Source organism: Collinsella sp. AF36-3AT (assembly GCF_003475205.1).
Classification (GTDB): domain Bacteria; phylum Actinomycetota; class Coriobacteriia; order Coriobacteriales; family Coriobacteriaceae; genus Collinsella; species Collinsella aerofaciens_AF.
The window spans coordinates 239935-297605 of record NZ_QROZ01000001.1 but is presented as its reverse complement, the minus strand read 5'-3'; the positions used below and the strand labels follow the sequence as shown (position 1 = coordinate 297605).

Below are 57671 nucleotides of genomic sequence, written 5' to 3'. Positions count from 1 at the left end.
GATCGAGCGCATTGCGACCTACCTCATCACCGAGAAGGGCCTCAACACCTACATCAAGTGCAACCCCACGCTGCTGGGCTATGAGTTTGCACGTCAGCGCCTCAACGAGCTGGGCTTTGACTATATCGTCTTTGATGACACGCACTTCCGCGAGGATCTGCAGTGGGCCGATGCCGTGCCCATGTTCGAGCGCCTGATTGTCCTGTGCGCCGAGCGCGGCCTGGAGTTTGGCGTCAAGCTGACCAACACGTTCCCCGTCGACGTGACGAGGAACGAGCTGCCTTCCACCGAGATGTACATGTCCGGCCGTTCGCTGTTCTCGCTGACCATCGAGGCCGCCCGCCGCATTACCGAGCAGTTCGATGGCAAGCTGCGCATCAGCTACTCCGGCGGTGCCACGGTCTACAACATCCGTGCCCTGTATGATGCCGGTATTTGGCCCGTTACCCTGGCGACCGACGTGCTCAAGCCCGGTGGCTACGAGCGCTTTAGCCAGATGGCCGGCGAGTTTGGCGATCTGGACGGCAAGCCGTTCGCGGGCGTCTCTCTCGAGGCCGTGACCGCGATCCAGACCGACTCACTCACCAACCCGCTCTACAAGAAGCCGCTGCGTCCGCTGCCCGACCGCAAGGTCGCTGGCAAGAGCCCGCTTTCCGACTGCTTTACCACGCCGTGCCGTACGAGCTGCCCCATCCAGCAGGATATCCCTGCCTATCTGGCGGCTGTTGACGAGGGCCGCTACGAGGACGCGCTCAACATCATCATCGAGCGCAACGCCCTGCCGTTCATTACCGGTACCATCTGCCCGCATCCCTGCGGCCGTGCCTGCGAGCGTGCATTCTACGAGCCCGAGGGCGCCCAGATTCGCGCCAGCAAGCTCAAGGCCGCCCGCGAGGCCATGACCGCCGTGCTGCCCAAGCTGCGCGCCCAGGCCATTGCCAACGACGCCGAGCGCAACGTTGCCGTTATCGGCGGCGGCCCGGCCGGTCTGGCGACGGCGTTCTTCCTGACGCGCGCCGGCGTGCCCGTCACTATCTTCGAGGCCCGCGACTCTCTCGGCGGCGTGGTCCGTCACGTGATCCCCGAGTTCCGTATCGCGAGCGACGATATCTCCCACGATGCCGAGCTCTGTCTGGCCTTTGGCGCCAAGGTGCAGCTCAACGCCCGCGTGGAGTCCATTGACGAGCTCAAAGCCCAGGGCTTTACCGACGTGGTCGTGGCCACCGGTGCCTGGATGCCCGGCTCTGCGGGCTTGGGCGAGGGTGCCGAGCTCGACGTGCTGGAGTTCCTCGAGGCCGCCAAGAAGGGCGAGAAGCTCGAGCTGGGCGAGGACGTCGTGGTCATTGGCGCCGGCAACACCGCCATGGACGCGGCTCGCGTGGCCAAGCGCCTGGCCGGCGTGAAGAACGTGCGCCTGGTGTATCGCCGCACCAAGAAGCAGATGCCCGCCGACGAGGAAGAGCTCGATCTTGCTCTTGCCGACGGCGTTGAGTTCTGCGAGCTGCTGGCGCCCAAGGCGCTCAACGGCGCCGTGCTGACCTGCGACGTCATGGAACTTGGCGAGCCTGATGCAAGCGGCCGTCGCAGCCCCGTCGCCACGGGCGAGACCGTCGAGCTTTCCGCCACCACGGTGATCTGCGCCGTGGGCGAGGGCATCGATGCCAGCCTGTACGATGACGCGGGCGTCGAGCACGACCGTCGCGGCCGCCTTGCCGCCACCTCCACCGGCATCGAGGGCGTCTGGGCTGCGGGCGACTGTCGCCGCGGTCCTGCCACCGTGGTCGAGGCTATCGCCGATGCCGCCGAGGTCGCCCGTGCCATCGCCGGCGTGGACTTTAACAAGTACGCCGACTGCAACGAGCAGGCCGGTCGCGAGGACACCTGCTACGAGCGCAAGGGGTCGCTGTGCCGTGACAAGCGCAACTGCACCAAGACCCGCTGCCTGGGCTGCGGCTCGGTGTGCGAGGTCTGCTGCGACGTGTGCCCCAACCGCGCCAACGTTGCCATTAAGGTGCCGGGCCTGGCCAAGCATCAGGTGGTACATGTCGATGGCATGTGCAACGAGTGTGGCAACTGCGCTGTGTTCTGCCCCTACCAGGAGGGCCGTCCCTACAAGGACAAACTCACCCTGTTCTGGAACGAGCAGGACATGGAGAACTCCGAGAACGAGGGTTTCCTGGCCGTGGACGAGGATCACTTTAAGGTCCGCGTCGCCGGCACGGTCCGCACCGTCTCGGTCGATGCCGTCAACACCGGTCTGCCCGAGGCCGTCCGCCTGACCATCAAGGCCGTGCGCGACAGCTATCCGTACCTTCTTAAGAAATAGGCGAGTCTTTTATGGCCAAATCCATTCAACATAACGTGGCCTACGTTGCCTGCGGAAGCGGTTGTGCCTCCGCAGGCGGCGACGCCCGCTGCAGCGAAGGCTGCATTGGCTGTGGCGCCTGCGTCACGGCCTGCCCCCACGGTGCCATTGCGCTGGTCGACGGCATCGCCCGCGTGGATCGCTCCAAGTGCACGGGCTGTGGCCTGTGCGGCATGGCATGCCCGCAGCGCGTGATTGCCTTTGTTCCCGGCTACCAGAACATCCTGGTGCGCTGCAACAACACCGATAAGGGTGCCATTGCGCGCAAGATCTGCGACACGAGCTGCATCGGTTGCGGCATGTGCGCCAAAAAGTGCCCTGCCGGCGCTATCCGCATCGAGGACAACTGCGCCCATATCGACGGTGCGGACTGCCTGTCGTGCGGCATGTGCGCCGTCGTCTGCCCGCATGGCGCCATCCACGACCGCACCGGCATCGCCGCCGGCGTGTAGAAGGGAATCACCATGGCACAGGAATTCACTTTTACCGTTAACGGCGTCGAGCGCACGACGACCCAAAACAAACCGCTGCTGCGCTACCTGCGCGACGACCTGCACATTCACTCCGCCAAGGACGGCTGCTCCGAGGGCGCTTGCGGCACCTGCACCATTCATGTGGACGGTGCGGCCGTCAAGGCGTGCGTGCTGACCACCGCCCTTGCCGCCGGCCGCAACATCGTGACCGTCGAGGGCCTGCCCGAGGACGTGCGCGAGGCCTTTGTGTACGCCTTTGGCGCCGTGGGCGCCGTGCAGTGCGGTTTTTGCATCCCCGGCATGGTCATGGCGGGCGCGGCGCTCATCGCCGAGGACCCCGAGCCCACCGAGGAGCAGATCAAGTACGCCATCCGCGGCAACGTCTGCCGCTGCACCGGCTACAAAAAGATTATCGAGGGCATTTCGCTGGCCGCTGCGGTGCTTCGCGGCGAAAAGCAGATTGACGAGGGCCTGGAGCGCGGCGACGACTACGGTGTGGGCAAGCGCGCCTTCCGTATCGACGTGCGCAAGAAGGTGCTCGGCGAGGGCAAGTACCCCGATGATATCGACGAGCTCGATCAGCCGGGCCTGACCTATGCCAGCGCCGTGCGCTCCAAGTATCCGCGCGCCCGCGTGCTCTCCATCGACACCTCCAAGGCCGAGGCCCTGCCCGGCGTGGTGGGGATCCTGCGCGCCGAGGACGTGCCGGTCAACCAGGTCGGCCACCTTATCCAGGACTGGGACGTCATGATTGCGGCGGGCGATATCACCCGTTGCGTGGGCGATGCCATTGTGCTGGTGGTTGCCGAGGACGAGGCGACGCTCGAGAAGGCCAAGAAGCTCGTAAAGATCGATTACGAGCCGCTGGAGCCCGTGCGCAACATTGTCGAGGCCAGGGCTGCCGACGCCCCGCGCCTGCACGACAGCTTCTTTGCCTTTGGCAAAACGGTGGAGCTCAAGGACAACGTGTGTCAGAGCCGCCATGTGACGCGCGGCGATGCCGCCAAGGCGCTGGCCGAGAGCGCGTTTACCGTGACGCAGCGCTTTACCACGCCCTTTACCGAGCATGCCTTCTTGGAGCCCGAGTGCGCCGTCGCCTTCCCGTACAAGAACGGCGTCAAGGTGCAGTCGACCGACCAGGGCGCTTACGATACGCGCAAAGAGTGCGCCCATATGTTTGGCTGGGACAACGAGCCCGAGCGCGTGGTCGTCGAGACCATGCTCGTGGGTGGCGGCTTTGGCGGCAAGGAGGACGTGTCCATCCAGCACCTGGCCGCGCTCGCCGCATATAAGTTCCAGCGTCCTGTGAAGTGCAAGCTCACGCGTGCCGAGTCGCTCGCGTTCCATCCCAAGCGTCATGCCATGGACGGTACCTTTACGCTGGGCTGCGACGCCGAGGGCAACTTTACCGGCCTGGAATGTGAGATCAACTTTGATACCGGCGCCTACGCGTCGCTGTGCGGCCCGGTGCTCGAGCGCGCCTGCACGCACGCCGTCGGTCCCTACAAGTACCAGAACACTGACATCCGCGGCTTTGGCTACTACACCAACAACCCGCCCGCCGGTGCGTACCGCGGCTTTGGCGTGTGCCAGTCCGAGTTTGCACTCGAGAGCCTGATCGACCTGCTGGCCGAGAAGGTCGGCCTGGATCCGTGGGAGATCCGCTACCGAAACGCCATCGAGCCGGGCGAGGTTTTGCCCAACGGCCAGATTGCCGATTGCTCCACGGCGCTGAAGGAGACACTGCTCGAGGTCAAGGATGCCTACTATGCGCATCCCGGACACGCCGGTATTGCCTGCGCCATGAAGAACGCCGGCGTGGGCGTGGGTCTACCCGATGCCGGTCGCTGCAAGATTCGCGTCGAGGATGGCCGCGCCGTGGTCTACGCCGCCACGTCCGACATCGGCCAGGGCTGTAACACCGTCTTTTTGCAGGACGTTGCCGAGGCGTGCGGTCTGCCGCTGAGCTGCATTGCCAACGGCGAGTGCTCCACCGAGAACGCTCCCGACTCCGGCACCACGTCTGGCTCGCGTCAGACGGTCGTGACCGGCGAGGCCGTGCGCGGTGCCGCCTTCCTGCTGCGCGATGCCATGGTTGGCATCGAGGCCGGCAAACCTGCGCCCGATGCTCCCGTGAGTGCGCATGGCGACGGCGTCAAGATCGAGTACGACGACGGTCGCGCCTATCAGCTACGCACACAGGAGCTCGTCGCCGGCCAGGGCATGCATCCTCAGGATCCCGCGGCCGCCATCAAGGCGCTCGAGGGATGCGAGTTTGGCTACGTGTATCTGGAGCCGACCGACAAACTGGGCGCCGACGTCCCCAATCCCAAGAGCCACATCTGCTACGGCTTTGCCACGCACGTGGTCATTCTGGACGATGACGGCCGCGTGAGCGAGGTCTATGCCGCGCACGATTCCGGCAAGGTGGTCAACCCCATCTCGATCCAAGGTCAGATTGAAGGCGGCGTGCTCATGGGTATGGGCTATGCGCTCACCGAGGACTGGCCGCTTAAGGACTGCGTACCCCAGGCAAGGTACGGCACGCTCGGGCTGTTCCGTGCGCCCGAGATTCCGGATATCCACGCCATCTACGTGGAGAAGGACGAACTGCTGCCCGTGGCATACGGCGGCAAGGGCATCGGCGAGATCGCAACGATCCCCACGGCGCCCGCCGTGCAGAATGCCTACCGCGCGTTTGACGGCAAGCTGCGTCCAAATCTGCCCATGGTGGATACGCCGTACAGCCGCGCTCGTCGCCGCGGGTAGAGTAGAGCGCGGACGGCCATTACTGACGGGCTGTTCGCGCTCAACATCAACTACATATGCTGCGCCTTTGGCCCCAGCTCCATCGCGAGCCGGGGCCGTTTGTTTGGAGCGGAGGGCGCATCCCGGAATTGGCGCTCAGAACGGGATGCGCTTTCCTTTTTGGGCCCTCGGCGGAAACTACGTCCCGGATTCAATGTTCAGAATGGGATGCATTTTCCCTTTGAGTCTCTAGCGGAAAGCGTGTCCCGGAATTCGGTTCCAGAGTGGGATGCGCTTTCCGGTTGGAGCTTCAAACGGAAAGTGCATCCCGGAATCCGCACCTGGAATGGGACGCACTTTCCGGAACAGCCCTCAACCGGAAACTGCGACCCGGAATTCGATGCCAGAACGGGATATGCTTTCCGAATCGCCTTCAGGCGGAAATTGCATCCCATTCTGAGTCTTCATTCTGGGACACGCTTTCCGCAAGGAGCTTCATCAGGAAAGCGCATCCCGTTCCGAGCTCCTATTCCGGGACGCACTTTCCGGTTGTCATTCACTTGGAAACTGCATCCCAGTTTGAGCGTCTATTCCGGGATGCAGTTTCCGCTGGGCGTTCAACCGGAAAGCGTGTCCCGTTCTAGGCCTTGATTCCGGGACACGGTTTCCGCTAGGCATGCCATCTGGAAAGCGCATCCCGTTTTGAGCACTCAGTCTGGGACATGGTTTCCGCGGGAGCTTCCGACCGGAAAGCGTGTCCCGGTTTGGTAGGCAGGCGGGCATAAGCTCAGCAGCTCCTACAGGTCTACCTCGTTGAGCCATGTCGGCAGCGCGGTCTGCCGGATGCCTGCCGTCTGCAGCTTTTTGGCGAGCATTCCTGCCGAGCGGACCTCGTTCATGGTAAAGCGCAGCAGAGGGTGACCGTAGAGCGATAGATGCGCCTCGCGCTGTCGTTCGGCAACGAGCGCCTCGGCGGTGGTGCGTCCGGCCAGCATGGTCTGGTCGGTATATTTGATGAGCCCGTCGAGTTCGTCCAGCGTGAGCTCCCGCGCCTGGCGCTCCCAGGCAAAGTCCGTTCGTATGGGCTTGGCCGAATCGAAGGGGTCCGTTAGCTCGTATTGAAGCCCATCGGGTGCAAAGCCCGTTTCGATCATGACGGCTCGGGCGACCGATTCCCCGCCGCTCTCGGCGCGAGCGTCGGCATATCGAAGCGTTGTGAGGGCGGTGCGAATCGCGAGACCATTGCGGACAGTCGCTCGTTGCTCAACGGCCTCCATCAGCTGTTCCGGCGCAAGGCCGAGCTTTGAGATCGCCGAATCGGCAATAGGCATGCCGTCGGCAAAACCAGTTTGCAGCAGGCAATCTGTGGCCGTTTGGATGGGCGGTGTTACCGATACGCCGGCTCTGCGTATTGCTCCGGCCGGCTCAATCTGGTGTCGCTGAATATGTGCGCCCGGACGAGCCGACGGCTTTGTCGAGCTGCAAACATGCACGACGTTCAGGTGTCGCCACGAGACCTCGAGCCCCAGCAGGCAAGCTGCCGAAAACGAGCAGAACGTCCAATCGGGACGGATGATCGCAAGGGCGCGAATAATCTCGCAATGGCGTTGCGCTCGGTTGAGTTCATCCCAGCGCGTTTTTCGCGCAAACAACCCCGGCATGGGCGAGACAACCGTGCCGCCGGTGCGCCGAAGGAGCGCTTTTCGGATCGCCGTGCTCGGGGGAATCAGACAGCGCCCCTCTTGTTCGGCTTGAGTGAGCAGTTGGTCGATGAGCTGGTCATTGCAATGGGTCATGAGCTACCGCCTCCTTTTGGGTAGCAAAAACGTATCAGCTGGAACTTGCCGCTCAGCTGACCAAAAGCTGACCAAAATCTAACCATGCAGGTAGATGGCCTGTTTTCGGCGACATTTTTACATCCGAATCGGTGGGCGGTGATTGGCTCCCGTGAACGGCAACAAGTTATGAAGACCTGGTAAGTTTAGGGACGTGTACTTTTTCGAAAAACGGTAGTCTCTCCGCGGAAAGTGCATCCCAGAATTAAGCCTCGGAACGGGATGCATTTTCCAGTAGATGCTTCAGTGGAAAGTTCATCCCAGAATTCAGGCTCAGAACGGGACACGCTTTCCGGATGGCATGCTTGGCGGAAACTACGACCCAGTATTTGGCTCCAGAACGGGACAACCTTTCCGAATCGGTCTTCAAGCGGAAACTACGCCCCGGATTTGACCTTCAGACCGGGATATCGTTTCCGGTTGAGGCCTCGAGCGGAAAGCGCATCCCATAATCCCCAATGGCACCGCAGCGCATTTCGTGTCCGCGTGGGCGTTTGCGCCGGTCGTCGAATGACGTTATAGCTGGCTATATTATGGGTAGCTATAATGTTCGACTTTTCGACAACCCTCGGCCTGTGGCAGAGCATGGGTCGCCAATCAAGGCGGCGGTTGCCGAGGCCTCGTTACCGAAAATCCATTTGTTAAACCTGGCACCCGTGGGTAGAATAAAGTCGACGGCAGCCCAAGTAGTGAAGAGCTGGGCAGCGCCGTTACTCAGTTTAAGGGGTCAATGCCTTAACGGCGTCGACCCCTCTTTTTATGCTTCGAATGCTGCTTGAGTGCCTCGGAAAGTTCGATAAGCGCCGTGAAGAGCGAGACCAAAGCAACCAAGAGCTCTACGAGCTCTGATGGGCCCGGGATGACCTCTGATTCAAGTCACCGGGCCTAAATCTTTTTCAGGCATTTGAATAGAGCGGGCGATTCTCTTGGGGCCGTCTGCATGGCGTATGCCTGGCGCGCGTGGCATTGCGTCCCGCTTTTGTGTCCGCACGGGCGCCTATCCTTACGGCAATGTAGCCGCCTATGTAACGAGCGGCAGTTGACGGAGAAAGGCCCAACCGTGTCAGCTGAAAAGACGCCGTGTATCTCGGCTATCGATACGACGAACTTTGCGCGCCAGATTGTGCTGGACTTTGAGTTTGCGCCGGTGCCAAAGCAGCGTCAGCGCCGTGGACTGTGCAATGAGATTATCGAGGCCGGCACCGTCAAGCTCGATTACCACGGCAACGTTATGGGCGAGTTCTCGCAGTTTGTACAGACGGAATTTACCGAAGGCGTTGCGTTCCCCGTCCGCGAGCTCACAGGGATATCGGCCGTGGGCACCGCGATGGCCGATCCGCTCTACATGGTGATCAAAAGGCTCAGCGATTGGATCGGGCGCTACTCCGCCCAGGTGGTCTGTTGGAGCGGGGCGGATCGTCGACAGCTTTTGATCGAGTGTCAAGCAAAGCACATCGATCTTTCCGCATTTCCTACGGACTGGGCCGACCTGCAGGCGTTTTACACCTCGATCATGGACATGAGCAGCCACGGGTGCGTCTCTTTGAGTGACGCAGCGACGTGGTTTGGCATCGAGTTCGACGAGTCGACGGGTCACGCCCACAGCGCCCTAGCCGATGCGCGCGTGACCGCCAAGCTGCTCAAGCAGATGATGGACGGGGACTACCGCGTGAGCCCGCGCGCCCAGGAGGTCCGTCAACGGTGGGGGATGGGCGAGCGAGCTCAGACGCGCCTTTCCAGCAAGTGCTCCGAGCTGGGCGACCTGCTGCTAAAGCTGAAGGCGGAGGGGGTAGGCCTTTTGAGAACGCCATTCGGTTTGGCATGGCGGGGCTGTAAGCGCGAGCCCGCCCTGCTGTTTGAATCGAAGCGTCAACCAGTATGACGAGCTGTCTGGTCTGTCTGCCTACGCCCCCGCGATCCCGCGCGCCACGCTCAGCAGCTCGTACTCCCTCTGACTCCACTGGCGTAGCTCGGCTGCGTCGACGGCATCGCGACACAGATCCAGGAACACCTCGGCGCTCTCGCAGAAATACTTGCGGGCAAAGTCGACCGAGCCGTCCGCGATGCACGCGCCGTCGGCAAAGAGCTTCCAGCTAGATGGCTCACGCGAGTCGTCTCCGAGTGGCTTGATCTGCAACACATGCGGATTGCCAGCAGCACAGAGCTTTTCCTCGAGCTTCTGTACCGTAAAGCGCATCTGGTGGGAGAGGCTGCTCTTGATCATGGCCGAGGCGTAGCCATTTGGCTTATCCAGAAGATGCATGTGATTCGGTTTGACGATCAGGTTGTGGAAGTTACGCTCGCTGCGCACAGAGAAATTGTCCATACGGACTCCTTTCATCGATGTTGGCAGGGCCACCGTGCCTCTTGGCCGGTTGGCGTCGGAATCGTGGAGCCAACTCTCTACCCCGACTCTGGATAAAACACGCCCGCTCCTTGCGGGCACGATGGAGTCTATCAACGTGTACGGACAGAAATCAGGCACCGCTTGCGAAATGACGCGCGGGCGGCGCTTGATTTCGCCGGCTGTCGCTAGGCTTAAATCAGAAAAAGTGTCGAAATCAGCCGTGTAAAAGTACGGAAAAGTGTCGAAATAGGCACTTTAAAACTTCGGAAAAGTGTAGCTGGATGACAAAACAGCACTTAGAAGCCGGTGCTGGATGCGGGATCCTGCGGCCGCCTTCAGCTCTCGCTACTCGTCGTCCCCGTCGTTGGGGTCGCCCCTAAGGGTGTTGATGTCCAGATACTCGTTATCGTCCTCTTTTTGCTGGGTCTCCGACTCCGCTTGGGTGGGGCCGCGGAACAGCTGGAATCCCTCAAACGCAATGACGCCGAGCAGGGCGATGATAATGGCGATAAAGGCAACCTTGACTGCCTGCGGAAATTCCGAGAAACGCAGCGCCTTTTCCTCGGCGTAATAATCGGCGAAGCGCTCTTCGCCCGTGCTTTTGGTATACGCCGGTGCGGACGCGGCCTCCGGGTCATATTCCGGTGCAGGTGTGGCAGTGTACGGATCGTTGAGATAATCGCTCGATGCGGTGCCATAATCCTCGGTCTCGATGCGACCGGTGCCAGCATAGTCATCGGAATAATCGGAATGTGCCGCACCGCCCTCATAGTCCGCGGCGCTCGTGTTGGCGGCAAAAAGCGGGTTAACTGGAACGTCGAGCGCCGGCATGCCGGTAGAGGTCTCATCCAGATCGGCTGCAGCCCAGGAATCGTAGGCAACCTGACGGGCAACGGGCTCATCGAGCCTTGCGACCGGAGGCTTGCGTGCCGCAGGAACAGGCAACTGCTGGGCGCTGTACATAACGGTGCTGTCGGCCGATTTGCCCTGCGTCGCCGCAGCGAGAAATGCCGCCGTCTCGGACGGGTCGCTTGCGGGGCGGGGAGCGGGCGTAGGCGCCGAAGTGGGTGCGGGCGTAGGCGCGGGCGTCGAAACAGCCAACTGCGCAGGAGTCGGCGCAGATGCGGTCTTAGGCGCAAGTGCGGGATTGGGGTTTGACGGACGAGCCCCGCCGCCCATAAGTTCGTCGGCGGTCCACGGGCGATCATCCATCACGTCGTCAAGGCTCAGCGAAAACAGGTCGTCTTCACCCTCATCGAACATGCGGTGCACATGTCCACCAATTGCCGGAATCAATCCACGACCGGTGCATGATGCCTTGCTCAACGCCATTCTGTTCCACCCTTTCGAAATACCAATGACATCGATTATATGGAACTTCCCAAGCGGCTCGGTCTTGGATTCGTGCTTTCCAGAACTCGCGCCCAAAAGGGGAGGGGTGATCCGGCCGAGTTGCCTACTTGTCGCCGGCGGCAGCCTTTGCCTCGTTGAGGTAGCTATAGAAGCTGTACTTAGAGATGCCAAAGAACTCGCAGGCGCGTTCGCTCGACTTGGAGATGAGGAAGGCGCCGCGACGGTCGAGGTAGCCAATGGCGCGAATACGCTCGTCTTTGGTCATGAGCGCCGCGGGCTTGCCCACAAACTGTTCGCACTCGCGCAGCAGGTCTTCGAGCAGGTCGCCGATGTTTTTGGTAATGGGCTCGGGCTCGGTGTAGCCCGAGCCGCCAGTGCCGGTAAAGGCATCGAGTGAGCGCTCAAAAGCCTTCATGAGCGTAATGTCAAAGTTAATGCCCAAAATGCCGACGGGCTTACCCTCGTCGTTGCGGATAAAGATGGTCGAGGATTTGAGCAGCTTGCCATCGGTGGTTTTGGTGAGGTACGGCTCGCGGTCGTGCACGTCGGTGGTGCCCTCGTGCATGGACTCAAACACAATATGGCTGGGGCCGTCACCCAGTGTGCGCCCGCTGACGTGGCCGTTTTCGATCACCACGATGGAGCGGTCCACGTCCTCGGTCTCCAGGTCGTGGACGACGACTTCGCAGTTGGGGCCAAATTGGAGCGCCAGGCCGTGTGCAAGGCGCTTGTAGAACTCAATCTGTGCGGGGGTCATGGGTGCCTTCCTAAAAATTAGTTTGGGCTCACTGTGCCATAAACCCCACTTGTTCGCAAATAACGAAAGCGTCGCTGTGTTATGTGACCGTTCGGCGGCGAAAAGGTACCGATTACGGCAACAAACAATTTGTTAGGTTTTCCAATCAAAAAGTGTGATAGAACAGTGCTAACAAACTTTTTGTTTGGCATCCACATAAAAGTTCAGCCGTGTGAATGGGATCGGGCTGAAACGCGTATGCGGGGGCCGGCAAGAGAGAACTTAAGGAGTTCACCGTATGGCCGATAAGATCCAGTGGGCGGGCAACACGATGCCCAAGAGCGATGATAAGCACTTGGGAATCATGAGCCTCGACCACGTGAAGAAGGCCCGCGCCTTCCACCAGTCGTTCCCTCAATATACCGTCACTCCGCTTGCCCGCCTGGACGGTCAGGCTGCGCGCCTGGGCCTGTCCAACCTGTGCGTTAAGGACGAGAGCTATCGCTTTGGCCTCAACGCCTTTAAGGTTCTGGGCGGCTCGTTTGCCATGGCCAACTACATTGCCGACGAGACCGGCAAGGACGTTGCCGACTGCACCTTCGATTACCTGACCTCCGATCAGCTGGCCAAGGACTTTGGCCAGGCCACCTTCTTTACCGCCACCGACGGCAACCATGGCCGCGGCGTGGCATGGGCTGCCAACAAGCTGGGCCAGAAGGCCGTCGTGCACATGCCCAAGGGTTCCACCAAGCCCCGCTTTGATAACATCGCCGCCGAGGGCGCCACGGTGACCATCGAAGAGGTCAACTACGACGAGTGCGTGCGCATGGCCGCCGCCGAGGCCGACGCTTGCGAGCGCGGCGTTATCGTTCAGGACACCGCTTGGGAGGGCTACGAGAAGATCCCGTCCTGGATCATGGAGGGCTACGGCACCATGGCTTCCGAGGCTGCCGAGCAGCTGCGCGAGATGGCCATCAACCGCCCGACGCACGTCTTTGTCCAGGCTGGCGTAGGCTCGCTCGCCGGCGCCGTGGTGGGCTACTTCACCAACCTGTATCCCGATAACCCGCCCACCTTCGTCGTGGTCGAGTGCGCGCCTGCCGCCTGCCTGTACAAGGGCGCTGCCGCCGGCGACGGCGATCCGCGCATTGTGGACGGCGACATGCCCTCCATCATGGCCGGCCTGTGCTGCGGCGAGCCCAACATCTTGGGCTGGGATATCCTGCGCAACCACACCACCGCGTTCGTGTCCTGCCCCGACTGGGTCACCGCTCGCGGTATGCGTACCCTGGGTGCTCCCGAGAAGGGCGACCCGCGCGTCATCTCCGGCGAGTCCGGCGCCGTGACCACCGGCCTGGTCGAGACCCTCATGCTCGATCCCGAGTACGCCGAGCTCAAGGAGCTCATCGGCCTGGACAAGACGAGCTCCGTGCTCTGCTTCTCCACCGAGGGCGACACCGATCCGGATCAGTACCGTCGCATCGTCTGGGAGGGCGAGTATCCGACCTGCTAGCAGACTGACCTGTCCGGAGGCAGCCGGAGGACTTTACTCCCTGCTCGGACAGTCCTGCTCGCACGGAGAGCACATTAAGTGCTCTCCGGCTCGTGCGGAACTCGCGACGGAGCAAAGTCCTCCGTCCGCCTCCTATGGTTACTTGCTTGTGGGGTGCTCAACCTCACGCCGCTTGGCACAAGTGATCTATCTGAAATATCTACCTGTAGGTAAACCCTTGTAGAAAGGTTGACTGTTATGACTAAAGAACTCGATTTTGATGCCATTAAGGCTGCGGCTGAGTCCCATCGTGCTGATATGACGCGTTTTCTTCGCGCAATGATTAGCCACCCCTCTGAGTCTTGCGAGGAGGGTGAGGTTGTCGCTTGCATCAAGGCCGAGATGGAGAGCCTTGGCTATGACGAGGTCAAGGTCGACGGCCTGGGCAACGTCATGGGCTTTATGGGCGAGGGCGACAAGATCATCGCCATCGACTCTCACATCGATACCGTCGGCATCGGCAACATCGAGAACTGGGATGCCGATCCCTATGAGGGCTACGAGACCGACGAGATCATTTACGGCCGCGGCGGCTCCGACCAGGAGGGTGGCATGGCTTCTGCTACCTACGCAGCCAAGATGATGAAGGACATGGGCCTCATCCCCGAGGGCTACAAGATCATGGTCGTCGGCACCGTCCAGGAAGAGGACTGCGACGGCATGTGCTGGCAGTACATCTACAACAAGGACGGCATTAAGCCCGAGTTCGTCATTTCCACTGAGCCCACCGACGGCGGCATCTATCGCGGTCACCGCGGCCGCATGGAGATCCGCGTCGACGTTCACGGCACCTCCTGCCACGGTTCCGCTCCCGACCGCGGCGACAACGCCATCTACAAGATGGCCGACATCATCGCCGATGTCCGCGCCCTCAACAACAACGGCTGCGACGAGTCGACCGACATCAAGGGTCTCGTCAAGATGCTCGACCCCAAGTACAACCCCGAGCACTTCGAGGACGCCCGCTTCCTGGGCCGCGGCACCTGCACCGTCAGCCAGATCTTCTACACCAGCCCCAGCCGCTGCGCTGTCGCTGACTCCTGCGCCATCTCCATCGACCGTCGCATGACCGCCGGCGAGACCTGGGAGTCCTGCCTGGACGAGATCCGCAACCTGCCGGCCGCCAAGAAGTACGGCGACGACGTGAAGGTCTCCATGTACATGTACGACCGTCCGTCCTGGACCGGCGAGGTCTACGAGACCGAGGCTTACTTCCCCACGTGGATCAACAAGGAGACCGCTCCGCACGTCAAGGCCCTCGTCGACGCCCACAAGGCCATGTTCGGTGACGAGCGCATCGGCTGCGAGCCCAGCATGGACAAGCGCACCGGTCGCCCGCTGTGCGACAAGTGGACCTTCTCCACGAACTGCGTTTCCATCCAGGGCCGCTATGGCATCCCCTGCGTCGGCTTCGGCCCGGGTGCCGAGTCTCAGGCTCACGCTCCCAACGAGGTCACCTACAAGGACGACCTGGTCACCGCTGCCGCCATGTATGTGGCTGCCCTGAACCTCTACGATCCGAGCCAGGCCGATGGCGACGCCACCGTGTTCCGCGCCGGTCTGACCAACAACAAGATCGATTAGTCCCATTCCTCGATCTTGTTGAGCCGGGGACAGCTCGTGTCCCCGGCACCCCCTGTTGACTTGGGGCCCGCGGTCGTTATCTCCCATGCTTCCTCAACGGTAGCGGGTCCTCGTCATAGTGCTCTGCATGTTCTAGCCACACGCGCATGCCGGAGCACATCTGCTCATTGCAATCGTTTCATCTTTGGAAAGGATATTTACATGGACGCCAAGTTTACCGAGCTCGTCGAGCAGCTGAACGGCCTCGATTTTAAGGGCATGTACGGCAGCGACTTCCTGCACACCTGGGATAAGACCACCGATGAGCTCAAGGCGCTCTACATCGTCGCCGACGCCCTGCGCGAGCTGCGCGAGAACAACGTTTCGTCCAAGATCTTCGATTCGGGTCTGGCCGTCTCCCTGTTCCGTGACAACTCCACCCGTACGCGCTTCTCCTTCTCTAAGGCAGCCAACCTGCTCGGTCTTGAGCTGCAGGACCTGGACGAGAAGAAGTCCCAGATCGCTCACGGCGAGACCGTCCGCGAGACCGCTACCATGATCTCCTTCATGGCCGACGTCATCGGCATCCGCGACGACATGTACATCGGCAAGGGCGACGCCTACATGGCCGAGGTCTCCGAGTCCGTGCAGCAGGCCTACGAGGACGGCGTTCTGGATCACCGTCCCACGCTCATCTCCCTGCAGTCCGACTCCGATCACCCCACGCAGTCCTCTGCCGACATGCTCTACCTCATCAACGAGTTTGGCGGCCTCGAGAACCTCAAGGGCAAGAAGGTTGCTGTCACCTGGGCCTACTCGCCCTCTTACGGCAAGCCGCTGTCCTGCCCGCAGTCGCTGATCAGCCTGCTGCCCCGCTTTGGCATGGACGTCACCCTGGCCCACCCCGAGGGCTACGACCTCATGCCCGAGGTCGTCGAGCGCGCTAAGGGCTACGCCGCCGAGTCCGGCACCACCTTTAAGCAGGTCAACACCATGGCCGAGGCCTTCGAGGGCGCCGACATCGTGATCCCCAAGAGCTGGGCTCCGTTTGCCGCCATGGAGAAGCGCACCAACCTGTACGCCGAGGGCGACGACGCCGGCATCGCAGCGCTCGAGAAGGAGCTGCTCGCTCAGAACGCTACGCATCAGGATTGGTGCTCCACGACCGAGCTCATGGAGAAGACCGCCAACGGCCAGGACACCATCTTTATGCATCCGCTGCCCGCCGACATCTCCGGTGTCTCCTGCGAGCACGGCGAGGTCAACGCCGACGTCTTTGACATGCACCGCGTGGGCATGTACAAGGAGGCCAGCTACAAGCCGTACGCTATCGCAGCCATGATGTTCCTGCAGAAGGTTGCCGATCCCGCTGCTACCCTCAAGGCCCTCGATGAGCGCAACACCGCCCGTTGGTTCCAGGCCTAAAGCTGGGTTGAGGTAAGCCATGTAAAGGGGGCGCTCTGCCAACCGGCGGGGTGCCCCTTTTTGCATCGTGGGCGTGCGGGATAAGCGCTTTCGATGTAGATGCCCCGCGACGCGAGTTATGGGTACGATGGTTTCAGGGGAGGTATCGCCATGAAACTTGGTTGCGTCATTATGGCTTCGGGCGAGGGCAAGCGATTTGGCTCTAACAAGATGCTCGCTGATATCTATGGCGAGCCGCTGATTGCTCGGACCATTGATTCGGTTCCCCGGGGCTTTGACGTTGTGGTTTCGACGCGTTGGCCCGAGGTCGCTCAGATTTGTGATGACAAGCATTGCCCGTGCGTGCTGCACGATGGCGAGCTGCGCAGCGAAAGCGTCCGTGCGGGCCTTTCGTGGGGAGTCGAACGCAACTGGAAAGGTTGCCTCTTTTTGCCGGGCGACCAGCCGCTCGTGAGTTCGGATTCTTTTGAGGCTATGGTTCGTGCATTTGACGAGCGTGGCCGCAAGCATCCGGTGCGCCTTGCGTGCAACGGTGAGCCTTCGAGCCCGGTGATCTTTCCGGCGGAACTGTTCGATGCACTTATGTGTCTTGAGGGTAAGGACGGCGGCGGTTCGATCCTCAAGGACCGTGCCGACGTGGTGCTGGTCGAGGCGCGTGCCTACGAGCTGTGGGACGTCGATACCGTCAAAGGACAGCGACGCATAACGGAGCATATCGCCGCCTGCTCGTATTTTGATCGCGTGGCCAACTGCATCAATCAATAAGGAGCAATTATGATCATCATCAAAAACGGCGCACTCGTGACGCCCCAGGGGCTTCGCCGCGCCGATCTTGCCATGGAGGGCGACAAGATTGTGCGGATTGCCGCGGCAATCGAGCCGGGCGAGGGCGATACCGTCGAGGACGCCACCGACTGTTGGGTGTTTCCCGGCTTTATCGACGGCCACACGCACATGCAGTGCTGGACCGGCATGGATTGGACAGCCGATAGCTTTGAGACCGGCACGCGCGCGGCTGCCTGCGGCGGCACGACGACCATTGTGGACTACGCGACGGCCGATCGCGGCGTGACCATGCCCGATGCCTTGGTCGAGTGGCATCATCGCGCCGACGGCACCTGCACCGCCAACTATGCCTTCCATATGGCGCTTGCCGAGTGGAATGAGCGCAACCGCGCCGATCTTTCGGCCATGCGCGAGGCGGGCGTGTCGTCGTTTAAGACCTACTTTGCCTACGACCATCTGCGCCTGGACGATGCCGAGACGCTCGAGGTGCTGGAGGAGCTCAAGCGCGTGGGCGGTATCCTGTGCGTGCATTGCGAGAACGGCACGTTGGTCAACGCGCTGCAGAAGCGCGTGTTTGAGCAGGGTATCCACGGGCCCGAGGGCCATGCGCTCAGCCGTCCAGACGTGTGTGAGGCCGAGGCCGTGAGCCGCCTGCTGTATCTGGCGCACTTGGCCGGGGACGCTCCGGTCAACGTGGTGCACCTTTCGACCAAGCTGGGGCTCGAGGCCATTCGCGCTGCCAAAGCGCGCGGGCAGAAGAACATCTATGTCGAGACATGCCCTCAGTATCTGATGCTCGACGACACGTGCTACTTGGAGCAGGGCGAGGACGGCTTTGCGGGCGCCAAGTACGTGATGAGTCCGCCGCTGCGCCATGCCGGCGACCGTGCGGCACTGCGCGAGGCGCTTGTGGCCGGCGAGATCGATACGATTGCGACCGACCACTGTAGCTTTAACCTGCACGGGCAAAAGGACCGCGGGCGCGACGACTTCCGCGCGATTCCCAACGGCGGACCCGGCGTGGAGCATCGTCCCGTCGCGATCGCTACGAGCTTTGAGGGACAGCTGGGTCCCGAGGATCTGTGCCGCCTGATGAGCGAGAACCCGGCGCGCGTCTTTGGCATGTATCCGCACAAGGGCTGTCTTGCCGAGGGCGCCGATGCCGACGTGTGCGTGTGGGATCCCAAGGCGCGCTGGACGATTAGCGCCGCGACGCAGCATCAGGCCGTGGACTACACGCCGCTCGAGGGCTTTGAGGCGCACGGCCGCGCCAAGGCCGTGTTTGTGAACGGCGTACTGGCTGCGCGCGACGGCGAGCCCACCGGAGCCCAACCCGGCCGCTACGTCCCCCGCTAGCGGGAAGGGCGTCCTCCGCAGTTGCGGTGAAATACGGACTGTTTGGCCGCCTGGCGGCCGTAAACAGTCCGTATTTCACCGCAACTGCGGAGGCTGGGGCCGGCTATCGGAGGCTGGTGGCGATGAGGGGGCGGTTGATGGCTGCCTCGAAGCGATCTGCCATCGTTGGGTCAGCAAGCGTGTCGACTTGGTTGAGCATGATGCGGGCATTGTTGAGGTTCAGCATCCGCAGCTCGGCATTGAGCACCTGGGCGACGCGCTCTGGGGTGGCAGCGTCGGTGGGCTCGCAGCCGCAACGCTCGCAAAAGAGCTCGGGGCGGTGGACGGCTTCGTTGATGGGCTTGCCGAGCCCCGAGGCGCCGATGAGCCAGATGACGTTGACCGTCCCGGCGGGAACGACCGGCTCCCACGGGGCGTGCGCCTTGAGCGGGAGCCGCTTGCTGCCGTCCGCCTCGGCCAGGACGTAGTCAAAGCGCTGCGCCAGCTCGTTGGGCGGCTCGGCGGGGGCGGAGAGCTTGCCTGTCTCCGGGTCCAAAATACCCGCCTGGCAGATGCTTCCGCGGCTCATGCCAGCGCATGCCTCGCAGGTGCAGCCGGGAACATGCGGGGCACCCGGTTTCCAGGGTGCGGCGTCCAGGCGACGATTCGACCCGTCCCACGGGACGCCGGCGACGGGAAACATGTGCGTGGTGGTGCAGAGGAGCACGCGGCCGCCCGCGCGCATAAGCTCAAGGCCGAGCGTCTTCAGCAACGTCGACTTGCCGCCGCTGCCGATAATCGCGGTAATGCCCGGCTCGATCCTGAGCGCCGAGACAAGATTGCCGCTAACCGTTTCCATCTGTTCACCGCCGTATAATACTGTGATAATAAATAATCATCAGAGTAGCGGTCGAACCGCTTTTGCTCTGCTCAAACCGTAGCACAGGGAGGTGTCCCGGGAATGCTCGTTTATGTTCGCGGCGCCGGCGATATCGCCACGGGTGTCGCTGCCCGTTTGGTGCGCGCCGGCGTGTCGGTCGTTATGGCAGATATCGCGGTTCCCACGTGCATCCGTCGCACAATCTGTTTTTGCGAGGCAATTCGCTTGGGCGAGGTCGAGGTCGAGGGCATTCGCGCCCGCTTGGCGCAGACGTCGGCCGAGGCGCTTGAGATTACCGAGGCGGGGGATGTCGCCGTGGTGGTGGACCCCCAGGCCAAGATGCTCGACGAACTGAAGCCCGCGGCTGTGGTCGACGCGATTCTGGCCAAGCGCAACCTGGGTACCACGCGCGACATGGCGCCTGCCGTTATTGCCGTGGGACCGGGCTTTACCGCGCCGGTTGACTGCGACGCCGTGGTCGAGACCATGCGCGGGCATTTTTTGGGCCGTGTCATTACCCAAGGTTCGCCCCAGCCCAACACGGGCGTGCCGGGCATTATCGCCGGCTATGGCAAAGAGCGCGTTATCCACAGCCCCGCCGCCGGCGTGTTCCGGTCCGACCGTGCAATCGGCGACATCGTGAGCGTCGGAGATGTGATTGGCTACGCGGGCGATACGCCCATGTGCACGCAGATCGATGGCTGTCTGCGCGGGCTTTTGGCGAACGGCGTGCAGGTGACTGAGGGCTTTAAATGCGCCGATGTCGATCCGCGCGGCGATGCCAGCTATATCAACTACATTTCGGACAAGGCGACGTCGGTCGGCGGCGGCGTGCTCGAGGCACTCGCTATGCTCACCGATATCTTTAGAGGATAGAAGGCGGCAATGGAAAAGCTCGATGTTGTGAATGCGGCGCTTGTCGCCCTGCGTGCTGGCGAGACGTGCGAGCTCGTGGTCGTGGCCGGCACGGTAGGGTCGTCACCGCGCGGCGTGGGCGCCTGGATGGCCGTCTTTGCCGACGGTAGCCAGGCGGGCACTATCGGCGGCGGCAAGATTGAGCTCTTTGCGCTGGACGAGGCACGCGAGCTGCTGGCCGGGGGTAAATCGCGTCTGGTCCGCTACACCATGGGCGGAGAGAACTCCGATACCGGCATGATCTGCGGCGGAGCCATCTGCCTGTGCTACCTGCATCTGGATGCGACCCAGGCACCGTTGCTCCAGTCGGTTGCCGACGTCTTGGCGTATCGACGCATCGGCGACTTCACCATCGATTTTGAGCCGTTTATCGCAAACGCGCTCGAAGGCGATGTTGCCGAATACCATGGCGAGGAATCGCGCCGCACCATTGCGGGCTGCCCCGGGCTTTCGCTGGTGGAGGAGGGGAGTAAGGTCACCTATACCAACGCTGCCTCCGAGATTCCCCCGGCGCACATCGAGACGCTCTGCCCCGAGGGTCTGACCTACATCTTTGGCTGCGGGCACGTGGGCGCCGCGACGGCACGCGTGCTCACGGCGGCGGGCTTTGCCGTCGTGGCGTGCGATGACCGCCCCGGCACGCTGACGCCCGAATGGGTGCCCGGTGTCTACGATCGTCGTCTGGTCGACTACAAGAACCTTGCTGAGCAGTGCCCCATCGGCCCGCGCGACTTGGTGGTCGTGGCAACAGCAGGCCACAAGTCCGATATCGATGTGGTGATTCAGGCCATGCGCGCCAAACCCGCCTATCTGGGTTGCTTGGGTTCGCGCCGCAAGACGGCCTTTGTGCGGGCCCGCTTGGAGCAGGAGGGCTTTGCGCAGGACCAGATCGACGAGCTGCACCTGCCGATCGGTGTCGCCATCGAAGCCGAGGACCCCGAGGAGATCGCCATCTCCATAGCCGCCGAAATGATCCACCTGCGCCGCACCAAGCTCGTCCCCCGCAAGCGCTAATCGCATCCCCACCAATAAGTTGCGGTGAAATACGGATTGTTTAAGCCTGTTAGGCCGCCCAACAGTCCCTATTTCACCGCAACTGCTTTTTGGGACCCATTTGTGCGGGGGAGTTGTGGAGTTGTGCAGGCAGACGAGGTTTTTCTGGAAATACGCTCCCGATGCGCGTATAGTACCGATTGTTTTGTCGGCTCCTGCTGCGTCGAGTCCAAACCGCGAAATGCCATGAGCGGCACGGATGCAGCCAGGAGGCACGAGGACAACCCATCGTGGCCACGCCCCGTGCTTAAAACCCCAAGAAGGAGTGAACAATGGCAGAAGAGAAGTATGTGCCGCGTCTGAAGACCAAGTACAACAACGAGGTCAAGCAGCAGCTTCAGGACAAGTTCCAGTACGAGAACGTCATGATGATCCCCAAGTTTGAGAAGATCGTCGTGAACATGGGTGTCGGCGAGGCCGCTACTGATTCCAAGGCCATCGACGGTGCCGTGCGCGACCTGCGCGCCATCACCGGCCAGCAGCCGATGATCACCCGCGCCCGCAAGTCCATCGCTACCTTCCGCCTGCGCGCTGGTATGCCGATCGGCTGCAAGGTTACCCTGCGTGGCGACCGTATGTGGGAGTTCTTCGATCGTCTGACCTCCGTCGCGATCCCCCGTATCCGCGACTTCCGCGGCATCTCCGCCAAGAGCTTCGACGGCCGTGGTAACTTCTCCATGGGCGTCACCGAGCAGCTCATCTTCCCCGAGATCGACTTCGACTCCGTCGATCACCAGCGTGGTATGGACATCACTTTCGTGACCACCGCCAACACCGATGAGGAGGCCAAGGCCCTTCTGGACGCCTTCGGTTTCCCGTTCAAGAAATAGGTTCACCTGCCCTATAAGCGCCGTTCCCACAAGGGGGCGGCGCTTGGGGCGAACAATACTCTATGTGAGGAGGATATAAGTGGCTAAGACATCGATGATCGTCAAGTGCAATCGCAAGCAGAAGTTCTCTACTCGTGAGTACACGCGCTGCCAGCGCTGCGGCCGTCCGCACTCTGTGTACCGCAAGTTCGGCCTGTGCCGTGTCTGCTTCCGCGAGCTTGCACTCAAGGGCGAGCTTCCCGGCGTTAAGAAGGCCAGCTGGTAAGTCACTACCAGCGTTTCAAGCATCCGTTTGGAACAGGGAAAACGCGCTAGTTAGGCTTTGCCGTTAAGGGCGGCGAAGAACCAAGAGCACGTGTTCATCAAGAACGAAGGAGAATCTGTATGAACCTTACAGACCCGATCGCAGATATGCTTACGCGCATCCGTAACGCTAACTCTGTGAACAAGGCCACGGTCTCCATGCCGAGCAGCAAGAAGCTCGTCGAGATCGCTCGTGTTCTGCACGAGGAGGGCTACATCGAGGGCTACGATGTCGAGGACACCGTTCCCCAGAAGACTCTGCACATCACGCTTAAGTATGGTCCCAAGAAGGCTAAGGTCATCAACGGCATCCGCCGCATTTCCAAGCCGGGCCTGCGTAAGTACACCGGCGTTGCCGACATGCCCCGCGTCCGCGGTGGCCTTGGTACCGCCATTATTTCCACCAGCCATGGCGTCATGACCGACCGCGATGCTCGCAAGCACAACGTCGGCGGCGAGATCATCGCTTACGTCTGGTAAATCGCTCGGTAGGTAGAAGGAAAGGAGATCACCGTGTCTCGTATCGGTAATAAGCCTGTCCAGATTCCCGCCGGAGTCGAAGTGGCAGTCAACGGCAACAACGTTGTCGTCAAGGGCCCCAAGGGCCAGCTCGAGCTCGATGTCTTTGAGAAGCTCGCTATCAACGTCGAGGACAACGTCCTCACCGTTTCCCGTCCCGACGACGAGCGTGAGACCCGTGCCCGCCACGGCCTCACCCGCGCCCTCATCCACAACATGGTTGTTGGCGTTTCCGAGGGCTTCGAGAAGAAGCTCGAGCTCGCCGGCGTCGGTTACCGCGTGCAGCAGAAGGGCAAGAACCTCGAGTTCTCCCTGGGCTTCTCGCACCCCGTGATCGTCGAGGCTCCCGAGGGCATCACCTTCGAGGTTCCCGACAACACCCACGTGAACGTCAAGGGTATCAATAAGCAGCAGGTCGGTCAGATCGCCGCTGAGATCCGCGGCCATCGTCCTCCCGAGCCTTACAAGGGCAAGGGTATCCACTACGTTGGCGAGCACATCCGCCGCAAGCTGGGTAAGGCCGCCAAGTAGTCGTAACCGACTCACTCGCATAAGACCAGCACCCCGTCAGGTGCTGGCAAGATCAACCTTTTTAGGAGTTTACGTATGAACAAGCATAAGGCGAAGCTGGAAGGCCTCAAGCGTCGTCAGCGTCGTGTTCGCGGCAAGGTCTCGGGTACCTCCGAGCGTCCGCGTCTTCGCGTGACCCGTACTAACGCCAACATCTATGCCCAGATCATCGACGACAGCAAGGGCTCCAGCCTGACGCTCGTCTCTGCCTCGACCCTCGAGGCCGAGTTCAAGGGCACCCACACCTCGAACAAGGAGGCTGCGGAGAAGGTCGGTCAGCTCGTTGGCAAGCGTGCCATCGAGGCCGGCATCACCAAGGTCGCCTTCGATCGCGGTGGCCGTATCTACCATGGCCGCGTCAAGGCCCTCGCCGACGGTGCTCGTGCCGCCGGTCTCGAGTTCTAGGAGGTATGTAGCACATGGCTCGTAATCAGAAGCAGCAGCGCGAGGCCTCCGAGTTCGAGGAGCGCGTCGTTTACATCAACCGCGTGTCGAAGACCGTCAAGGGTGGTCGTCGCATGAGCCTCGTCGCTCTCGTCGTCGTTGGCGACGGCAAGGGCAACGTCGGCGTTGGCATGGGCAAGTCCGCTGAGGTGCCCCTGGCCATCTCCAAGGCGTCTCTCGATGCCAAGAAGAACATGTTCCACGTGCCGGTGACCGAGCAGGGCACCATCCCGCACGAGGTTCTCGGCCACTTTGGTGCCGGCCGCATCATCATCAAGCCCGCTGTCGAGGGTACCGGCGTTATCGCCGGCGGCGCTGTGCGTCCCCTCTTCGAGCTTGCTGGCATCAAGAACGTCCTGTCCAAGTCCCTCGGTACCGACAACGGCCTCAACATCATCAAGGCTGCCGTCGAGGGCCTCAAGGAGCTCTCCAGCCCTGAGGACGTCGCGGCTCGCCGTGGCCTGACGGTCTCCGAGATGTTCGTCGGTAAGGAGAACTAAGCATGGCTGACACCATCAAGATCAAGCAGGTCCGCAGCACCAACGGTTGCAAGCAGGACCAGGTCCGTACTGTCCGTGCCCTCGGTCTCCACAGGATCCGCGAGGTTCGCGAGATTGCTGACAACGAGTCCGTCCGCGGCATGATCTTCAAGGTCAAGCACCTTGTCGAGATTGTAGAGGAGTAGCAAATGCAGCTTCACGATCTTACTCCCGCGCCCGGTTCCACCAAGAACCGTAAGCGCGTCGGCCGTGGCAATTCTTCGGGTCACGGCACCACTTCTGGCCGCGGCCAGAAGGGCCAGGGTTCCCGCTCTGGCGGCACCAAGGGTGCCGGCTTCGAGGGTGGCCAGACTCCGCTGGCTATGCGCCTGCCCAAGCTTCCGGGCTTCCGCAACCCCCGTCGTATCGAGTACACCGCTGTTAACGTTGAGCGTCTCGAGCGTAAGTTCGAGGATGGCGCTGTGATCGACGGTGCCGCTCTTAAGGCCGCTCGCATCACCAAGAGCGAGTTCGAGCCCGTCAAGGTGCTCGGCAATGGTGAGCTCACCAAGAAGTTCACGGTCAAGGTCGACAAGGTCAGCGCTTCTGCGCAGGCCAAGATCGAGGCCGCCGGCGGAAAGGTCGAGCTGCCGTGCTAAATGGTCTTAAGAATGCTTTCCGCATCAAAGAATTGCGCGAAAAGATTCTTTTTACCATAGCTATGCTCGTCGTGTACCGCATTGGTGCGCACGTTCCTGTGCCCGGCATTCCCTTCCAGGGGATGCTGGGCCTTTTCTCGACCGATAACAATTCGGTCGCCGCAGGTGCTATGGCCCTCCTGAATCTTTTCTCTGGCGGCGCGTTGAGCTATGTGTCGGTGTTTTCGCTGGGCATCATGCCTTACATCACCAGCTCGATCATCCTCCAGATGCTCCAGGCCGTCGTGCCTTCCCTGCATGAGCTTGCCCGCGAGGGCGAGGTCGGTCAGACCAAGATTACGCAGTATTCGCGTTACCTCACCTTGGCTCTGGCAATCCTCAACTCCGTGGGTTACCTCTTCCTCTTTAAGAGCTTCGGCATCAGCTTTAATGGCGCCGGCGCTCCCGAGATCATCTTCGACCTCATGGTCGTCGGCACGCTCACTGCGGGCGCCATGCTGATCATGTGGATTGGTGAGCTCATCACCCAGCGCGGTATCGGCAATGGCATGTCGCTGATCATCTTTGCGAACATCATGGCCGGCCTTCCGCAGGCTATCTTCTCCAGCACCGAGGGTAATGCCGGTGGCATCATCACCATGGTGATCATCTGCGCCATCATCCTGCTGGTTATCCCGCTGATTGTTTTCCTTGAGCGCGGCCAGCGCCGCATCCCGGTCTCCTATGCCAAGCGCGTCGTGGGCCGTCGCATGATGGGTGGCCAGACCACCTACCTGCCCATCAAGGTCAACACCGCGGGCGTCGTGCCGATCATCTTTGCCTCGGCGCTGCTGTACTTCCCGGCTCAGATTGCCGTGTTCTTCCCCGGCATCGGCTGGATTCAGGCAGTTGCCTCTGCGCTTTCGACCGGTTGGCTCAACTGGGTGCTTAACGTTGTCCTCATCGTGTTCTTCGCGTACTTCTACACCTCCATGGTGTTCAACCCCGATGACACGGCCGACAACCTTAAGAAGCAGGGTGGCTTTATTCCGGGCGTCCGTCCGGGTAGGGCTACCGCGGCCTACATCAAGAACGCGCTCAACAAGATCACGCTTCCCAGCGCTGTCTTTTTGGCGCTCATCGCCATCGTGCCTTCGATCATCTTCTCCTTCACGGGTAACCATCTGATCCAGGCATTTGGCGGCACGTCCATCCTCATCATGGTCGGCGTCGTGCTCGACACGGTCGATAAGCTCGAAGGCCAGATCAAGATGTATGATTACGATGGATTCTTTAAATAGGCTAGAGGAGGATTGCTCATGAACCTCGTATTGCTCGGAGCTCCGGGTGCCGGTAAGGGCACCGTCGCACAGGAGCTCGTCGCCGAGTTTGGCGTCGCTCACATTTCCACGGGCGACCTGCTGCGTGCTGCCGTCAAGGGTGGCACCGAGCTTGGTATTCAGGCTAAGAAGTACATGGACGCTGGCGAGCTCGTTCCCGACCAGCTCGTGATCGACCTTGTCAAGGAGCGCCTTGCTGCCGATGACGCCCAGCAGGGCTTCATCCTCGACGGCTTCCCGCGCAACACCGCCCAGGCTGTGACGCTCGATTCCGAGCTCTCCGCCATGGGTCGCGAGATCGACTGCGCCCTTCTGGTCGACGTGGCCCCCGAGGTCATCATCGCTCGTCTGTCTTCGCGTCGCACTTGCCGCGCCTGCGGTTACACCGGCACCGCTGCCGATGCTACCTGCCCCAAGTGCGCCGGCGAGATGTATCAGCGCGACGACGACAAGCCCGAGACCATCAAGAACCGTCTCGACGTCTACGAGAAGTCCACGAGCCCGCTCGTCGACTACTATCGTGGCCAGGGTCTGCTCAAGTCGGTCAACGGTGACCAGGCTCGCGAGACCGTGTACGGGGATGTCAAAGAGGCTCTCGGTCTATGATCAAGATTAAGTCTGCAACGCAAATCGAGCAGATGAAGAAGGCAGGAGCGCTATCTAAGATGGCGCTCCGCCACGTTGGAGCCATGGTGCGCCCTGGTGTTTCGACCTTTGAGCTCGATCAGCTCGCGGAGCAGATTATCCGTATGCATGGCGGCACCCCGGCCTTTAAGGGTTACGGCGGGTTCCCCGGTACCATTTGCGCATCGATTAACGATGCCGTGGTCCACGGTATTCCCAACCCCGACATGATCCTGCGCGATGGCGATATCATCTCCATCGATACGGGAGCCGTTGTCGACGGTTGGGTTGGCGATAACGCTTGGACGTTTTTTGTCGGCACACCCACGCCCGAGGCCAAGGCCCTGTGCGAGGTCACGCGCGATTGCCTTAAGGCTGCCATCGAGCAGGCTGTTCCCGGTAACCATATCGGGGATGTTGGTTACGCCGTTCAGTCCCTCGCCGAGTCTCACGGTTACGGCGTGCTTCGTGACTATGTGGGCCATGGCATTGGCCGCGTGATGCACGAGGACCCCAACGTTCCTAACTATGGAAAGAAGGGGAGGGGCGTTCGCCTCCAGGCCGGCATGGTCATTGCCATCGAGCCGATGGTTACGATGGGTTCCAACCATGTGAGCACGGGCTCCGACGGTTGGATTGTTACGACCAACGACCACCTGCCCGCCGCACACTACGAGAACACCGTCGCCATTACCAATGACGGTCCGGTGATTATCACCACGGATGCCCAAGGTGCTTGGTGTTCGCTCCAAGGCGGAGAAATGTAACAAGTTCCACTTAGTTGTGGAGCCATTACGAAGTTATTACGATGCGTGCATACGTGTTGTAGAATACTCAATCGCTGTCGTTTTCTAGAGAAAGATGATTGCTTGTGAAGAAGGAAGACGCAATTGAGCTCGAGGGTACGGTAAAGGAACCGCTGCCCAATGCCATGTTTAAGGTCGAGCTCGAGAACGGTCATTCGGTTCTGTGCAACATTTCTGGCAAGATCCGAATGAATTACATCCGTATTCTCCCCGGTGACAGGGTTGTCGTGGAGCTTTCCCCGTACGACCTGACCCGCGGCCGCATCACCTATCGCTACAAATAGCGGCACGCATACGCGCACTCCATTTCCGACTGCAGGCTTAGCTCAACCTACGGTCGGATTGTGTGTGAAGACCAGCCATAGTTTTAAACGCCTGCGGCTGGGCGAGTAGATAGTAGGGAAGTAGTTTGAGCGCTACCGAAAGGAAGAACGATGAAGGTACGTCCTTCGGTCAAGAAGATGTGCGATAAGTGCAAAATCATTAGGCGCCATGGCAAGGTCCTCGTCATTTGCGAGAACCCCCGTCATAAGCAGCGTCAGGGTTAAGAGAGGAGACTACGTTGGCCCGTATTAATGGTGTCGACCTCCCGCGTGAGAAGCGCGTTGAGATCGGTCTGACCTACATTTACGGCATCGGCCGCACCACTGCGACGAAGATCTGCGTCGAGTGCAACGTTAACGTGGATACGCGCGTTAAGGACCTCACCGAGGATGAGGTTAACGCCATCCGTGATTATATCGATAAGAACCAGATCATGGTTGAGGGCGACCTCCGCCGTGAGCGCAACCAGAACGTCAAGCGCCTTATGGACATCGGCTGCAACCGCGGCCTTCGTCACCGCAAGGGCCTCCCGGTCCGCGGCCAGCGCACCCACACTAACGCTCGTACCCGTAAGGGCCCGAAGCGTCAGATCGGTGCTAAGAAGAAGAAATAAGGAGCGCTAGATAGATGGCTACTGCTAAGAAGAACGTTCGCGCTGCCCGTCTGAAGCGCGCGGACCGTAAGAACATTTCCGTGGGCCAGGCTCACATTCGTTCTACGTTCAACAACACGATCGTTTCGATCACCGATCCCCAGGGCAACGTCATTTCCTGGAAGTCGGCTGGCCAGGTGGGCTTCAAGGGCTCCCGTAAGTCCACGCCGTTCGCTGCCCAGATGGCTGCCGAGGCTGCTGCCAAGCAGGCCATGGAGCACGGTATGAAGAAGGTTTCCGTCTTCGTCAAGGGCCCCGGCTCCGGTCGTGAGACCGCCATTCGCTCCCTCCAGGCTGCTGGCCTCGAGGTCTCGAGCATCCAGGACAAGACCCCCATTCCGCACAACGGCTGCCGCCCCAAGAAGCGTCGCCGCGTGTAACTGAAAGGATCGTATCAATATGGCAATCGACAGGACTCCTGTTCTTAAGCGCTGCCGTCAGCTCGGGATCGATCCCGCTGAGCTCGGTTACAGCAGCAAGAAGGAATCTATCCGTCAGCCCAAGCGCCGTCGCAAGGAATCTGAGTACGGCATGCAGCTGCGCGAGAAGCAGAAGGTCAAGTTCATCTATGGCGTTCTGGAGAAGCAGTTCCACGGGTACTTCAACAAGGCCCGCAAGATGAACGGCGTCACCGGTGAGAACCTCATGATCATCCTTGAGTCTCGCCTCGACAACGTCGTCTTCCGTCTTGGCTTCGCCCGCACCCGCAAAGAGGCTCGTCAGTCCGTCCGTCACGGTCACTTCACCGTGAACGGCAAGCGCGTGGACATCCCGTCCTACCGCGTCAAGGCCGGCGACGTCGTCGCTGTCGGCGAGAAGTTCCGTGACCTCCTCCCCATCAAGGAGGCTCTGATTTCCTCCGAGCGCTTTGAGGTCCCTGGCTGGCTCGAGGTCGATATCGAGAAGCTGTCTGGTAACGTGCTCGCTCTGCCGACGCGTGAGCAGATCAGCGGTGATATCAACGAGCAGCTCATCGTCGAGCTCTACTCTAAGTAGTCCATCCGGGCTGCTGAGGCTGGAGGTAATACATGTCAGAATTCATTAGGCCTCAGGTTCAGGTCGAAGAGATCAACGAGACGTCTGCTCGTGTCTCCGTCGAGCCGCTCGAGCGTGGCTACGGCGATACGCTGGGTAACTCCCTTCGTCGCGTACTTCTGTCCTCGCTCGAGGGTGCCGCCGTCGAGGCTATTCAGATCGATGGTGCACAGCACGAGTTCATGACCATCCCTAACATGGTCGAGGATGTCACCGACATCGTCCTGAATGTCAAGGGTCTTGTCTTCAGGGCTCTCGGCACGACCGACGAGGCGACCGCCACCATTTCTGTTGACGGCCCCTGCGAGGTCACCGGTGCGGACTTCTTTATTCCGTCCGAGTTTGAGCTGGTCAACCCCGAGCAGCACATCGCTACGCTTACCGAGGGTGGCCATCTCACCATGAGCATGCGCATCGGCTATGGCCGCGGCTATGTCTCTGGCGAGGCTAACAAGCGCGACAACGATCCCATCGGTGTGATCCACGTCGACTCGCTGTACTCGCCGGTTTCCCGTTGCGCCAAGCTCGTTGAGGCTTGCCGTGTCGGTCAGCACACCGACTACGACCGCCTTGTCCTCGAGATCGAGACCAACGGCTCCATCGCCCCGCGCGACGCCGTGGTCCAGGCTGCCAATATCATCAACCAGCATATGGCCGCCTTTATGAACCTTGCCGAGACCCCCGAGGTCGAGGAGGAGGCTTCGATCTTCGCTCCCGAGGTCACCAACGACAACGCCGAGCTGGACAAGCAGATCGAGGATCTGGACCTTTCCGTCCGTTCCTACAACTGCCTTAAGCGCGCCAGCATTCACTCGGTCCGTCAACTCGTTGAGTTCTCGGAGAACGATCTGCTCAACATCCGTAACTTCGGTGTTAAGTCGATCGAGGAAGTGAAGGACAAGCTTGAGTCCATGGGCCTGAGCCTGAAGGCTTAATGCTTCGCATATTTGAGGAGAAACTAGACCATGCGTCACAACGTTAAGAAGGGCCTGAAGCTCGGCACCGATGCGAGCCACACCAAGGCCATGAAGAAGAGCCTTGCTAAGGCCCTCTTCGAGAACGACCGCATCAAGACCACCGAGACCCGCGCTAAGGCGCTGCGTTCGGTCGTCGATCCGATCATCACCTGGGCCAAGAAGGGCGACCTGCACTCTCGTCGTCTGGCTATCGCCAAGCTCGGCGATAAGCAGCTCGTTGCCGAGATCTTCGACAAGGCTGCTCAGGGCATGTGGCAGGACCGCAACGGCGGTTACACCCGCATCATGAAGCTCGGTAACCGTAAGGGCGACAACGCTCCCATCGTTATCATGGAGCTCGTCACCGAGCCTTGCACGCCTAAGGCCAAGAAGGCTGCTCCGGCCCCCAAGAAGGCCGCTGCTCCCAAGAAGGTCGAGGCCGTCGAGGAGGCTCCTGCTGAGGAGACCGCTGAGTAGACAATCCGTCTGCATAGGCTATATTCGAGGGGTACGTTCGCGTACCCCTCTTTTTTTGTCGCGATACCGTTGCTTGTTTGTTGGGAGCGCCCATGACCGCGCCGTCTGATTTCAATTCGATTCCTGAGCTCGATGCCACGCTTGTATTCTGTGTTGCCTATGATGGCTCGTCCTATAGCGGATTTGCCGAGCAGCCGGGCCAGACGACCGTTGCGGGCGAGTTGCGCCGCGCTATCGAGACGCTGCTGCGCCGCCCGATCGATCTGACGTGTGCGGGTCGTACCGATGCCGGCGTGCATGCGGTGGCCCAGTACATTAGCGTGCCCGTAACGGACGCTGAGCTTGCTCTGACGCGCCGTAGGTGGCTGAGGGCTATGGATGCCCTCCTGCCCAAAGATATCGCCATAAACGAGGTCTACAAGGCCCGTAGGGGCTTTTCTGCCCGCTTTGACGCGCGGTCCCGTACGTATACGTACCGTATTGCCGATCGCGATGCGCGCCCCGTGCTCTCGCGCGGTGCGGTGTGGTGGCATCGCTATCCCCTCGACGTCGATGCGATGGCGGCCGCCTGCCCTGCGCTTTTGGGCGAGCAGGACTTTAAGAGCTTTTGCAAGGTTGCCTCTGCTGTGGGCAAGCCCACGCACCGCTGCGTGATGCGTGCGGAGTTTGGCCACGAGGTCGCTTTTGGCGAGGATATCCTGACCTTCACTATCGAGGGCAATGCGTTTTTGCACTCGATGGTGCGTACCATTGTAGGAACGCTCGTGGAGATTGGCATGCATCGTCGCGATCCCCAGTGGATGCGCGAGGTTATTGACGCCCGTGACCGAACCGCTGCGGGTCCCACGGCGCCTGCCTGCGGCCTTACGTTTATGGGTGTGGATTACGGCCCCGACGAGCTTGTCGTTCTCGACTAGGGGAGTGCTCGGCGCGTCTGTGCCTTGCGCATACTATGTGTGAGCTGCGCGTGTGCAACATCTGTTCTTGGCGTGCAACATGTTAGGCGGCTCGTTGCTTTTATAGCTCGGGTGTACCATGAACGACAGTTTGATTTGGTGCTATCGAGAGGATGGAAAACTTGGTTCGACGTTGTTCGCATCCGCGACTTTCGGTGATCCTTGTGGTAGAAGGTTCGCCCAGCTATGCGATGCGTGCGCTCGAGAGTATCCAGAACCAAGACCTCTATGATTTGCAGATTGTCGTTGTCTGCCGCGATGCTGCGCCCGGTGTGCGCCATTCGCTTCAAGTTGCTGCCGACAGGGACATCCATATTGATTTGATTGACGTCGAGGACGCGAAGCGCGGCGCTTGTCTTCGTGCCGGTTTTGATGCCTCGCGCGGCTCTCAAATCATCGCCATGAACGCCGATGAGTGGTTTGCTCCGCAGTCCCTTTCCAAGATGGTCGATATCGCGTGCGATACTGCGGCAGACATAGTGTTCCCCACGGTGTCGCTCGACCGCTATGATGCACATCGAGAGCGCCATTCGCGTGTCTTGGATGCTGCCTCTATTGTCATTGAAGACAAGTCTTCGATGGTGGCCGGGCTGCCTCAGTTGATTTTAGGCGGCTTGGTTGCTCAAGTCTCTGGCGTGATGTACAGCCGTCCACTGTTTGAGGCATGTCTTTTGTGCGATAAGACGTTTCGCACGGTTGGGTTTATGGCGTGCGCGCTCTCGCAGGCACAGCGCGTCTCCGGATGCGGCGACGCTTGTTTCCACGCGGCGGCGCCTAAGCTTACAGATGCCTTTGATCCCACCATGTATGCCAAGGTATCCGATGACACCCGGGCGCTCGACGAGCTTGCGGACTCACTCTCGGAAGCAGATAGCGGTGGTCGGCTCAAGCTGGCAAGCCAAAAGTTCTACTTTGCCGGACTGGTCGCCTGCATCGAGAATTTGTGTCTGAGCCCGCATGGAGTGTCGTCAATCGAGCGTTCCGCCCGCATGCGTGATATGCTCGAGGCGCCTCGAACCCGTCAGATGGTCGCCGCGCTCAAGGACAACCATCGGGGACTGGGCCTGTTGTTTGGGCCGATCGCCAGCGCTAAGCCCGCGCGCTGCGTGATGTGTACGCATCTGGCAGCTTTTCTTAACCGGACGGGCGCAAAAACCGCCTAAACGGCTCATTACGAAACAAACTTGCATAGAATTGTTTCGAAATGCGTTCTTATTCACTAAAACCCTCAAATAGCGCTAAACTATTCAATCACTAAGTGATTGTCTCCGCCATCTTTTGGAGTGAGGTTTTGTATGGCCAAAAAACGCAATGGGCGCCAGGATGCCATCAGAGATATTGTTCGCAATAAGGACGTACGTACGCAGCGCGTTTTGGTAGACGAGCTTCGCGCCATGGGTTTCGATTGCACGCAGGCGACCGTTTCGCGCGATATCGCGGACATGGGACTGCGTAAGCTCCCCGAGGGCATCTATGTCCTTGCCGAGGACCTGCATCTGCAGCGCATGGTTTCCGAGTTGGTTACCGGCGTGCTGCGCACCGATAATCTGGTTATGATCAAGGCGCAGCCCGGTACGGCTTCTGGTATTGCCGCAGCTGTCGATGCTGCGGAGCTGCCCGACGTGCTCGGCTCGCTTGCCGGCAACGACACGATTTTGGTCATTGCGCAGACGGCCGAGGACGGCGAGCGTCTTGAGGCGCTCATCAACAAGCTGAGTAACTCTCATAAGTAGGGGATGCACGGCGCCGCTGCTGCGTCGATTGTTGCTATAGGTAATTGCCGAGGGCGTTGACGAAGGTCAGCGCCCTTTTTGCATGCCGTCGCCTGTTGCCCTATCGGTCTTGCAGCCGGGGCCGTCGTGGCATCTTATGGCATCTGCCGAAATAAAGAAACGCCCGAGCAGCGTACGTGCTGCTCGGGCGCCTTGGTGTCAGTCGTCCTGTGCGCTTACTGGCCCGTAGAGGGGTCAGGCGTGGGCGTAGGATCGGGGGTAGGCGTCGGCGTGCCACCGTCGCCGCCCGTGCCGCCGTCGCCACCTGTGCCACCGTCGCCACCTGTGCCACCGTCGCCACCTGTCGTACCGCTATCGCCGGTGGTGTTGCCGCCCGGGGTTTCAGTGGTCGTGGTTGTCGTCGTGGTGGTCTCTTCCTTTTCCTTTTCCTCTTCCTTTTCCTCGTCTTTTTCCTCTTCGTCTTCTTTTTTGTTGTTTGTGCCGTAGAACTTCCAGACGTTATTGTTCTTGTACGTGGGGGCCGTTCCGGTCGGGAACTCCTCGCGCTCGGTTCCGGCCAAAACCGTGTTCATGAACTTCTTAAAGACGGGCAGGTTGGTGCTGTCGCCCAGCAGGTCCGTACCGTACTTTTGGATGGGAATCTCGCCTGCGGAATAACCGGTCCACAGGGCGCATGCCAGTTGCGGCGTGTAGCCGCAGAACCACAGGTTGGTGGTGTTGTCAGTGGTGCCCGTCTTGCCGGCATAGGGCTGGTTGACGCTCAGCGCGCCGGCGGCACCCGTGCCGCTGCCCTGCATGACGCCGGATAGAACGTCGGTAACCGCGGCAGCCTCGCCTTCGGTGAGCACCTGCGTGGGATTGTCGGTGTGCTGGTACAGCACCGAGCCGGTGCGCGAGTCGATCTCGGTGATGGCGATCGGCTGGCGATAATGGCCGCCGTTGGCAAAAGTGGCGTAGGCCGATGCCATCTCGAGCGGCGAGATGGACCCGGTGCCGAGCGTCATGACGGGAACGTCCTCGATATTGTCCTTGGCGGGATCGATGCCGAGCTTTTTGACGAGCGACATGATCTTGTTGTTGCCGATGGCTTCTGCCACCTGAATGTAGCCGGTGTTGGATGAGTATGCCGTTGCCTGCTTAAGCGTGATGTTGCCATAGCTCTGGTTGGCATAGTTTTGCACCTTGGTCGTGGTGCCCTTGGCTGTAAGAGGCGAGTTGCAGTTGAGGGTAACGTTGGGGTTCATACCGTTTTGGATGGCGGTTGCCAGCGTAAAGGCCTTAAACGTGGAGCCCACGGGGCGCTTTGCCGTAGCGTGGTTCACGTGATTCTCGTCGGCGTTATAGTCGTAGCCGCCCACCATGCACTTGATGTAGCCAGTCTTGGGGTCAACGACGACCATGCCCATGTCCAGGCCGTCGAGAGAAAGCGTGTCGAGCTGCGAGCGCACAGCCTCCTCGGCAACCTGCTGCATGGTGGGGTCGATGGTGGTCTTGACGGTCAGACCGCCCTTAAAGAGCACGTCGGTGGAGAACTCCTGCTCAAGCAGCTGCTTTACGTAGGAGACAAAGTAGGGTTGAGAGTACACATCGACGCCACTGCCCGAAATCTCGGTCACGTTAAGCGTGATGGGCTCAGCCTGTGCGGCATCGTGCTCTTCCTGCGTGATGTGGCCCAGACGCAGCATGTTGTCCAGAACCTTGTTGCGGCGGGACAGCGCCAGGTCGGGATTAACCGTGGGGTCGTACTGCGAGGGCGAGTTGGGAAGGCCGATGAGCAGCGCGGCCTCGCTCAGGCTGAGGTCGGCGGCGGTCTTGGACAGATAGGTCTCGGCGGCGGCCTCGATGCCATATGCTCCATGGCCGTAGTAGATGGTGTTGAGGTACATCATGAGGATCTCGTCTTTGGAGTACATGTCCTCCATCTTGATGGCGATGTAGGCCTCGCGCACCTTACGCTCAATGGTCGAGTCGAACTGCTCCTCCTGCAGGATGGTGTTGCGCACAAGCTGCTGGGTGATAGTCGAGGCGCCTTCGTGCCCGCCACCGAGGGTTGCCACCGCAGCACGCGCGATACCCCACAGGTCGATACCGCCGTGCTCGTAGAAGCGCTCGTCCTCGACGTCAACGGTGCCCTGCAGCACGTAGGGGGAGACCTCGTCCTTGGTGATAGACTTGCGGTTTTGCGTGTAGAAGCTCGCGATCTTGTTGCCGTTGCAGTCGACGATCTCGGTGGGCTCGCTCACCAGATACGCGTTGGCGTCGGTGTAGTCGGGCAGATCGGACAGCCAGCGGTTGACGTTGCCGACCATGCCGATGCCAAATGCCACGCCCGCAATCAGCAGAAAGCCCAAAAACGAGAGCAGGATTATGGGCAGAGCATGCGTCTTTGAACGGCTGCGTCCCTGTCGTTGGCGAGGACCCATATATTGACCTCCAGGTATGTCGTGCCGGACGGTGGATGTGCCGTCGGGGCAGGATGGACATAAGTTATTACACGATAAACCAAACGGGGCGCGCGAGGCCTCGTGTATGCTGGAAGACGGCATTTTTCAGAGTGAATGCATACCTTGGTAAGGAGTTTGTCGATGGCGATTCGGACGATGGGGCCGAGCGGACAATACGAGACTGGATTGGATGCTGCCGGTGCGGCGCTGCCCGAGCTGCTGGCGCCGGCGGGCGGACTCGACCAGATGCTTGCGGCCATCGCCGCGGGTGCCGATGCCATCTATGCGGGGTTGGGCGGCTTTAACGCCCGTGTGAGCGCCCATGGCTTTACGGATAACGAGTTTGCGCGCGGCTGCGCCGTGGCGCATGCCCATGGCGTGCGTGTGTACGTAACGCTCAACGTGTTCGTGTTTGACGATGAGTTGTCCGACGCGGTGGCGTTGGGAGCTCATGCACTGGAGCTGGGCGCCGATGCTCTGATTGTCGCCGATGCCGGGTTGGTCTGCGCGCTGCGCGCGGCGATTCCCGGGGTCGAGATTCACCTGTCCACGCAAGCGGGCGCTCATAGCGAGGGTGCCGTGCGGCTTGCCGCCGATGAGCTGGGGGTCGAGCGCGTGACGACGGCACGCGAGCTGACGGTCGACGAGATTGCGGCGCTCTGTGCCACGGGCGTGCCCATCGAGGTATTCTGCCACGGTGCGATTTGCATCGGCTATTCGGGGGCGTGCGAGTTCTCGGCCTTGCGGCGTGGGCGCTCGGCGATGCGCGGCGACTGCACGCAGCCGTGCCGTCTGGCGTACGACCTAGTGGACGAGGCGGGGCAGAGTGTTGTTGCCGTCGAGGGAGACCGCCTGCTTTGTCCGCGTGACTATCTGGGTATCGCGCACCTGCCCGAGCTTGTTGCCGCCGGCGTGGCATCGCTCAAGATCGAGGGACGCATGAAGAATCCCGATTACGTATTCAACGTGGTGAGGGTATGGCGTCGGGCACTCGATATGCTGTGCGACGGCGCGTGGGACTCCGGTGCCGTGGAAGAGCTTGAACGCGAGCTGGGAAGGTCGTTTAACCGTGGGTTTACCGATGCTTACCTGCGGGGTCGTTCGGGTGCCGAGCTCATGAGCTTTGAGCGCGCGATCAACCAGGGCGTGCGCGTGGGCCACTTGGTGGCGGTGGGTCACGAAGAGGTGACGGTTGAGCTTGATGCCGCCGTGGCGGCGGGCGATACGCTCGAAATCCGATTTTACCCGGGTGCCGACGCGCGTCCCGATGTGCCCAAGCGCTGGCCACAGGTGCCTTGCCCCGTGGATGCCGCTGCGGGGGAGCGCATCGTCGTGCATTGCAAACGTAAGGTGGACGCGGGCTGCGAGGTCTATCTGATTCGCAGCGCCGGCGTGTTGGATCAGACGGCGGCGGTGTTGGAGCGCATGCGGGCCGAGGCGGATGCGATTGCGCCCGTTGCGCGTGCCGTTGAGGTGCTGCCCTTTGAGGGCGCTGCGGTGGATGGCGGTGCGTCGACGGAGTTGGCGGGGTCGGCGGGGCCGGCAAAGCGCGAGGATTTTGCTCGTATGGTCTTTGCCTGGGAGCTGATGGATGTGGGTCCGCGCGATGAGCGAGATCTGTCCGATACAACGGTGGTGCTCGACGAAGTGTGCCGCGCGGGCGACGCCGAGCGGACTCGGGCGCTTATGCAGCGTGCCGGGCGCGTCGTCTGCCGCAATCTGGGACAAGTGGCGATGGCCCGCGAGCTGGGCACAACGTTTGACGTGGCGGCGCCGGTGTTCTGTGCCAATCGGGCCACGCTTACCTGGCTGCGCGGACTCGGTGCGGGGCGGGTGTGCTTGTCGGCCGAGTTGCTCGGCAATGATGCGGAGCGTGTTGCCGAACTTGCCGCTTGCCCCGGTGTCTTGGGGCCTGTCGATGCCGACCGTCCCGAGCTCATGGTGTGCGAGCACTGCTTGCTGACTGCCGAGGGCGCCTGCGCCACGGATGCAACGGGGCAGGTCCGTTGCCGTGACTGCTCGCGCCGTCAGCAGGCGCGCTTTTTGGTCGAACGTGACGGCACGCGTTTGCCGGTCGTTATCGACGCGTGCGGCAGGACGAGGATTTTCCTGTCGTAGGTGCCGCGTCGCGCTGTTTTGGTTATTATTAGTGGGTTTATGAACTTCCAGCACCGCCGTATCCGGTGAGGGTGCTATAGCAAAAGGAGGATACCCAATGCTGTCTGTTGACGAGCAAATGCGTATCATCACCTCGGGTGCAGCGCAGATCGTCCCCGAGGCCGACCTTCGCAAGAAGCTTGAGAAGGGCGAGCCCCTCAACATCAAGCTCGGCGTCGATCCCACCAGCCCCGACCTGCACCTGGGCCATGCCGTGCCCCTGCGCAAGATGCGTCAGTTCCAGGACCTGGGCCACAACGTCACCCTTATCATCGGCAACGGCACTGCGCTGATCGGCGACCCCTCGGGCAAGAACTCCACCCGCCCGCAGCTTTCGCAGGAGCAGATCGAGGCCAACGCCGAGACCTACGTGAGCCAGGCCATGAAGATCCTGGACCCCGAGAAGACCACCATCGTGCACAACGGCGACTGGATCCTTTCGATGGACCTGGCCGGCCTGCTGCAGGTGTGCTCCAAGTTCACCGTCGCCCGCATCCTCGAGCGCGACGACTTTACCAAGCGCTACCAGTCCCAGACGCCGATTGCCCTGCACGAGTTCCTGTACCCTGTGATGCAGGCCTTCGACTCCGTGCAGATCAAGGCCGACGTCGAGATGGGCGGCACCGACCAGCTCTTTAACCTGCTCGCCGGCCGCGAGCTCATGGAGAAGATGGGCATGGAACCGCAGATCGCGCTCACCATGCCGCTGCTCGAGGGCACCGACGGCGTCCGTAAGATGTCCAAGTCCTACGGTAACTACATCGGCCTGACCGATGCTCCCAAGGATATGTTCGGCAAGACCATGTCCATCCCCGACGAGATGATCGGCAAGTACTATCGTCTGGCCAGTTCGCTCGCCCCGGCCGAGGTCGACAAGATCGACGCCGCCTTGGCCGATGGTTCTGCCGACCCCTACGAGCTCAAGCGCGCGCTGGGCCGCGACCTGTGCGACACCTACCACGGCGCCGGCGCCGGCGACGAGGCACAGGCCGAGTTCGACCGTGTGTTCAAGGAGGGCCAGCTTGCCGACTTCCCCGAGAAGCACGTTGAACTGACCGTCAACGACGAGGGCCAGATTTACCTCGCCGGCCTGCTCAAGGACCTGGGCCTTTCGGCCAGCGCCGGTCAGGCCCGCCGCGACATCGACGGCGGCGGCGTCAAGGTCAACGGCAAGGCTGTGGCTCCCAAGAGCTACAACATCGATCCGAGCGCCCTCAAACTGGGCGACACCCTCTCCGTGGGCAAGCGCAAGGGCTTCAAGCTGGTTTAGTTACGCGGTTTTACCAAACCGCGTAACCGGTTGACGCTGCAAACCCGCCAGAGCGGCAATCTGTCTTTCAACTTCGGCGGCATGACCAGAAGATCAATGCCGCCTCGTTTCAAGGCACCTTGCTCGCTCTGGCGGGTTTTCGCTGTCGTTGCCAGAACATCGGGGTACTCATTGGGGACAGACATAAATGAGTAGTCGTAGGGGGACACTCCTTCTCATTGCGCGGGGTGGCGTGTGCCGTTAAGCGGAGGGGGGTGTATTCCCGACCCATCGTTTGGGCATACAATGGCTATTGGCTTGCTGCGGTGAAGGCCCGTCCGCCCCGCAGTTATTTCTACGGTTAAAGGAGTATGTATGTCCGTTGAGGTCATGAGGTCTGTGATCGACGCTGCCGAGGGCCGCGTGCCCGTCGACACGCTGTTTGCCAATGCGCAGATTGTCGACGTGTACGGTCAGCGCGTGGCGCCCGGTAGCGTTGCCGTCAAGGACGGCGTAATCGTCGGCGTGCTCTACAACGGGCGCGACGATGCCGCCGGTACCTATGAGGCTGCCGAGGTTATCGACTGCCAGGGTCGCTATCTCGCCCCCGGTTTTATCGACGGACATCTGCACATTGAGTCCTCGAACATCCGCCCCGCCGAGTATGCGCGCATGGCGGCGACGCGCGGTACCACCACCGCCATTGCCGACAGCCACGAGATTGCCAACGTGGCGGGCCTGGACGGTCTGCGCTTTATGATCGAGGACGGCCGCCGTACACCCATCTCCATCAAGTACATGATGCCTTCGTGCGTGCCCGCGCTGCCCGATGAGCAAGCGGGCGCTGTGATTACCGCCGCTGACATGCAGGCGTTTTTTGCCGAGCATCCGGGCGACGTTTTTGGCCTGGGCGAGATGATGAACCTGCCGGGTGTCTTTATGGCCGATCCTGAGACCTGTGCTCGCATCGATGCTGCCAACCAGACGCCGTCCAAGCAGGTCGACGGCCATGCGCCGCTCGTTGCCGGCAAGGACCTCAATGCCTATGCCGCGGCGGGCATTATCGCCGACCATGAGTCGACGATTCCCGAGGAGGCGCTCGACAAGCTGTCTCGTGGCATGTACGTGATGCTGCGCGAGGGCACCTGCAGCCATGACCTGGCCAACCTGTCGCCGATGCTGCTGGAGAATCCCGCGCGCGCCCGCCGCTGTTGCTTTGCGACTGACGACCGCGCCCCTTCCGATGCGCTTGCGACCGGCATGATCGACAATGCCTGTCGCGTGGCTATCGAGGCCGGTATCGACCCCGTGGTTGCCATCTCTATGGCGTCCCTCTCCACGGCCGAGGCGTTTGGCCTGGACCACGGTTGCCGCGACCCGCACGAGCTGCGTGGCGCCATCGCCCCGGGCAAGCGTGCCGACCTGCTGGTACTCAACGACCTGACGTTTGCCACGGCTCCGCATCGCGTATATGCCGCCGGTGCTCTGGTGGCGCAGGACGGCACCTTTGTGGGCGAGATCGCACCCGAGATGGCCGAGGTTGCGGCCCTTGCCGATGAGCTGCGTGCTTCCGTTAAGCTGCCGAAGCTATCGCTTGACGTGTTCGACTATGCCTTTAAGCCGGGCGAGGCCGTGATCGACGTGGTGCCGGGCAAGGCCATCACGGGCATGGCTCGTCCCGAGAATGCCGAGGGCCTGCGCCGCATTATGCTGATCGAGCGCCACGGCCGCGGCTTGTCACTGCAGGCCGAGGGGGCCGACGGTGATGGCCCTGCGGGCCTGGGTCTTGTTGGCAAGCACATTGGTCGCGGCTGGGTGCGTGGCTTTACCATTACGGGCGGTGCCATCGCCTCGACGATCGGCCACGACTCGCACAACGTGTGCGTGGTGGGCGACAACGCGGCCGATATGATGGCTGCCGTTGAGGCCGTGGGCCAGGGCGGCCACGTGCTGGTGCGTAACGGCGAGGTCGTGGCGCGCATTCCGCTGGCGCTCGGTGGCCTTATGAGCGAAGGCACGGCCGAGGACGTTGCCGCGCAGCACGACGACTTTATGGTCAAGGCACGCGCCATGGGTATTGAGCCGCCGCTCGACCCCATCATGGGCATCATCTTCCTGCCCCTGCCGGTTATCCCGACGCTCCGCATCCGCCCCGAGGGCATGTTCGACGTTACAACCTTCACCTACGCCGACTAGTCATCGGGGTGGCGTGTCGCCTGCCGCCGCGGTCGTGGGCTCTCTGGCACGCGTGAGCTATTTGCCAGGTCTATGTAACGTTTACGCCCGCGGAGTCTTATTTGAGCTCCCTTTGGGTACGTTGGAATCGGATACACGTTCGATTCCAACAAGCCCGAAGGGAGCTTTTCTATGTTTAAACTGATTGCATCCGATATGGACGGCACACTGCTTGACGAAAACGGCCAGGTGCCTCCCGAGACCTACGAACTGATTCTGGCGCTACACGAGCATGGCGTGCATTTCGCCGCATCGTCAGGTCGTCGCTACGATCGCCTGTGCGAGTTCTTTGCGCCCGTTCGCGACAAGATGGACTTTGTCGCCGCTAACGGCGCCCAAGTCTACGCCGACGGTAAGATGGTAGACCGTGAGGTGTATTCCCACCTGGCGATTCGAAGGCTCGCCCAAGCCGTCAGGACGTTTCCCAATCTGCATCTTGCGCTCTTTGACCGAACCAAGTCCTTCCTGCTCGATGACGAGTGCAAGTTCGTGCGTGAGGTCGATAAGGACCTTCCCAATGCCGAGCGTATTTGGGAGCTGCCCGATCCCGGCGTAAATATCATCAAAGCGAGTATCTTTTGCGACGACAGTGCGGTTATGGACAGTGCGTACGTGCTACAGCGCGAACTTGGTCAGCTCTTTACTTTTGCGCCTTCGGGCAACGCGTGGATCGATGCCATGCAGCCCGGTGTGTCGAAGGCCTCGGGTATCGCGCAGCTCGCGGAGCATTACGGCATTGGTCGCGACGAGGTCATGGCGTTTGGCGACTCGATGAACGACTACGAGATCATTCGCTTTGTCGGCACGGGCTGCGCGATGGAAAACGCGCGCCCCGCGCTTAAGGCGGTGGCCGATCGCGTGGTGGGTTGTAACCGCGACCACGCCGTCCAGCAAGAACTCCGCCGTGTTCTGGAGAGCCTTGCTTAATCCAGCAGTTAGGGACGTTCCTTTTCTGCCGGGTTGCTGCTGCTAGGCGAGGGCGGCCATGATGGTGTGGGCGACGCCGTCGTGGTCGTTGTCGTATCCGGTGATGGCGTCGGCCACCTCGCGGTCCTCGGGCTCGGCGTTGATCATCGCCATGCCGTGGCCTGCTGCCTGCAGCATGGGAATGTCGTTGATGTTGTCGCCGAAGGCCCAGGCGTCGGCGAGAGACTCGCCCAGATGCCCACATAGCCACGCCAATGCCGTTCCCTTGGTGGCTCCCTCGCCCATGACCTCGATATTCATGGCGTACGAACGCGTAACCTCGATGCCTTCGAGCGTGTCGAGCGCTGCCGCGATGGCGTCGCGATCGGCCGGGTTGTGCCAGTACATGGCGATGCGTTCGAGCACCTCGACTTCGTCAATTTTGTTGTCGATATCCATGTCGATCGGCGTTCGCGTGCGCTTGAGCGAAGCCGCGATGTGAGGATCGCCGCCACAGAACTCGTCCAGGCGCGTGTAGAGCGAGCGGGGGAGGAAACACTGTCCGTCCGCGAAGATATCGAAGGTCACATCGTGGCCGGCGGCAATGCTATGGACGCGGTGGGCGATGGCGCGGTCGAGCGGTCGGCTCAAAATGCGCGTAGCACGTGAGACATCGGTAGGCGTACCGTCGTCGAGCTGCCAGACGCTGGCACCGTTGGCGCAGACTGCGTAGTGTACGGCGGGGTGGGCGAGGATGGGCTCAAAGACGCCCGACAGCGGGCGCCCCGTGCAGGGCACAAACTCAATACCGCGGCGCGCGAGCTCGTCGAGCATCGCCCAGGTGGCGTCGCTCATCTGCTTATCGCTCGTCAGCAGCGTTCCATCCATGTCGGAAAACACAATCATTCGATGCAGCCCTTTCTACTGGCATAAAAAGCGTGGCCGAGGGCTTGGGTCCCTGGCCACGCTCGGGTTCTATAACGGTCCGCGTCCTAGCGGTCGGCGAGCGGCTTGTACTCCAGCGGCTCGATCACCGGACGATAGGCGGGGCGGATGATACGGTGCGCGCAGAAGAGCTCTTCCATGCGGTGTGCCGACCAGCCGGCCATGCGGGCGACGGCGAATAGCGGCGTAAAGAGCGTTTCGGGCACGCCGAGCATCTTGTAGATAAAGCCTGTGTACAGGTCGATGTTGGCGCAGATGGGCTTGGTCATGCCGTGGTCGCGCATCACCTGCGGTGCCAGGCGCTCGATGCGCTCGATGAGTGCGAACTCTTCGCCCAAGTCCTTCTTGGCTGCCAGTGAGCGCGCGTAACGGCGGCACACCTCGGCACGCGGGTCGCTCAGCGTGTAGACGGCGTGGCCCATGCCGTAGATGAGGCCCGTGCCGTCGAAGGCCTGCTTGTCGAGAATCTTGCCCAGGTAGGCTGCAACCTCGTCCTCGTCCTCCCAGTTGGAGACATGCGCGCGGATGTCCTCGTGCATAGACACGACCTTGGCATTGGCACCGCCGTGGCGCGGGCCCTTGAGCGAGCCGATAGCCGCGGCGTAAGCGGAATACGGGTCGGTTGCCGAAGAGGACAGCACGCGGCAGGCGAAGGTGGAGTTGTTGCCGCCGCCGTGCTCGGCATGCAGCATGAGCATAACGTCGAGCAGCATCGCCTCATCGCGGGTGAATGCCATGCCGCCGCGCAGGACCTGTAGGATGGTCTCGGCGGTGGAGAGACCGGGCGTGGGGTGCGGCACGTGAACCTCGGAGCCGCGAAGCTTGGCGATCGAGGCCATGTGTGCGAAGGCGGCGATGCGCGGGAGACGTGCGAGCATGGAAATGGCGACGTCGATTTCGTGCTCGGGCGTGATCACGTCTGGTTCGGCATCGAAGGCGTAGAGCAGCAGCACGGCGCGCTGGAGCACGTTCATGATGCTCGACGACACCGTGGTCATAGGGAACTCTTTGACGTACTCGTCGCTCAGATGTCTAAAGGCGCCCAAGCGCTCGCAAAAGCCGTCGAGCTCTTCCTTGTTGGGTAGCGAACCCGTGATAAGCAGATAGGCGACTTCCTCGTAGCCGTAGCGATTCTCGGCCTGGGCATTGTTGACCAGATCCTCGATGCTGTAGCCGCGAAGCGTGAGCTTGCCCTGATCGGGCACGACCTTTCCGTCGACCTTGTTGTAGCCGTGCACATCCGAGATGCGAGTGAGGCCCGCGACCACGCCCGAGCCGTCGGCATTGCGCAGGCCGCGCTTGACATTGTGCTCAACAAACAGGCCCTCGTCATAAGGGTCGGTCGGCAGGCCGTGGTAGAGGTTTTCGCTCTCAGACGAAATCTGGCGGCTTGCTTCGTAATCCAAGACCAGACGGCTCAGGTGGTCGTCGAAGCGGTAGTAGATTTTCTTGGCGTCGTAGGCCATGTGCGCTCCTCTCCGGGCCATGTGGTGACGTTGCGCCTGGGCGCACGTTGGGCCGTCTCCACGCAGCCTGTTCGCTACAGGCGGTACATAAAGTTAAAGACGTCCTCGCGCTGGATGGACACGTTGACGCCCGAAAGCTCGCCGGCCTCGGCCAGCGCCTTCTGCAGCTCGGCGAAGTCGAGCTTGGACTCGGCGGTATCGGCCAGCATGGTCATGGTGAAGATGTCCTCGATAATGGACTGCGTGATGTCGCGGATGTCGACGTTGGCCTCGCCTAGGACACGGGTGACGCCGGCGACGATGCCGGGGCGGTTCTTGCCAAGGACGGTGATGACGATACGGGAGGACGAGATCTCGGCCATGGGAAACCCTTTCGCGTGATTGCGGCGCGCGCGGGGCGCTCCGCTACGGTACAGTGTTCATCATTGTACCTGTCTGGCGCAAAAAAGGCGCGCTCGCTGCGGCGTTACATGCCTGCAACATGAGCGTAAGGGGGAAGGCCGTACGGGGAAGAGCCGTCTGGCGCGTGTCCGGCTCGTGTTGGGTTGATTTCCGATCTCAGCCGAACACATTGAGCGGACAGGCCGTTCCCGCAGTCAGCCGAACGCCTCCGACGGCTGATTCCGAACTGGAAGCGGAGGGCATCCCCGCCCTTCGGTAGGGGATACCGCTCCGCGGCGCATGCCGCGGGCGGCGCCCCTATCGGACCACCGTGACCTCAGTTGGGATGGGCCCAGCACTGCCGCGTACTCGGTGAGCTAGAGCCAACTGTTCGTCTTCACGTCGCGTATGGCGATATTTCGGTCGTCCGGCTCGGTGATGCCGTAGCCGAACGCCTGGAGCGTCTCGATGGACTCCTGGATCCTCTGTTGGAACATGGGACCCGGATCGACCCTCGGCCCGAGGTGCCCGCGCCAAAGGCACGGCGTGGCGCGCAGCATGTTATCGATTTTGGAGATGGGCTCGATGTCGGCGTAGACGTTGAGCGTCGCCATGGCGTCCTTGTGGCCGAGGATCGATTGGAGCGCCTTGATATCGCCGCCTTGGCGGATCCACTGCGTTGCGAACGTGTGGCGAAGGCCGTGGAACGTGATCAGCTCGTCGTTGGTGCCCATGAGGCCGTTGGTCTCCGAGAACGTCTTGAACGCCCTGCGGATATAGCTTGTCGTCGCGAAGGTCGCGCCCGGCTCCGACAGGATGTAGCAGTCCCCGATCTCGACCGCCCCGGTAAGGCCGCGCAAGCGCAGCTTTCCGCAGTCGATCTCGTGGGTCTCCTTCAGGAAGGGGAGTAGGCCGACCGGGTCGATGGGGATACCCCTGGCGTCATGGGTCTTGGTGTCCTTGATGAACGAACCCATTCCCTTCGCGTACGCCACCGAGTGTCTGATCGAGATCAGGCCCGTCTCGAAATCCACATCGCACCACCGAAGGCCGCAGACCTCGCCGATTCGCATCCCCGTGTGCAGGGCGAGTACGACCGCCCTCTAATCCTCGGCGGACCAATCGAGTCCGAACTCCTTTCGGGCATCCTCTTCGCTCATGACTTCGAGAAGGTCTCCGGGTTGGCAACGAAGGGCGAGGCATAGCTGCTCGAGTGTGTTGAAGCGAATGCCGCGAATATGCCCTTTTTTAATACGGGACAGGTTCACGGGCGTGGTTCCAATCCTTTCGGCAAGTTCGTTCGAGGAAATCTTTCGCTCGGCCATGATCTTGTCGAGGCGAACAATTACGGGCATGGCGTTTCCTTACGCAATCTCGTCGGAGTCGAGGTACAGCTCTCGGGCGTACAAGAAGAGCTGGGAAAGCATGAACAGGACGATGCCGAGAACCAGAGAGGTCCAATCGAATGATGAAGCGATCTCTTGGGCGCCGACGGCCCCCTCGCCGCCAAACATCGAAACGGAGGTTTTGAGTGAGCCGGCGTAGAGGCTGGTGGCAGCTTGAACAACGAAGAGAATGCCGAGCACCTTCAAGCATGTCGCAGACCCTTTCTTGAAGGGGTCTCCGCTCTTGATCGTCCGCACGAGAACGGCGCTGAGGATGGTCGTAGCGATACCGATGACGGCAGGGACCAATGTCGAGATCGCAAGGGCTGGATACGCGGGGGAGTCTGCAATTACAGGGTTGTCGAGCACTTCGATTGCTGGCTTTAAGGAGAACGCCACTTGTGCGATGGCGGTGGCGCAAAGGGTCGCAGAGGCTATCGCACATGCGATGCGGAAGGAATGAAGCCGGGGAGTGCGATTGTCGGAACTCATAATAACCTCCGAAGAATTTAAAAAACTCAGGTTACTTTTTAACAGTTTATGTTAAATTGACTTTGCCGGCAAGTAATAAGGGCCGAGCATTTTGTTCGGCCCCTCTGTTCCGACTGGATGAGGTTAAGGTTGGCGATGAATATGCTCAAAATCTCGAAGGCGATCTTTAGGTCGCTTCTCTCCTCCAGGTCGCTCTGTGTTGTCGTTGTTGCGTTGATGGTTCTTTGTGCTCTGCCCGTCTTCAGGAGCGCGGCTGGCATCGACGGACGGGTCGAATACCTCGAGTCGGGAATAACCCGTGTTGAGCAGGAATTGTCAGCATCCTATGCGGATGCGCTTGTGAATGCGGGGGAGGACGGTGTCTATACCTCTTCATCAAGCATGCCCGCGCTTCTGTACCCTCTTGCCGCGGGACGTCTTATCTTGGCACCGCTCTCTCCCCTACTTCCGTTTCTGCAGATATCGGATGGAGAGTACACCTATTATGACGGATCGAAGGAGTACTTGCTATGGGTCGCAGCGGCCGTTGCCGTCTCGTTCCTTGCCGCGCGTCTTAACAAACGTGAAAAGCTCATCATCCAGGCACCGATGGGCGAGCTGGGTAGACTTGTTGCATCGAGCGTATGGGCGAGTGTTTTTGCAATGCTTGCCGTCCTCGCCATCAATCTTCCAGGGATAATCGCCGCGCTTGTGAAGAATGGCCCGGGCTCGCCGTTCTATCCGATAGGCTACATTCAATATGCGACTCCGGTTATCAAACCGGCTTGGCTGGTGTTCGCGCAGACGGCCATCTTGCAATTCTTGGTGGCAGCGTTCATCTCGCTTGTCGTTCACCTTGCCGTGAAGATTGCCAATAACCCTACGCTTGGAATCGTGTTCGTATGTGCCCTGATGGGGGTGACGATGGTTCCCGGGTATTACGGAAGATCCATCGCTTTACGTGAGTTCGCCCTGTTGAATCCCCTTACGTATGCGAACACTGAGTTGACCGTCGGCGCCTATAGCCCGTACCCGACAACGCAGATAGTGAATCTGCCTGGACTTTGCTTCGAGCGTGGCGCGATTGCCCTCGTATGCGCAATCGGGATCGAGGTGCTGGCAATTAGCCTGCTTTGCGTTGCTGGAAAGAGCGGCTGCGCGTGCCCGATATCCCCGATTTGTCTTGAGAGAGGTTCCTTCACTGCATCGAGAACGGCAACTCGTTCGAGCGCTTGTGCCTCCGCCGTTGCATACGTAAGAACGATGGGGAAACTGCTCCTGCGTTCTCCTACCCTCGCCGTATGCGCGATTGCAATGTCGACGACGATGCTGGCCCCGGCTCTGGTCGAGATGTTTCCTGACGCTGATAACGTTTCCGCTGTTCGGTATAGGGATGGGGAGCTCCGTTCAATAGATCGGTATCTAGAGCAGAACGCTGCGAATATGGACGTCGAGGGCAAAGCGGCCCTGGAAGACATGCGGGATGCTCTTTCGGGTTTCGTGTACGCGCCTATGCCTGCGGAGGGGTTTCGAAGCCTTGCGACGTACGAGCGCGCTCGAGGTGAGCTGGGCGCGGCAGATGCGACTCTCCTGCAATCGATCGGAATCGAGCCGGAGACTCCTTCTCGTGCGGAGGCGCGCGCCCTTCTGCTTGAGTCGATCGCGAGTTTGCCGGACCCCAAGGTTTACGAGTTAAGTACGAAGATGCCCCCATTAATCCTCCTTTCGTATCTCCAGGCAGCGCTTCCCTCCTTATTTTTGCTGTTGCCCGTGGTTGTCACATCGCTCGCGTGCGCCCACCTGCAGTGTCGTTCCCTTCTGGTTCTCCAGATCCCCGCAACAGCGCATGTGCGTTTTCTGACGGCTGTTGCGCTGGCTCTCCTGCTTGGCTTGGTGCTGCTTTTGGTGTCGATGGTTCCCGCTGTCGTTGTGTCCGTGATTAAGAACGGTGCGGGTGGATCGGAGTATCCCGTCGCTCTCATTCGGGCGGGAACTTCGACAACGTCCATGGTGGGGGAGGCGGTGTTGTGCAGTATTCCGTTGCTGGTCATGGCATACGGCGTGATTTCCGTCGTCGCTGCGTTGACAGCAGCGATTAGCCGCAACCCCGTTGTCACCGGAATGGTTTGCGCGGTTCTCTTGGTGTTGGGTTCGTTGAGCGCTCATGTTGAAAGCGTGGGCATGGGCGTCGCGCTGCTGGCTCCATTCGCCTCGTTTGATCCCGCTTCCCAGGTGGGGACGATTGGGTTCCTTGGGCGAGGGACGAACGCGATGCCTTTTGGAGAGGTCGTCGGCGCATCGGGCGCTCTGCTGGTGGTCTTGGGCGCCGTATCTCCGTTGATGGTGCGCCTGAGTGTTCCAAAGATCGAAAGGGGATGATCTCGATGATTGACCTTCAAACGCTGACGATCTCTTATGGAAAGAAGGTGCTCGTAGATTCGGTGAACGCTGAGTTTGCCCCGGGTACGGTCTACGGTCTCGTCGCTCCGAACGGGCATGGAAAGACGACGTTGCTGCGTGCGATGGCAGGTTTGCCGGGTCCTCGCGTGGACGGGAGCATCGTTCTGGATGAGGTGCAGGGTACGGGTGCGAGAGAGGTCCGTTCTATGATCTTCTATGCACCTGGTGAGGGGACGCTGCTGTATCCCGGATTGCGTGCGGAAGATCACCTCAAGATGGTTTGCGATATGTGGCCGCATGCTCGCGATATCGAAGAGATAGTGGAACAAACGCAGATAGGCGAGTTCGCGAAGATGAGGATCCGCACTCTGAGCCAGGGCATGAAGCAGCAGCTTACCCTGGCGATTGCGTATGCGACGGGCGCGCGGTACCTTCTATTAGATGAGCCCATGAACGCGCTCGACCCCAGCAGGGTGGACTTGCATTCCGAGATTCTCAGGAAGCTGGCCGATTCTGGTACGTGCATCATCATGTCATCCCACATCTTGGATTCGGTCGATAGGCTGTGCGATGAGATTCTGTTTTTGAAGGATGGGAGGCTCATTAGAAGCATTCCGCAAGATGATGCTGCGCCGAAGTCTCCTGGATCCCATTTCGCAAAGCCTGCCGGACGCGCCGAGGGTGCGCTAAGCACGTATCGGCGACTCTACGAAAAGGGCGGGTAGAAATGCAAGTTAAAAATCTATGTGGTCAATATAATACCGTTAAACCCGCATATCGATACCGCTCAGCCATTCGCCTCGCCCCCGTCGCACGTATCTTCATCCGGTCTGTTACTTTTAATCTAACGATTCTTTGAGGAACGTAGGTGCTTCCAAATGTACTGTCGACTTCTTCTCAAACTGATCCTAAGAGACAAGGCCGCATGGATTTGTACGCTCGTTCTCGCTGCAGCCTTCTCCATCCCCATTGCGTTCAATTCACCCATCTACGGGCCCTTCTTTATGAAGCAGGGCATGCAGAGCTTTGTCGACGCATTCAATACGCGCGCGCCCCAGGCCAGCGGCACAGACCTATCGCCAGAGCAGCAAGCTGACGCGGAGCTTGCAAGATACGCGAACGCCGCCCTTGCCGCTCAAACCGACGCCGCCTTTCTCGATTCTGCCGAGAGCTACTACGCGCTCATGGACGAAGGCTTCCAATCCGGGTCCATCGTGGGAGACCGAGAGACCAATGACGCAGACCTCGCGTATTGCCGTGCCCTGAGCAGCTCCGGCATCACGGATATCCCGGCCTCCGCAAACGACCTGCCATTCCTTTCCTTCCTGCCTTACGCCATTGCCACGGCGCCGTCTTTCCTTCCCTTCATCCCCTTCCTTCTCTCGTCGATACTCGTGCTCGGCGCCACAAGGCCCGGGACCCTGGCGGCAAAGGCGCCCGCGCCCAAATTCCGGCGCCTTATCCAGATCGTGTTTTCGATAATCGTCGCGGGGACCGCGATGCTCCTCGCCGGCCTCGCACCCGGGGGCATTTACGCCTTGGTCCTAAACGGCTTCGGGCAAATTGGGTACCCGATCGCCTTCTTCCATGACGGCGCGCTTGCCACCACGACCGCGGGAAACGTCTTCACGACCCTGCTTCTCGCGCTGCTTGCGGGCGGAACCTTGATATCCGTTTGCTCCGCCGTCCTATCGACCGCAACGAGGCGCGTCTTCGCAGGCCCCCTTACCTCAGCGCTGCTTGTCGCGGCCCCGGCATTCCCGTTGCTGTCCGATTCGGCGCTGGAGCATAATGCCGTGCTCGGGCTCCTGCCGCTGGCCGTGTTCTCGCCTATCGAGGCCACGGGCTACGTAGGATGCTTCCCGACAGAATTCATTGGCTCCGGTTCAGGCAGCGCATCGATGCTTGCCGTGGCCCTGATATACGTCGCGGTCCTTTTTGCGGTCGGCGCCGTTGCGGCACGTTCGCCCAAACAGGCTGGACCCGCTAAAAAGCACCATGGGCTCGAGCTTCTAGACGCGAGCGTGGGATACGGGAGCACGACGATACTTTCAATCGGGTCGCTTTTCCTGAGCCCGGGAACGGCGGCGGGCCTCGTTGCTCCCAACGGCTCGGGGAAAACCACCCTTCTTGAAGCGCTGTCGGGCCAATTTCCCACCCGCATCCGCTCGGGAAGCCTGGCGGCAGACGGAATCTGCCAACGTCGATCAGCCGAATTTGCAGAACTCGTCTACCTGAGCTCTTCGGGCAGCGCGGATCTCTATCCCACGCTATCGGCCATCGAGCACCTTGCTTTCGTTAGGGAGGCGTGGAAATCGGCCGCCGACATCGACTCGCTCTGCGACTCCCTCGGAATCTCCCCATATCTCGACAAGCCGACCCGTAAACTCTCGACAGGAATGAAGCAGCAGGTAAAGCTTGCCATGGCGATATCGACCGATTGCCCGTACCTCATCCTCGATGAACCGCTGAACGGCCTCGATCCGGGAAAACGGAAAACCTCCTGCGACGCGATGCGCAGCGAAGTGGCGCGGGGACGCAGCGTGCTCATTTCAAGCCATCTACTCGACGACCTGGCAGACCTCACCAACTCGTTCTACTTCATCGAAGCCGGCACGCTCGTGGAAAAGATCAAGTCGTCCTCGCAGACGCTCAAGCAGGAATACCTCGATACATACGAGCGAGGTGAATGACATGAAACTATTTGAACAGCTGAAGTCCAATGCGTCGCGCATGGCTGTCTACGCCATCCTCGTGGCAACGGCTTTATGCGGAATCGCGGCACCCGTCTATGCGCTCAACGGGGAGAAAGGCGATGTCGAACCCGCGTACATGGCTTCGACGGTTAAGGACCGGTACAAAGCCTTCTCTGGAGACACGTTTTACGTAGCAGAGTACGACACGACCTACCGTCAGCTTCGCTACAACAAGGGCTACGACTATCTAGGCGCAGAGGCAATCAGCTATACGTCGGGTTGGTACCGCTCCAACTATGGACACATAACCCAGTTCAAGTGTAACTACCGTGTGTACAACTAAAGCAACCGGCTGGGACGAGGGGCGACGCAAAAGCGTCGCCCCCGTTTTTAACCATGCCAGCTGAACCTGGTTCAGTTTGGTTGATTTCCGATCTCAGCCGAACACATTGAGCGGAAAGGCCGTTCCCGCAGTCAGTCGAACGTCCCCGGGGCCCTTCTCAAGCCCCGGGGACGGCATTTTCCCAGTTGAAGGAACGGTGGAGATGTGTTTCGATGGGTCAGATTCGTGTCGTTCCGAAAAGACCGTGAACCTTTTGTGGGACGCGCGGCGCCGTGGTACCATAACCGAGTTTGTTGTCTTGGTCGGAAACCAAGACGCCTTATGCGCTGATCGGTAACCAGCGCCTGACCAATAAGGAGTCCTACCATGAAGCAGGGTATCCATCCCCAGTATGTCGAGTGCACGGTGACGTGCTCCTGCGGCAACACCTTCAAGACGCACGCTACCGTGTCCGAGATGAAGGTCGAGCTTTGCAACGAGTGCCACCCGTTCTACACCGGCCAGCAGAAGTTCGTCGACACCGGTGGACGCGTCCAGCGCTTCGCCGACAAGTTCGGTGGCGCCGCTGCCGCCCAGCTCAAGAAGGCTGAGGAGGCCAAGGCTGCCAAGGCCGCCAAGGCTGCTGAGGCCGAGGCCGCTCGCAAGGCCGCCGCTGAGGCTAAGGCTGCCGAGAAGGCTAAGCGTGCCGCTAAGTTCGCCGAGGAGGCTGCCAAGCAGGCCGCCGAGGCTCCCGTCGAGGAGGCCGCTGCCGAGGCCGAGACCACCGAGGCTGCTGAGTAAATAGCTCGCCGAGAGAATCGCTCGCATTCATGGCATGAGGGCCGTGCATCCATTTGGGTGCGCGGCCCTTTTTCTTTTTAAATTAGTGCAAACTAACCTTTCCCCATGACACCACATGGCAGAGAGGCGGCGTTTGCCCAGATAGACCTGCCAAAATTAACCTGTCCCATTGTGGCAGGTTGGTCGTAGTTATTACGTGGCGGTCGAGCTCGACCGTATAGGCCGCGCCTTGTTTGGCTAAAGTACAATCATCTGTGTTTAACTCGTCCGCAGCTGCACGGCGTGGGCGATGGCCAAAAAGGAAAACCACATGGGATTCATGTCAAAGCTGCTGTCCTTTGGATCCGATAAGGACCTTAAGCGCTACTACAAGATCGTCGACCAGATCAACGGTCTTGAGCCCCAGTTTGAGAAGATGACCGAGGAGGAACTCCGCGCCCAGACCGATAAGTTCCGCGAGCGTTACGCCAACGGCGAGTCGCTCGACGACATGCTTCCCGAGGCCTTTGCCACCGTGCGCGAGGCTTCCAAGCGCATCACGGGCATGCGCCACTTTGACGTACAGCTCATCGGCGCCATGGCGCTTCATGAGGGTCATATTGCCGAGATGAAGACCGGCGAGGGCAAGACGCTCGTCTCCACCTTGGCCGGCTACCTCAACGCTATCGCCGGCAAGGGCGTGCATGTCGTTACCGTCAACGATTACCTGGCAAAGCGCGACTCCGAGTGGATGGGCCGCATCTACAAGTACCTGGGCATGACCGTCGGTCTGCTCCAGAACAACATGCCGCTCGAGCTCAAGCGTCCGGCCTACCAGGCAGACGTCACCTACGGCACTAACTCCGAGTTCGGTTTCGACTACCTGCGCGACAACATGGTCACCCGTCCCGAGCAGCGCGTGCAGCGCGGTCACAACTACGCCATCGTCGACGAGGTCGACTCCATCCTGATCGACGAGGCCAGGACGCCGCTCATTATCTCGGGCGCCGGCACTAAGTCCGCCAGCACCTACAAGGACTTCGCGCGCGCCGTGCGTGGCCTTGAGCGCGGCGAGGACGTGTCGCACGACATGCTTACCGCCACCGAGGACGTTGAGCCCACGGGCGACTACGTCATGGACGAGGCCAAGCACACCATCGCCGCCACCGAGCGCGGTCTTAAGAAGATCGAGCGCCGTCTGGGCATCGAGGACATCTACGCCGACTTTTCGGGCCAGCTGGTCAACCACCTACAGCAGGCGTTGAAGGCCCAGTACATGTTCCATCGCGACAAGCAGTACGTGGTCACGAACGGCGAGGTCAAGATCGTCGACGAGTTCACCGGTCGCATCATGGAGGGCCGCCGCTATTCCGAGGGCTTGCACCAGGCCATCGAGGCCAAAGAGGGCGTGCTCGTGCGCGAGGAGAACCAGACGCTGGCCACCATCACCTTGCAGAACTACTTCCGTCTGTATGACAAGCTCTCCGGCATGACCGGTACGGCACTCACCGAGGATGCCGAGTTCCGCGAGATCTACAAGCTGCCCGTCGAGGTCATCCCCTCCAACAAGCCCGTCCAGCGTGTTGACCACGAGGACCTGGTGTACCGCACCATCCAGGCCAAGTACAACGCCGTTGCCGACGACGTTGAGCGGCGCCACGCTAAGGGCCAGCCGGTCCTGGTGGGTACCGTCTCCATCGAGAGCTCCGAGAAGCTGTCCGCCGCCCTCACGAAGCGCGGTATCGCGCACGAGGTCCTCAACGCCAAGCACCACGAGCGCGAGGCCCATATCGTTGCCCAGGCTGGTCGCTATGGCGCCGTGACCATCGCTACCAACATGGCCGGCCGCGGTACCGACATCTTGCTGGGCGGTAACCCCGACGAGCTGGTGCGTGAGCGCCTGGAGTACGAGGGTCTGACCATGGAGGACGTAACGCCCGAGCAGCTCGAGCAGTTTAACGCCGAGGCCAAGGAGACTTGCAAGGCCGAGCGTGAGCGCGTTCTTGCCGCCGGCGGCCTGACCGTCATCGGCACCGAGCGTCATGAATCCCGCCGTATCGACAATCAGCTGCGCGGCCGTTCCGGCCGTCAGGGCGATCCGGGCGAAACCCAGTTCTACCTGTCGCTCGAGGACGATCTGATGCGTCTGTTTGGCGGCGACAAGATGGACCGCGTCTCCAAGATGATGGTCACGGCTGACATGGGCGACGATATGCCCATCCAGCACAAGATCATCTCCAAGGCTGTCGAGAGCGCCCAGCACAAGGTCGAGAGCATCAACTTCTCCATGCGTAAGAGCGTTCTTGAGTACGACGACGTCATGAACAAGCAGCGCCAGGTCATCTACGCCGAGCGCAATAAGATTCTGGACGGCAAGGATCTGACCGACCACATCACCGAGGTCATGCACGATACCGTGTACCGCTGCGTGCAGGAGTTCTGCACCAAGGACAGTCACGATGGCGAGCGCGACCTGGAGGGCCTGCGCAAGTGGGTTGTGGAGCTCACCGGCCACATCGATACGCCGAAGTTCCCCGACGAGGATTATGAGGCCCTAGCTGCCGATGTCCTGGCTTACGTAGAGAAGTGCTACAACATGAAAGCCGAGCGCTTGGGCGAGGACCTGATGCGCGAGCTCAACACCCAGGTCATGCTGCGCGTCATCGATACCCGCTGGATGAACTACCTGCAGGAGATGGACTACCTCAAGACCGGCATCGGCCTGCGCGGCTTTGGCCAGCGCGACCCGCTGGTCGAGTACAAGACCGAGGCCTACGGCGCGTTCCAGATACTCGTCGACACCATGTACGAGGATTACCTGCGCACGGTTCTGCGCATCGAGATCAAGGCTGCCCCGCGTGTCGTGGAGCACAAGGAGGAGCCCGCGCTCGAGGGTGCGCACTTCTCCGGTCCTGCCGAGGTCGATGGTGACAATGGCGACTCGGTGCTGCGCAAGCAGGCGCAGGTGCAGGCCCGCACGGCTGTCCAAGGCGGACCGGCTGCCGTCAACAACGGTGGCAAGGTGACGACCTACCGCAAGTCCGAGAGCGACGATCCGTACGTCAACGTGGGCCGCAACGACCCGTGCCCTTGCGGTAGCGGTAAGAAGTTCAAGTACTGCCACGGCAGGAATCGTTAATGGCTGAGGCTTTAGAGGTAACGCCCGCCGAGCTGGACGCGTTTGCGGACCGGCTCGGCGAGGTCGAGTCGTACCTCCATTTGGACGAGAAGCGCACCCGCGTAACGGAGCTCGAGGCCAAAAGCGTCGCCCCGGGTTTTTGGGATGACGCCGACGCCGCTCGCGCCACGATGGAGGAGATTGCACGCGCTAAAGAGGATATCGCTGCCGTGGACACCGCGCGCGGCGAGCTTTCCGATGCCCGCGCCGCGCTGGAGCTTGCCGAGGAGATGGGGGATGACCCCGACGCCGTCGCATTGCGCGAGGAGGCTGCCGCTACGGCAGAACGCCTGGCCCGCGCCATCGACGAGCTTGAGCTTGCGAGCTGGTTTACCGGGGAGTTCGACCATGGCGACGCGATTGTAACCATCAAGCCCGGGCAGGGTGGTTTGGAGGCCCAGGACTGGACCTTCATGCTCTTTAAGATGTACATGAAGTACTGCCAGCGCCGCGGTTGGAAGGTCACCATCAACGATTGCCCCGCGGCCGAGGTCATTGGCATTGATCGCGCGACCTTTACCGTCGAAGGCAAGGATGCTTTTGGCATGCTTCGCGCCGAGGCCGGTGTCCACCGCCTGGTGCGCATTAGCCCCACCGACGACAA

At 60.8% G+C, this 57671-nt stretch carries 55 protein-coding genes (2 of these 55 only partly in view); 43 read left to right on the top strand and 12 right to left on the bottom strand.

Annotation, left to right across the window (positions count from 1 at the left end):
- The 3 genes in view from ygfK to xdh are tightly spaced (at most 12 nt apart) and all read left to right on the top strand, a layout consistent with a single transcriptional unit that may run on beyond the window.
- Positions 1–2326: the 3' portion of a putative selenate reductase subunit YgfK gene (gene ygfK, locus DW003_RS01250; protein WP_118387111.1), read on the top strand. 674 nt of this gene lie to the left of the window's left edge; the window shows 2326 of its 3000 coding nt (coding positions 675–3000); its start codon lies beyond the left edge, outside the window; its stop codon occupies positions 2324–2326.
- Positions 2327–2337: 11 nt separating this feature from the next.
- Complete coding sequence (locus DW003_RS01245; protein WP_055252516.1) at positions 2338–2817, top strand: 4Fe-4S binding protein; 480 nt, start codon at positions 2338–2340, stop codon at positions 2815–2817.
- 12 nt (positions 2818–2829) lie between these two features.
- Positions 2830–5607, top strand: a complete 2778-nt coding sequence (gene xdh / locus DW003_RS01240) for a selenium-dependent xanthine dehydrogenase (protein ID WP_118387109.1) — start codon at positions 2830–2832, stop codon at positions 5605–5607.
- Between the two features lie 776 nt (positions 5608–6383).
- Here xdh and DW003_RS01235 read toward each other — a convergent pair.
- The gene (locus tag DW003_RS01235) at positions 6384–7382 is read right to left on the bottom strand and encodes a hypothetical protein (RefSeq protein WP_118387107.1); all 999 of its coding nucleotides are present in this window, start codon (positions 7380–7382) and stop codon (positions 6384–6386) included.
- 1099 nt (positions 7383–8481) lie between these two features.
- On the opposite strand from DW003_RS01235, the gene DW003_RS01230 reads away from it, so the two are divergent.
- Entirely contained in the window at positions 8482–9303 is an 822-nt protein-coding gene (locus tag DW003_RS01230) for a 3'-5' exonuclease (protein ID WP_158571718.1), read from the top strand.
- A gap of 21 nt (positions 9304–9324) precedes the next feature.
- On the opposite strand, the gene DW003_RS01225 is transcribed toward DW003_RS01230, so the two are convergent.
- The 3 genes from DW003_RS01225 to DW003_RS01215 form a co-directional block, all read right to left on the bottom strand.
- Entirely contained in the window at positions 9325–9747 is a 423-nt protein-coding gene (locus tag DW003_RS01225; protein ID WP_118387105.1) for a hypothetical protein, read from the bottom strand.
- Positions 9748–10113: 366 nt separating this feature from the next.
- Positions 10114–11100 (bottom strand): hypothetical protein, encoded by a 987-nt coding sequence (locus DW003_RS01220; protein ID WP_118387103.1) that lies wholly within the window; start codon positions 11098–11100, stop codon positions 10114–10116.
- 124 nt (positions 11101–11224) lie between these two features.
- On the bottom strand, positions 11225–11878 hold the full coding sequence (locus tag DW003_RS01215; RefSeq protein WP_118387101.1) for a transcriptional regulator: 654 nt from the start codon (positions 11876–11878) through the stop codon (positions 11225–11227).
- A 277-nt stretch (positions 11879–12155) separates the two neighbouring features.
- On the opposite strand from DW003_RS01215, the gene dpaL reads away from it, so the two are divergent.
- The 5 genes from dpaL (at position 12156) to hydA (ending at position 18539) form a co-directional block, all read left to right on the top strand.
- On the top strand, positions 12156–13370 hold the full coding sequence (gene dpaL / locus DW003_RS01210; protein WP_089573553.1) for a diaminopropionate ammonia-lyase: 1215 nt from the start codon (positions 12156–12158) through the stop codon (positions 13368–13370).
- A 237-nt stretch (positions 13371–13607) separates the two neighbouring features.
- Entirely contained in the window at positions 13608–14993 is a 1386-nt protein-coding gene (locus tag DW003_RS01205; RefSeq protein ID WP_099432046.1) for a YgeY family selenium metabolism-linked hydrolase, read from the top strand.
- A 201-nt stretch (positions 14994–15194) separates the two neighbouring features.
- A complete protein-coding gene (ygeW, locus tag DW003_RS01200) occupies positions 15195–16397 on the top strand; it encodes a knotted carbamoyltransferase YgeW (protein ID WP_055252229.1) in 1203 nt (400 codons plus the stop codon).
- Positions 16398–16547: 150 nt separating this feature from the next.
- On the top strand, positions 16548–17162 hold the full coding sequence (locus DW003_RS01195) for a nucleotidyltransferase family protein (protein WP_158573168.1): 615 nt from the start codon (positions 16548–16550) through the stop codon (positions 17160–17162).
- A gap of 9 nt (positions 17163–17171) precedes the next feature.
- Positions 17172–18539, top strand: coding sequence for a dihydropyrimidinase (gene hydA / locus DW003_RS01190; protein WP_118387097.1), 1368 nt, complete (start codon positions 17172–17174; stop codon positions 18537–18539).
- Between the two features lie 103 nt (positions 18540–18642).
- Here the strand turns inward: hydA and yqeC are convergent, their stop codons facing one another.
- The gene (gene yqeC, locus DW003_RS01185) at positions 18643–19377 is read right to left on the bottom strand and encodes a selenium cofactor biosynthesis protein YqeC (RefSeq protein ID WP_118387095.1); all 735 of its coding nucleotides are present in this window, start codon (positions 19375–19377) and stop codon (positions 18643–18645) included.
- Positions 19378–19479: 102 nt separating this feature from the next.
- Here yqeC and yqeB point away from each other — a divergent pair, with 102 nt between their 5' ends.
- The 23 genes from yqeB to DW003_RS01070 all read left to right on the top strand — a co-directional run bounded on the left by yqeB (position 19480) and on the right by DW003_RS01070 (position 34052).
- On the top strand, positions 19480–20274 hold the full coding sequence (gene yqeB, locus DW003_RS01180) for a selenium-dependent molybdenum cofactor biosynthesis protein YqeB (protein WP_118387093.1): 795 nt from the start codon (positions 19480–19482) through the stop codon (positions 20272–20274).
- 9 nt (positions 20275–20283) lie between these two features.
- Positions 20284–21327, top strand: a complete 1044-nt coding sequence (locus DW003_RS01175) for an XdhC family protein (protein ID WP_118387091.1) — start codon at positions 20284–20286, stop codon at positions 21325–21327.
- A gap of 311 nt (positions 21328–21638) precedes the next feature.
- Positions 21639–22196, top strand: coding sequence for a 50S ribosomal protein L5 (rplE, locus tag DW003_RS01170; protein WP_006235260.1), 558 nt, complete (start codon positions 21639–21641; stop codon positions 22194–22196).
- 79 nt (positions 22197–22275) lie between these two features.
- Positions 22276–22461, top strand: coding sequence for a type Z 30S ribosomal protein S14 (locus tag DW003_RS01165; RefSeq protein ID WP_022094280.1), 186 nt, complete (start codon positions 22276–22278; stop codon positions 22459–22461).
- Positions 22462–22580: 119 nt separating this feature from the next.
- On the top strand, positions 22581–22979 hold the full coding sequence (gene rpsH / locus DW003_RS01160) for a 30S ribosomal protein S8 (protein ID WP_006235262.1): 399 nt from the start codon (positions 22581–22583) through the stop codon (positions 22977–22979).
- Between the two features lie 33 nt (positions 22980–23012).
- Entirely contained in the window at positions 23013–23549 is a 537-nt protein-coding gene (gene rplF, locus DW003_RS01155; protein ID WP_006235263.1) for a 50S ribosomal protein L6, read from the top strand.
- 75 nt (positions 23550–23624) lie between these two features.
- Positions 23625–23993 carry a 50S ribosomal protein L18 gene (rplR, locus tag DW003_RS01150; protein ID WP_006235264.1) on the top strand — a complete coding sequence of 123 codons (369 nt, stop codon included), beginning with the start codon at positions 23625–23627 and terminating at the stop codon, positions 23991–23993.
- Positions 23994–24007: 14 nt separating this feature from the next.
- On the top strand, positions 24008–24532 hold the full coding sequence (gene rpsE / locus DW003_RS01145; protein ID WP_055252236.1) for a 30S ribosomal protein S5: 525 nt from the start codon (positions 24008–24010) through the stop codon (positions 24530–24532).
- A gap of 2 nt (positions 24533–24534) precedes the next feature.
- Positions 24535–24717, top strand: a complete 183-nt coding sequence (gene rpmD / locus DW003_RS01140) for a 50S ribosomal protein L30 (protein WP_006235266.1) — start codon at positions 24535–24537, stop codon at positions 24715–24717.
- Positions 24718–24720: 3 nt separating this feature from the next.
- Complete coding sequence (rplO, locus tag DW003_RS01135) at positions 24721–25170, top strand: 50S ribosomal protein L15 (RefSeq protein WP_006235267.1); 450 nt, start codon at positions 24721–24723, stop codon at positions 25168–25170.
- Positions 25164–26450, top strand: a complete 1287-nt coding sequence (secY, locus tag DW003_RS01130; protein WP_089573561.1) for a preprotein translocase subunit SecY — start codon at positions 25164–25166, stop codon at positions 26448–26450. The genes rplO and secY overlap by 7 nt, the downstream gene beginning before the upstream one ends.
- Before the next feature lie 18 nt (positions 26451–26468).
- A complete protein-coding gene (locus DW003_RS01125; RefSeq protein WP_117564183.1) occupies positions 26469–27095 on the top strand; it encodes an adenylate kinase in 627 nt (208 codons plus the stop codon).
- Positions 27092–27880: a type I methionyl aminopeptidase gene (map, locus tag DW003_RS01120; protein WP_117564184.1), complete on the top strand. Its 789-nt coding sequence runs from the start codon at positions 27092–27094 to the stop codon at positions 27878–27880. Before DW003_RS01125 ends, map begins: the two co-directional genes overlap by 4 nt.
- A gap of 104 nt (positions 27881–27984) precedes the next feature.
- Positions 27985–28203 (top strand): translation initiation factor IF-1, encoded by a 219-nt coding sequence (gene infA, locus DW003_RS01115; protein WP_035137443.1) that lies wholly within the window; start codon positions 27985–27987, stop codon positions 28201–28203.
- Between the two features lie 150 nt (positions 28204–28353).
- Positions 28354–28467, top strand: a complete 114-nt coding sequence (gene rpmJ, locus DW003_RS01110) for a 50S ribosomal protein L36 (RefSeq protein WP_006363204.1) — start codon at positions 28354–28356, stop codon at positions 28465–28467.
- A 14-nt stretch (positions 28468–28481) separates the two neighbouring features.
- Positions 28482–28856 (top strand): 30S ribosomal protein S13, encoded by a 375-nt coding sequence (rpsM, locus tag DW003_RS01105; protein ID WP_022094275.1) that lies wholly within the window; start codon positions 28482–28484, stop codon positions 28854–28856.
- 14 nt (positions 28857–28870) lie between these two features.
- Positions 28871–29275 carry a 30S ribosomal protein S11 gene (gene rpsK / locus DW003_RS01100; protein ID WP_006235274.1) on the top strand — a complete coding sequence of 135 codons (405 nt, stop codon included), beginning with the start codon at positions 28871–28873 and terminating at the stop codon, positions 29273–29275.
- A 19-nt stretch (positions 29276–29294) separates the two neighbouring features.
- Entirely contained in the window at positions 29295–29891 is a 597-nt protein-coding gene (gene rpsD / locus DW003_RS01095; RefSeq protein WP_006235275.1) for a 30S ribosomal protein S4, read from the top strand.
- Between the two features lie 32 nt (positions 29892–29923).
- The gene (locus DW003_RS01090) at positions 29924–30865 is read left to right on the top strand and encodes a DNA-directed RNA polymerase subunit alpha (RefSeq protein WP_006235276.1); all 942 of its coding nucleotides are present in this window, start codon (positions 29924–29926) and stop codon (positions 30863–30865) included.
- A 30-nt stretch (positions 30866–30895) separates the two neighbouring features.
- The gene (gene rplQ / locus DW003_RS01085) at positions 30896–31363 is read left to right on the top strand and encodes a 50S ribosomal protein L17 (RefSeq protein WP_006235277.1); all 468 of its coding nucleotides are present in this window, start codon (positions 30896–30898) and stop codon (positions 31361–31363) included.
- A 92-nt stretch (positions 31364–31455) separates the two neighbouring features.
- Complete coding sequence (truA, locus tag DW003_RS01080) at positions 31456–32280, top strand: tRNA pseudouridine(38-40) synthase TruA (protein ID WP_117629206.1); 825 nt, start codon at positions 31456–31458, stop codon at positions 32278–32280.
- Positions 32281–32483: 203 nt separating this feature from the next.
- The gene (locus tag DW003_RS01075; protein WP_158566985.1) at positions 32484–33482 is read left to right on the top strand and encodes a glycosyltransferase; all 999 of its coding nucleotides are present in this window, start codon (positions 32484–32486) and stop codon (positions 33480–33482) included.
- A 132-nt stretch (positions 33483–33614) separates the two neighbouring features.
- The gene (locus DW003_RS01070) at positions 33615–34052 is read left to right on the top strand and encodes an arginine repressor (protein WP_022094272.1); all 438 of its coding nucleotides are present in this window, start codon (positions 33615–33617) and stop codon (positions 34050–34052) included.
- A gap of 215 nt (positions 34053–34267) precedes the next feature.
- Here the strand turns inward: DW003_RS01070 and DW003_RS01065 are convergent, their stop codons facing one another.
- On the bottom strand, positions 34268–36475 hold the full coding sequence (locus tag DW003_RS01065) for a transglycosylase domain-containing protein (RefSeq protein ID WP_118387089.1): 2208 nt from the start codon (positions 36473–36475) through the stop codon (positions 34268–34270).
- Between the two features lie 162 nt (positions 36476–36637).
- Here DW003_RS01065 and DW003_RS01060 point away from each other — a divergent pair, with 162 nt between their 5' ends.
- The 4 genes from DW003_RS01060 (at position 36638) to DW003_RS01040 (ending at position 43064) form a co-directional block, all read left to right on the top strand.
- Positions 36638–38614, top strand: a complete 1977-nt coding sequence (locus tag DW003_RS01060) for a U32 family peptidase (protein ID WP_158573167.1) — start codon at positions 36638–36640, stop codon at positions 38612–38614.
- Positions 38615–38711: 97 nt separating this feature from the next.
- On the top strand, positions 38712–39923 hold the full coding sequence (gene tyrS, locus DW003_RS01055; protein WP_117806271.1) for a tyrosine--tRNA ligase: 1212 nt from the start codon (positions 38712–38714) through the stop codon (positions 39921–39923).
- Between the two features lie 354 nt (positions 39924–40277).
- The gene (locus tag DW003_RS01045) at positions 40278–42098 is read left to right on the top strand and encodes an adenine deaminase (protein ID WP_118387085.1); all 1821 of its coding nucleotides are present in this window, start codon (positions 40278–40280) and stop codon (positions 42096–42098) included.
- A gap of 171 nt (positions 42099–42269) precedes the next feature.
- A complete protein-coding gene (locus DW003_RS01040; protein WP_118387083.1) occupies positions 42270–43064 on the top strand; it encodes a Cof-type HAD-IIB family hydrolase in 795 nt (264 codons plus the stop codon).
- Between the two features lie 42 nt (positions 43065–43106).
- Here the strand turns inward: DW003_RS01040 and DW003_RS01035 are convergent, their stop codons facing one another.
- From DW003_RS01035 to DW003_RS01010, 6 genes are all read right to left on the bottom strand, one after another.
- On the bottom strand, positions 43107–43949 hold the full coding sequence (locus DW003_RS01035) for a Cof-type HAD-IIB family hydrolase (protein ID WP_118387081.1): 843 nt from the start codon (positions 43947–43949) through the stop codon (positions 43107–43109).
- An 86-nt stretch (positions 43950–44035) separates the two neighbouring features.
- A complete protein-coding gene (locus tag DW003_RS01030; RefSeq protein WP_117630075.1) occupies positions 44036–45454 on the bottom strand; it encodes a citrate synthase in 1419 nt (472 codons plus the stop codon).
- A 74-nt stretch (positions 45455–45528) separates the two neighbouring features.
- Positions 45529–45816, bottom strand: a complete 288-nt coding sequence (locus DW003_RS01025) for an ACT domain-containing protein (protein WP_006235289.1) — start codon at positions 45814–45816, stop codon at positions 45529–45531.
- Positions 45817–46212: 396 nt separating this feature from the next.
- Entirely contained in the window at positions 46213–46920 is a 708-nt protein-coding gene (locus DW003_RS01020; protein WP_255413728.1) for a site-specific integrase, read from the bottom strand.
- Between the two features lie 18 nt (positions 46921–46938).
- Entirely contained in the window at positions 46939–47190 is a 252-nt protein-coding gene (locus tag DW003_RS01015) for a helix-turn-helix transcriptional regulator (protein WP_006235292.1), read from the bottom strand.
- A gap of 9 nt (positions 47191–47199) precedes the next feature.
- Positions 47200–47712 carry a DUF2975 domain-containing protein gene (locus tag DW003_RS01010; protein ID WP_118387077.1) on the bottom strand — a complete coding sequence of 171 codons (513 nt, stop codon included), beginning with the start codon at positions 47710–47712 and terminating at the stop codon, positions 47200–47202.
- A 135-nt stretch (positions 47713–47847) separates the two neighbouring features.
- On the opposite strand from DW003_RS01010, the gene DW003_RS01005 reads away from it, so the two are divergent.
- The 7 genes from DW003_RS01005 to prfB form a co-directional block, all read left to right on the top strand.
- The gene (locus DW003_RS01005; protein WP_118387075.1) at positions 47848–50070 is read left to right on the top strand and encodes a hypothetical protein; all 2223 of its coding nucleotides are present in this window, start codon (positions 47848–47850) and stop codon (positions 50068–50070) included.
- 5 nt (positions 50071–50075) lie between these two features.
- The gene (locus tag DW003_RS01000) at positions 50076–50816 is read left to right on the top strand and encodes an ATP-binding cassette domain-containing protein (protein WP_117769450.1); all 741 of its coding nucleotides are present in this window, start codon (positions 50076–50078) and stop codon (positions 50814–50816) included.
- Between the two features lie 153 nt (positions 50817–50969).
- Positions 50970–52784: an ABC transporter ATP-binding protein gene (locus tag DW003_RS00995; protein ID WP_118387073.1), complete on the top strand. Its 1815-nt coding sequence runs from the start codon at positions 50970–50972 to the stop codon at positions 52782–52784.
- A 1-nt stretch (position 52785) separates the two neighbouring features.
- On the top strand, positions 52786–53130 hold the full coding sequence (locus tag DW003_RS00990; RefSeq protein WP_006235302.1) for a hypothetical protein: 345 nt from the start codon (positions 52786–52788) through the stop codon (positions 53128–53130).
- A 366-nt stretch (positions 53131–53496) separates the two neighbouring features.
- Entirely contained in the window at positions 53497–53910 is a 414-nt protein-coding gene (gene rpmE / locus DW003_RS00985; RefSeq protein ID WP_117638071.1) for a 50S ribosomal protein L31, read from the top strand.
- A 310-nt stretch (positions 53911–54220) separates the two neighbouring features.
- Complete coding sequence (gene secA, locus DW003_RS00980; RefSeq protein ID WP_118387071.1) at positions 54221–57028, top strand: preprotein translocase subunit SecA; 2808 nt, start codon at positions 54221–54223, stop codon at positions 57026–57028.
- Positions 57028–57671, top strand: the 5' portion of a protein-coding gene (prfB, locus tag DW003_RS00975; protein WP_118387069.1) for a peptide chain release factor 2. It continues 505 nt past the right edge of the window; 644 of the gene's 1149 nt are visible here — the first part of the coding sequence; the start codon lies at positions 57028–57030; its stop codon lies beyond the right edge, outside the window. The genes secA and prfB overlap by 1 nt, the downstream gene beginning before the upstream one ends.

Excerpts from the sequence above, each read along its gene's own strand:
- DW003_RS01245 (WP_055252516.1), top strand. The coding sequence starts at position 2,338 with ATGGCCAAATCCATTCAACATAACGTGGCCTACGTTGCCTGCGGAAGC.
- xdh (WP_118387109.1), top strand. The coding sequence starts at position 2,830 with ATGGCACAGGAATTCACTTTTACCGTTAACGGCGTCGAGCGCACGACG.
- DW003_RS01235 (WP_118387107.1), bottom strand. The coding sequence starts at position 7,382 with ATGACCCATTGCAATGACCAGCTCATCGACCAACTGCTCACTCAAGCC.
- DW003_RS01225 (WP_118387105.1), bottom strand. The coding sequence starts at position 9,747 with ATGGACAATTTCTCTGTGCGCAGCGAGCGTAACTTCCACAACCTGATC.
- DW003_RS01220 (WP_118387103.1), bottom strand. The coding sequence starts at position 11,100 with ATGGCGTTGAGCAAGGCATCATGCACCGGTCGTGGATTGATTCCGGCA.
- DW003_RS01215 (WP_118387101.1), bottom strand. The coding sequence starts at position 11,878 with ATGACCCCCGCACAGATTGAGTTCTACAAGCGCCTTGCACACGGCCTG.
- dpaL (WP_089573553.1), top strand. The coding sequence starts at position 12,156 with ATGGCCGATAAGATCCAGTGGGCGGGCAACACGATGCCCAAGAGCGAT.
- DW003_RS01205 (WP_099432046.1), top strand. The coding sequence starts at position 13,608 with ATGACTAAAGAACTCGATTTTGATGCCATTAAGGCTGCGGCTGAGTCC.
- ygeW (WP_055252229.1), top strand. The coding sequence starts at position 15,195 with ATGGACGCCAAGTTTACCGAGCTCGTCGAGCAGCTGAACGGCCTCGAT.
- DW003_RS01195 (WP_158573168.1), top strand. The coding sequence starts at position 16,548 with ATGAAACTTGGTTGCGTCATTATGGCTTCGGGCGAGGGCAAGCGATTT.
- hydA (WP_118387097.1), top strand. The coding sequence starts at position 17,172 with ATGATCATCATCAAAAACGGCGCACTCGTGACGCCCCAGGGGCTTCGC.
- yqeC (WP_118387095.1), bottom strand. The coding sequence starts at position 19,377 with ATGGAAACGGTTAGCGGCAATCTTGTCTCGGCGCTCAGGATCGAGCCG.
- yqeB (WP_118387093.1), top strand. The coding sequence starts at position 19,480 with ATGCTCGTTTATGTTCGCGGCGCCGGCGATATCGCCACGGGTGTCGCT.
- DW003_RS01175 (WP_118387091.1), top strand. The coding sequence starts at position 20,284 with ATGGAAAAGCTCGATGTTGTGAATGCGGCGCTTGTCGCCCTGCGTGCT.
- rplE (WP_006235260.1), top strand. The coding sequence starts at position 21,639 with ATGGCAGAAGAGAAGTATGTGCCGCGTCTGAAGACCAAGTACAACAAC.
- rpsH (WP_006235262.1), top strand. The coding sequence starts at position 22,581 with ATGAACCTTACAGACCCGATCGCAGATATGCTTACGCGCATCCGTAAC.
- rplR (WP_006235264.1), top strand. The coding sequence starts at position 23,625 with ATGAACAAGCATAAGGCGAAGCTGGAAGGCCTCAAGCGTCGTCAGCGT.
- rpsE (WP_055252236.1), top strand. The coding sequence starts at position 24,008 with ATGGCTCGTAATCAGAAGCAGCAGCGCGAGGCCTCCGAGTTCGAGGAG.
- rpmD (WP_006235266.1), top strand. The coding sequence starts at position 24,535 with ATGGCTGACACCATCAAGATCAAGCAGGTCCGCAGCACCAACGGTTGC.
- rplO (WP_006235267.1), top strand. The coding sequence starts at position 24,721 with ATGCAGCTTCACGATCTTACTCCCGCGCCCGGTTCCACCAAGAACCGT.
- DW003_RS01125 (WP_117564183.1), top strand. The coding sequence starts at position 26,469 with ATGAACCTCGTATTGCTCGGAGCTCCGGGTGCCGGTAAGGGCACCGTC.
- map (WP_117564184.1), top strand. The coding sequence starts at position 27,092 with ATGATCAAGATTAAGTCTGCAACGCAAATCGAGCAGATGAAGAAGGCA.
- rpmJ (WP_006363204.1), top strand. The coding sequence starts at position 28,354 with ATGAAGGTACGTCCTTCGGTCAAGAAGATGTGCGATAAGTGCAAAATC.
- rpsK (WP_006235274.1), top strand. The coding sequence starts at position 28,871 with ATGGCTACTGCTAAGAAGAACGTTCGCGCTGCCCGTCTGAAGCGCGCG.
- rpsD (WP_006235275.1), top strand. The coding sequence starts at position 29,295 with ATGGCAATCGACAGGACTCCTGTTCTTAAGCGCTGCCGTCAGCTCGGG.
- DW003_RS01090 (WP_006235276.1), top strand. The coding sequence starts at position 29,924 with ATGTCAGAATTCATTAGGCCTCAGGTTCAGGTCGAAGAGATCAACGAG.
- rplQ (WP_006235277.1), top strand. The coding sequence starts at position 30,896 with ATGCGTCACAACGTTAAGAAGGGCCTGAAGCTCGGCACCGATGCGAGC.
- truA (WP_117629206.1), top strand. The coding sequence starts at position 31,456 with ATGACCGCGCCGTCTGATTTCAATTCGATTCCTGAGCTCGATGCCACG.
- DW003_RS01070 (WP_022094272.1), top strand. The coding sequence starts at position 33,615 with ATGGCCAAAAAACGCAATGGGCGCCAGGATGCCATCAGAGATATTGTT.
- DW003_RS01065 (WP_118387089.1), bottom strand. The coding sequence starts at position 36,475 with ATGGGTCCTCGCCAACGACAGGGACGCAGCCGTTCAAAGACGCATGCT.
- DW003_RS01060 (WP_158573167.1), top strand. The coding sequence starts at position 36,638 with ATGGCGATTCGGACGATGGGGCCGAGCGGACAATACGAGACTGGATTG.
- tyrS (WP_117806271.1), top strand. The coding sequence starts at position 38,712 with ATGCTGTCTGTTGACGAGCAAATGCGTATCATCACCTCGGGTGCAGCG.
- DW003_RS01045 (WP_118387085.1), top strand. The coding sequence starts at position 40,278 with ATGTCCGTTGAGGTCATGAGGTCTGTGATCGACGCTGCCGAGGGCCGC.
- DW003_RS01040 (WP_118387083.1), top strand. The coding sequence starts at position 42,270 with ATGTTTAAACTGATTGCATCCGATATGGACGGCACACTGCTTGACGAA.
- DW003_RS01035 (WP_118387081.1), bottom strand. The coding sequence starts at position 43,949 with ATGATTGTGTTTTCCGACATGGATGGAACGCTGCTGACGAGCGATAAG.
- DW003_RS01030 (WP_117630075.1), bottom strand. The coding sequence starts at position 45,454 with ATGGCCTACGACGCCAAGAAAATCTACTACCGCTTCGACGACCACCTG.
- DW003_RS01025 (WP_006235289.1), bottom strand. The coding sequence starts at position 45,816 with ATGGCCGAGATCTCGTCCTCCCGTATCGTCATCACCGTCCTTGGCAAG.
- DW003_RS01015 (WP_006235292.1), bottom strand. The coding sequence starts at position 47,190 with ATGCCCGTAATTGTTCGCCTCGACAAGATCATGGCCGAGCGAAAGATT.
- DW003_RS01010 (WP_118387077.1), bottom strand. The coding sequence starts at position 47,712 with ATGAGTTCCGACAATCGCACTCCCCGGCTTCATTCCTTCCGCATCGCA.
- DW003_RS01005 (WP_118387075.1), top strand. The coding sequence starts at position 47,848 with ATGAATATGCTCAAAATCTCGAAGGCGATCTTTAGGTCGCTTCTCTCC.
- DW003_RS01000 (WP_117769450.1), top strand. The coding sequence starts at position 50,076 with ATGATTGACCTTCAAACGCTGACGATCTCTTATGGAAAGAAGGTGCTC.
- DW003_RS00995 (WP_118387073.1), top strand. The coding sequence starts at position 50,970 with ATGTACTGTCGACTTCTTCTCAAACTGATCCTAAGAGACAAGGCCGCA.
- DW003_RS00990 (WP_006235302.1), top strand. The coding sequence starts at position 52,786 with ATGAAACTATTTGAACAGCTGAAGTCCAATGCGTCGCGCATGGCTGTC.
- rpmE (WP_117638071.1), top strand. The coding sequence starts at position 53,497 with ATGAAGCAGGGTATCCATCCCCAGTATGTCGAGTGCACGGTGACGTGC.
- secA (WP_118387071.1), top strand. The coding sequence starts at position 54,221 with ATGGGATTCATGTCAAAGCTGCTGTCCTTTGGATCCGATAAGGACCTT.